This window comes from Cupriavidus sp. 96C5-1, from assembly GCF_057798855.1.
The window spans coordinates 335355-391369 of the sequence record NZ_JBYOJU010000003.1 but is presented as its reverse complement, the minus strand read 5'-3'; the positions used below and the strand labels follow the sequence as shown (position 1 = coordinate 391369).

The following is a 56015-nucleotide window of genomic DNA, read 5'->3' as shown; positions in this document are numbered from 1 at the left end:
GCCGCTCCAGCCGCCGTGCGGTTTCGCGAATACCGAAGCCGCAATCGAGCAGCACCCGCGTGGTGGTGGCGCCCTCCTGCGATTCGATCAACAGGGAATTGCCCTCGCTGCCGCTGCCGAGGAAGGCGAAGCGCATCATGCGCCGCCCTCCCCCGGAAGCCCGGCAGGCCACCCCGCGGCCTTGCGCCGCGGGTCGTCATGCGTGGCCCGCACTCCGGTCAGCGCAGTTGCTCGTCGAGCAGGGAAAGGATGCGCTTGCCGACATCCGTGCCTTCCGGCTGGCCCGCGTCGTTCTGCACCGTCACGGTCGTGCCGGTGCCGTCGCCCTTGAGCGCCACGCGGTATTTCTTCGCCTTCTTGCTGTCTTCCGTGCCGGTCTTGGTGAACAGCTTGGAGAAGAAGCCGCGGTTGTCCACCGTGTCGCGCGGGTCGACATAGCGCACATAGTAGAGCCCCTGGGCGCGGTCGCGGTCTTCCACCGTGAAGTTGACACGATCCAGCGCCAGCCCGACCGAACGCCAGGCGCGGTCGAACGGTTCCGACAGTTGCAGGGCCTGGGTGCCGTTGACCTGGGTCAGCGTGGTGTTGCCGCCGGACGTTGCCGCGGTGGCGGCGGCAGCCGGTGCTGCGGCAGCCGTGGTGACGCCGGTGCCACCGCTCTTGACCATGCGGTCGGCCTGCTCCTTCTGCACGCCCAGGCGCTGCGCGAAGCGCGAGAGGAATTCCGCTTCCAGCTCGGGATCGGAAGGCCGCGGCGTCCAGACCGTCTGCGACTTGTCGACGCCGGTCAGCTGCTCCTGCGCGCCGCGGTGGCTGATGAACACCTCGAAGCTGCCGTTCTGGGCACGCTCCAGGCGTGTGCGGAACTTGTCGCGCTCGGAGGTCGAGTACAGGCCGTCGAACACCTTGCCGATGGTATTGCGGATGAAATCCTGCGGGATCTTCGCACGGTTCTCGGCCCAGTCGGTTTCCATGATGCCGGTCTCGGGCGAGTCCTGCACCAGCAGGAAACCGCTTTCCTGCCAGAATTCGCGCATCGACTGCCACAGCTTGTCAGCCGACGTGCCATTGCTGATCACCAGCCAGCGCTGATTGCCATCACGCTCCATGCGGATGCCCTGCGTAACCGGCAGCACGTTCTCCGAATTGGCCTGCTGCTGCACCGTCTTGGTCGACTGGTTATAGGTCGACAGCGTCGAGGTGCCGTTCTGGTCGGGCACCGAGTAACGGCGGTCGCCCTCGATCTTGGTCAGGTCCGGCGGCACGTCCAGCGTGGAGGTGCGCTTGGCAGCGGACTTGTAGTCGATCTTGTCGGGTGCCATAGCGTCGTTGATGCTGCTGCAACCGGACATCGCGCTCGCCACAAGCACGGGCAAGACCAGGGCGGCACGGCTAACTTGCGTTACGCCGCGGCGGTTAAGCTTGAGTTTCATTGACACGCAATCCTAGTTGATGGGATGACGGCAAAGCACGGGACGATCAGCCGAGCAGGCCGGCCGCCGACAGCGCCTTGCGCACCGCTTCGTGGTATTCCGTTGACAGCGGGGTGAGCGGGAGGCGGATACCGCCCTGCATCTTGCCCATTTGCTGGAGCGCCCACTTGACGGGAATCGGGTTGGCCTCGACGAACATCGCCTTGTTCAGCGCAACCAGTTCCATATGGATGCGACGCGCGGTGATAGCGTCGCCCTTCAGGGCAGCCACGCACAGTTCGTGCATCTTGCGCGGCGCCACGTTGGCCGTGACCGAGATATTGCCGTGACCGCCCAGCAGCATCAGGGCAATCGCGGTGGGATCGTCGCCACTGTAGATGGCGAAGCCTTCCGGCGCATCCTTGATCAGCTGCGCGGCGCGGTCGATATTGCCGGTCGCTTCCTTGACGCCAACGATGCCAGGCACCTGCGCCAGGCGCAGGATGGTGTCGTGCTGCATATCGGCCACGGTACGGCCGGGCACGTTGTACAGCACCACGGGCAGGTCCACGGCTTCCGCGATGGTGCGGAAATGGCGGTACATGCCTTCCTGGGTCGGCTTGTTGTAGTAAGGCACGACCTGCAGCGATGCGTCGGCGCCGACCTGCCTGGCGAACGCGGTCAGCTCGATCGCTTCCTTGGTCGAGTTGCCACCGGTGCCGGCGATGATCGGAATGCGCTTGTCGGCCTGTTCCACGGCGACGCGGATCAGTTCGCAATGCTCATCCACCGTCACGGTGGGCGATTCGCCGGTGGTGCCGACGATCACGATGCCATCGGTGCCCTCGGCCACGTGCCAGTCGACCAGGGCGCGCAGCGCGGGGAAATCCAGGCTGCCATCTTCCTGCATCGGCGTCACGATAGCGACGATGCTGCCGTTAATCTGTGTCATAACGTTTGAGAATTCGAGAAACGAATACCGCGATTGTACCGGATACCTCGGGCCTGCCGACCGCACCTTCGACCGGGGAAAACCCAAGGCAGTTCAATGCGTGAAGCCCAGGTCCCGCCGACCCGGCGGGCAAATCGCCCGCGCAGCACTTCAGCCAGGCAAAGGATAACGCGGCGGCGCTTGGCCACCCGTTTTTCCATCGGCCTCCCGCACAGCGCAAAGCCGCTGTACAAAGGCAGCTTTAGGCACTTCGAGCACACCATCTTCGTAGGCTACCACGCGCAGGCTGCCGCGCACCGCCTCCAGCAGTTCTCCCGGCCGCAGCAGGAAATCCGGGTTCGAAGGCTTGCCCACGGTCTCGTTGCCGGCGGAGAAGGTTTCATAGAGCAGTACGCCGCCCGGCGCCAGCGCGCCGAGCAGGTACGGCCATAGCGGCCGGTGCAGATAATTGGTCACCACGATGGCATCGAAGGGCGGCTCGCCCGCCAATGGCCAGGCGCCCTGCTCCAGGTCGGCCAAGCGGGTGGCAACGCCGGCAGGCAAGGTAGCCAGCGCCGCGCCATCGCGATCCACGCCCAGCACGGCATGGCCGCGGCCCGCGAACCAGGCGGCATGGCGGCCACTGCCGCAGGCCAGGTCGAGCACCCGGCCGCCCGGGCGCACCAGATGTGCCCAGCGAGTCACCCACGGCGACGGCGCGCCCAGGGACGCGTGCGTGGGCGCCGCACGCATCGTGCCCGGCGTGCTCATTGGTATCCCAGGCCCATCACGGCACGCACTTCGCGCATGGTCTCGCGCGCCGCCGCGCCGGCCTTGTCGCATCCGTGCGCGACGATGGCGCGCAGCAACGCGGGATCATCCATGTATTTCTGCGCCCGCTCGAGCATGGGCTGCTGCTCGCGCAGGATGCCCTCGATCACCGGCTGCTTGCATTCGATGCAGCCGATGCCGGCGCTGCGGCAACCCTTCTCGGCCCACTCGCGCGTGGGCGCGTCCGAATAAACCTGGTGCAGTTGCCACACCGGGCAACGCGCCGGCTCGCCGGCGTCGGTGCGGCGCACGCGGGCAGGGTCGGTCGGCATGGTGCGCACCTTCTTCTCTACCGATGCCCGGTCCTCGCGCATGCGGATGGTATTGCCGTAGGACTTGGACATCTTCTGGCCGTCCAGCCCCGGCATCCGGGAGGCCGCGGTCAGCAGCGCCTGCGGCTCCACCAGGATGGTCTTGCGCGAACCGGCCAGGTAGCCCAGCAGCAGCTCGCGATCGTCGCCGGACAGGCTCTGCGACTGCGCAACCAGGGCCCGGCCCTCCTCCAGCGCCGCTTCCGTGCCCTGCTCCTGGTATGCCTTGCGCAACTCGAGGAAGGACTTGCCGCGCTTGCCGCCCAGCCTTCTGGCGGCTTCCTGCGCCCGTTCCTCGAAACCCGGCTGGCGACCGTAGAGATAGTTGAAGCGGCGCGCGATCTCGCGCGTGATCTCCACATGCGGCACCTGGTCTTCGCCCACCGGCACGCGGCCGGCGCGGTAGATCAGGATGTCGGCTGCCTGCAGCAGCGGATAGCCGAGGAAGCCGTAGGTGGAAAGATCCTTGTCCTTGAGCTTCTCGATCTGGTCCTTGTAGGTCGGGACCCGCTCCAGCCAGCCCAGCGGCGTGCCCATGGACAGCAGCAGGAACAGCTCCGCATGCTCAGGCACGCGGCTCTGGATGAACAGCGTGGCACGCTCGGGGTCGACGCCGGCGGCGAGCCAGTCGATCAGCATCTCCCACACCGACTCGCCGATCACTTCCGGCGATTCGTAGTGCGTGGTCAGCGCATGCCAGTCGGCCACGAAGAAGAAGCACGGATACTCGGCTTGCAGCTGGACCCAGTTTTTCAGTACGCCGTGATAGTGACCCAGGTGCAAGGCGCCGGTGGGACGCATGCCGGAGAGAACGCGGTCGGGGAACATGTCTGTCTGTATTTATGGGAAGCGATACGTGGTACTTGGCACTCGTATTCGTGGTTCGGTCTTCGGCATCGCTGCAGGCGCGGCGGCCGGGGCTGCTGCTTACCGCACCAGCAGCAGGATGGGCTGCAGCATCAATTGCAGCAGGCTGCTCAATGCCGCCATCACCGGCTGCATCCACACCTTGGTGATCACGCCGGCGGCTACCAGCGCCAGCACCACGAAGATGCCATAGGGCTCGATACGCGAGACCGCAAACGCGATCCGCCGCGGCAACAGCGCGGTCAGCACACGGCCGCCGTCGAGCGGCGGCACGGGGAACAGGTTGAAGGCGGCCATCACCAGGTTGACCAGCACGCCGGCGCGCGCCATCTGGCTGAAAAACGGCTCCTGCACCTGGCCCAGCACCAGGCCGATCGCCATCAGGGCCCACAGGAAGGCCTGCAGCACATTGCTGCCGGGGCCCGCCAGCGCCACCCACATGCCATGCCAGCGCGGGTTGCGCAGGTGGTCGAAGGCGACCGGAACCGGCTTGGCGTAGCCGAACACGAACTGGCCGCTGGTCATGAAATAGAGCAGCAGCGGCACCGCGATGGTACCAATGGGATCGATATGGCGCGCCGGGTTGAGGCTGACGCGGCCCATCGCATAGGCGGTGTTGTCGCCGAACAGCTTGGCCACATAGCCGTGCGCGGCCTCGTGCAGCGTAATGGCGAACAGGACCGGCAAGGCATAGACCGCGAGGGTCTGAATCAGTGAGGAATCCATGGGCGCTATTGTACCGGGGACGCGGAACGCCGCGGATACCGTCGGGCCGGCGCGGCAGGGCGATGGCAGGTGGGCATCAAAGGCCGAAGCGCTCGATGTCGCCCCGCCCCTGCCGCACCAGTTCCGGCTCGCCGCTGGTGAGGTCGATCACGGTAGTGGGCTGCGCCGGCGCGGGCCCACCGCAGATGACCAGATCCAGCAGCTTTTCAAGCCTGGCACGAATCACTTCCGGCTCGTTGAGCGGGGCTTCGTCGCCGGGCAGCTGCAGCGTGGCCGAGATCAGCGGCTCGCCCACCTCGGCCAGCAGCGCCAGCGGGATGGGATGGTCGGGCACGCGCACCCCGATGGTCTTGCGGGCGGGATGCGAGAGCCGGCGCGGCACTTCCTTGGTGGCTTCGAGAATGAAAACGTAGGGGCCTGGCGTGGCGCCCTTGAGCCAGCGGTACTGGCGATTGTCGACCCGTGCGAAGTTGCCGAGCTCGGACAGATCGCTGCACATCAGCGTCAGATGGTGCTTGTCGTCGATGCCGCGCATCCGGCGCAGCCGCTCCACCGCGGCCTTGTCGTCAAGCCGGCAGGCCAGCGCGTAGCTGGAATCGGTCGGCAGGGCAATCAATCCGCCCTGCCCGATGATCTGGGCGGCCTGCTTGGTCAGGCGCGCTTGCGGGTTGAGCGGATGGATTTCGAAATATTGGGACATGGGCAGTCTAGGGGCGAATGGGCGCAACCCGGGCGCAAGCACCGCGCGCAATCCGGGCTGGCTCTGCGAAGGAGAGATGCGAAGGGAGCGCATGGCGGGTTCGGGCCGGTGCGGCGCCAGGCGGCCGATGGCCGCCGCGGCTTACCAGTCATGCCAGACCGGCGTAACGGAGGACGGCAGCGGCGGCAGCGAGCCCAGCTCGACGCGCCCCTCGCCCGGCCCGTGGAAATCCGACCCCCGCGAGCCCAGCAGGCCGTAATGATGCGCGACGTCGACGTAGCGGCGGTACTGGTCCGGCGTGTGGCTGCCGGTCACCACCTCGACCGCGGCCCCGCCGAGCTGCTTGAACTCGTCGAACAGCGCATCGTGCTGGACCTGGGTGTAGTTGTAGCGCCCCGGGTGGGCCATCACCGGAATCCCGCCGGCGGCGCGGATCCAGCCTATGGCGTCGGACAGCCTGGCCCAGCGGTGACCGACGTAGCCCGGACGGCCCTCGCCGAGATACTCGCCGAACACGTCGCCGATGGTCTTGCAGCGCCCCTGATCCACCAGCCAGCGCGCGAAATGGGTACGGGAGATCAGGTCGGGATTGCCGACATAGCGCAGCGCGCCCTCATAGGCGCCCTCGATACCGACCGCCGCCAGCGCTTCGCCGATATCCTGCGCCCGCGCGGCCCGGCCGGAACGCGTGGCCGCCAGCCCCTGGACCAGGGCCGGACAGGCGGGATCGATCTGCAGGCCGACGATGTGCACGGTCTGGCCTGCCCACGTCACGGATATTTCCACCCCGGGCACATAGCGCATGCCGAGCGCCTCGGCGGCGGCGCATGCCTCTGCCTGGCCGCCGACCTCGTCGTGGTCGGTCAGCGCCCAGAAAGCCACGCCGCCGGCATGCGCGCGCGCCGCCACGTCGCGCGGCGGCAACATGCCATCGGATACCGTGGAGTGACAATGCAGATCTGCGTTGATTGCGTGTGGGTTTTGCATGCGGCTATTCTACTCTCGCGCCACTTCCGCGTTAATCCCGCGCCAGGGCGCGTTACGTGGGCAGGACCACGCAACGCGCCCCCCCGGACGGGCCGATAGCCCTGCCGCCAACGCTGGCGTAGGCGGGCCGCGCCGGGCCGCGCGGTATAGTTGGGGCCTGACGATCCTCCTGCCTGGCAGCGCGCCGTGCGCGCCGCCTGCCCACCCATGCCGACCCACGCCACCGCCTCCGCCACGCCCGACTCCTGCCATCATGCCGACGGCAGCACACGCCCCCCCGTCATCCGCACCGACGTCCTGATCATCGGCGCCGGCCCGGTAGGCCTGTTCGCCGCCTTCCAGGCGGGCGTGCTGGGGCTCAAATGCGAGCTGATCGACGTGCTGGACCGCGCGGGAGGCCAGTGCACCGAGCTCTATCCGGAAAAGCCGATCTACGACATCCCCGCGGTACCCGGCTGCCTGGCCCAGGACCTGGTCGACCGCCTGCTCGAGCAGTGCGCGCCGTTCGCGTTTCCGATGCACTTCAACGAGCGCGCCAACGGGCTGGCCGAGGTTGCGGCCATGCCGGCCGCGGAGCACACGCCCGGCCATGAACATGCGCACCGCCTGCTGGTCACCACCGACACCGGCAAGCGCTTCGACGTGGCCGCGGTGCTGATCTGCGCCGGCGCCGGTGCCTTTGCCCCGCAACGCGTGGCGCTGCCCGAGGCGGCCGCGCTGGAGGACCGCCACCTGCATTACGCCGTGCGCGACACCGCGCGCTTCGCCGGCAAGCGCGTGGTGGTTGCCGGCGGCGGCGACTCCGCGCTGGACTGGGCGCTGGCGCTGCGCAAGACCGCTGCGCGCGTGACCCTGGTCCACCGCCGGGAAGGCTTCCGCGCGGCCGATGGCACGGTCGCCGAAATGCGCGCCGCGGTGGCCGCCGGCGAGATGGACTTCGTGGTGGGCATGCTGGGCGCGCTCAAGACCGAAGGCGAAACCCTGGCCGGCGTCGATATCCGCACCCGCGACGATACCGTGAGCCTGCCGGCCGATGAGCTGATTGCGCTGTACGGCCTGGTCTCCGAGCCGGGCCCTATCGCCCACTGGGATCTCGACATGCGCGCCGGCCGCATCCTGGTGGACACCAGCACCTACGAAAGCTCCCGGCGCGGCATCTTCGCCGCCGGCGATATCGCGTTCTACACCAACAAGCAGAAACTGATCCTGTCCGGCTTCCACGAGGCCGCGCTGGCGCTGCGCCGCGCCTATCACTACGCCTTCCCGGAAAAAGCGCTGGTGCACGTGCACACCAGCAACAACGCCACGCTCAAGGAAAAGCTGACGCACGCCTGAACGGCGCCCGGGGCCAGCCAGCGCCCTGCGGCGCGGCATCACGCGCAGAACGCCTCGACCAGGCCGGCCACCACCTTCGGCTGGTCGTGATGCAGCATATGGCCGGCGTCGTCGACGATCGCTTCGCGAAAATCGCGGAAGGCCCTGAAGCGCTGCTTGAATTCGTCCAGCGGCTGCTGCCGCGCGATATGGCCGAGCGTAGCCGAGTCGCGCGCTTCCACGTGCAGCACCGGCGCGGTGGCCTCGGCCCAGATCGCCATCACTTCGTCGAGCCGGTACAACACCGGGTTGATCATCTTGTGCGCCGGATCGCCGAGGATTTCCCAGCGGCCTTGCGCATTGCGGCTCGACCAGTGCCCGGCCAGGAACGCGGCGCGGTCGTCGGGCAGGCGCGGATTGGTCTTCTGCAGCCGCGCCGCCACCGCTTCCACGCTGTCGTAGGTCTTCAGCGGCTGATGCTGGCGCAGTTCGTCCAGCCAGCGCGCATACCGGCCAGGCGCCTGCTCGGCACGGGTGGCGGTCATGCCGAACCCTTCGAGATCGACCACGCGGCGCACCCGTCCGGGGCGGACGCCGGCATAGATGCAGGCGACATTGGCGCCCATGCTATGCCCCACCAGGTTCACCGGCTGGTCCGGCTGGTAGTGATCGAGCACGGCTTCGAGGTCGGCCACATAATCGGCGAACCAGTAGGACTCGGTGCCGGGATAGCGGGTGGGCCAGCCGGTCAGGCCGAAGCCGCGCCAGTCCGGCGCGATCACGTGCCAGTCGCGCTCCAGGGCGTCCACCATGAACTGGAACGATGCCGCCACATCCATCCAGCCATGCAGCAGGAACAATCTGGGCGCGCCGGCCTCGCCCCAGTGGCGTACGTGCATCTTGAGGCCGCGCAACGTGATAAATTCCGAGCGCGAGGTTTCTCTGATTGTCATGGTGTCTCCCCGGGGTGCCTTTTTGCTTTTCGTGGCGGACGCCTTCTCCCGCGGCAACGGGGAAGCCCAAAAATAGAACGATCGTTCGTTTGCGAGGATTATAGCGGCAAGCCAGCCCGGCACGCATCCCCGCCAAGCGCAGCGCAATCCAGGAGACCCAGCATGGCCGCACCCGTCCTGCCCGCAAGCCGGCGCGACGACTACCTCGCGCTCTACGACAGTTTTCAGTGGCACATCCCCGAACACTTCAACCTGGCGCAGGCATGCTGCGGCCGCTGGGCGCGCGACCCCGCCAGCGCCAACCGGGTAGCGGTCCACACCGAACACGAGGACGGACGCCGCGCCAGCTACAGCTACGCCCATATCCAGGCTGAAGCGGACCGCCTGTCTCGGGCCTTGCGCGCGCTGGGCGTGGCGCGCGGCGACCGCGTCGGCATCGTCATGCCCCAGCGCATCGAGACGGTCATTGCCCATATGGCGATCTACCAGCTCGGCGCCATCGCCATGCCCTTGTCGATGCTGTTCGGGCCCGAAGCGCTGGCCTACCGTTTCCAGCATAGCGAAGCCTGCGTGGCGATTGCCGACGAGAGCGCGATCGACAATGTGCTGGCTGCGCGCGGGGAATGCCCTGCCCTGGCCACGGTGATCGGTGTCGGTGCGGCGGTCGGACGCGCCGAGCATGACTGGGACGCCATGCTGGCCGCCGAACTGCCGGCGTTCACCGCCGTGCGGACCAAGGCCGACGAGGCCGCGGTGCTGATCTACACCAGCGGCACCACGGGGCCGCCCAAGGGCGCCCTGCTCCCGCACCGCGCGCTGATCGGCAACCTGCCCGGCTTCGTCTGCTCGCAGAACTGGTTCCCGCAGGCGGACGACGTGTTCTGGAGCCCGGCCGACTGGGCCTGGACCGGCGGGCTGTGGGATGCCCTGATGCCCGCGCTGTATTTTGGCAAACCCATCGTGGGCTACCAGGGCCGCTTCTCGGCGCAGGTCGCCTTCGCACTGCTGGAGCGCTATCGTGTCACCAATACCTTCCTGTTCCCTACTGCGCTCAAGCAGATGATGAAGGCCTGCCCCGCGCCGCGCGAGCGCTACCAGTTGCATCTGCGGGCACTGATGAGCGCGGGCGAAGCGGTCGGGGAAACGGTGTTCGACTGGTGCCGCGAAGCGCTCGGCGTGGTCGTCAATGAAATGTTCGGCCAGACCGAGATCAACTACATCGTGGGCAACTGCGCCGCGCAGAACGACGACGGCCGGCTCGGCTGGCCGGCGCGCCCGGGTTCGATGGGCCGCCCCTATCCCGGTCACCGCCTGGCGGTGATCGACGAGGAAGGCAACCCTTGCGCACCGGGCGAGGATGGCGAGATCGCCGTCTGCGGCACTGACCGCCATGGCCACCCGGACCCGGTGTTCTTCCTCGGCTACTGGCGCAACGAGCAAGCCACCGCAGGCAAGTACGTGGAACGCGACGGCCTGCGCTGGTGCCGCACCGGCGACCTGGCGCGCGTCGACCATGACGGCTACCTGTGGTACCAGGGCCGCGCGGACGATGTCTTCAAGTCGTCGGGTTATCGCATCGGCCCGAGCGAGATCGAGAGTTGCCTGCTCAGGCATCCCGCGGTATCGAACTGCGCCGTAGTGCCGTCACCGGATCCGGAGCGCGGCGCCGTGATCAAGGCCTTCATCGTGCTGGTGCCATCCGTCGCGCGCTCGGCCCAGGCCGACGCGGCGCTGGTCGCCGAACTGCAGCAGCACGTGCGCGGCCAGCTCGCGCCTTATGAGTATCCCAAAGCCATCGAGTTCATCGAGCAGTTGCCGATGACCACCACCGGCAAGATCCAGCGGCGCGTGCTGCGCGAGATGGAAGCCACCCGCGGCGCGGCGGCACGCCGGTAGCATTTGCCGGCACCCACGGGTGCCTGTCCGGCGCTGGCAGCCTGTTTCATCGGGCCCGGCGGCCCGCGCCGGATGGGCCTGCCGCGCCGGCGCCGTTCCTCCCGCATATATCCCAACACCGCCCGCCCGGCTGAGGCGGGCCCACGCCGACCGCAGGAGCCATTCCGGCCCTGCCGCACCCCCGTCCCCCGGGGGTCAAGTATTCGCCAGACCAGACGTTAAAGAGAGCATGCGAAGCGCATCGCGCACCGCTGCCCCATTCGGAAATCAGGATAACGCACTGGTCACGGGAATTACCCATGCGGGTCTTCTACTTCAGCCTCGGTATTCCAGAGGAATTTATAAGAATATTCCTAAATATAAGGCATCGCACCGGCGATCGCCTGGCCGCCATATATAGGAATATTCTTAATCCTCACCCTCGGAAATCCGAATTATTTCCGCATTTCTTGCACGACGACCTAGCACAATATACTAAAAATAGGTGCAAGAAAATTCTGCTTATCTCGATTGTTTTTCCTAATCCGAAAAATAAAATTCCTAAAGAGCGCAGGGAAATTTCTCAATGCGCTCCAACTCACTGACCTACAGGGGATTACGATGAGCACGCATTCACGCACCGGTCACTCCACCCCCAACAAGCTCGCACGCGGCGTGCGGCTGGCACTGGCGAGTGCCTTGCTATCTCTATCGGCACCGGGGTGGGCCGCGGGCGGTGTCATCGTTTTCCACGGCGCCATCGTCGTACCAACCTGTGCAACGCAGGCCGGCACCGGCGGCACGGCCTCGCTAAGCTGCCCGCCCAACGGCACCAATCCCGCGGAATTCGCCGCGCTACCGCTGCTGCCCGGCCGCACGGCGATGCTGAAGAGCGCGCGCGCGTCGGTTCAGACGGTACGACTCGTCAACAGCGCCAATCCCGGCAGCAGCCAGCAGGGCTACATCATCGTTGCCGAATACTACTGACCTACTGACCGGCCTGCGCGTCCAGCCACGCCAGCTCGTCCTCGGCGAAACCCGCCGCCCGCCGCGCCGCCAGGTTGAATGGCGGGCGCAGGCGCGGCGCCTGGTAGCGCTCAGCCAGTTCGGCGTAGGTAGCGACGGGGTCCAGGCCGCGCGCAGCGCATAGCCAGCGGTACCAGTGGTTGCCGATGGCGACGTGGCCGACCTCGTCGCGCAGGATGACGTCGATAATGGCGGCGGCCTCGTGATCGCCTGCGGCGGCGAGCTTGGCCCGCACCGGCGGCGAGGCGTCCAGCCCGCGCGCCTCGAGCGTGCGCGGCACCAGCGCCATGCGCGCCAGCACGTCGCCGGCGGTCTTGTCGGCCATTTCCCAAAGGCTGTTGTGGGCAGGAAAGTCGCCATAGCGCGCGCCCAGCGTGGCCAGGTGCTGCGCCAGCAGCGTGAAATGCAGCGCCTCTTCGTCGGCTACGCGCAACCAGTCAAGATAGAACGCCACCGGCATCCCGGCGAAACGCCAGATCGCATCCAGCGCGAGGTTGATGGCATTGAATTCGATATGCGCGAGCGCATGGATCAGCGCGCAACGGCCCGCAGGCGTATGGATGGAGCGGCGCCGCTCCACCCGCTGCGGCGGCACCAGCTCAGGCAGCAGCGGCCGGCCGGGCAGCGGCAGTCCGGCGTGCAGGGACTCTTCGATACCAATGCCAATGGCCTGCGCCGCCATGGCATCGGCCGCCTGCCGCATCCTGCGCGTGGCGGCGGCCTTCTCCCCGGCATCGTTCACGCACAGGATGGCAAGCGCCTGGCGGCGCAGGGTTGGCGCTGCCAGCCCTGGCGCGGCGCCATGTGTATCAAGCGGCATACCGCCGGGATCGGAATCGGGAGCGCCCACGGGCGCGGCATCGGGTAGGTTTGCTGGCATAAGCGGCGTAAAATCCGGGTTGCCGCCATTGTAGGGGCGCGGCAGGCAGCGCAGACGGCGCCGCCCCGCCACCTCCCTTTAAAGCCCGGCGGCAAACCCCATATACGCATACGAACTTGTGCAGGAGACCTCATGGCGCTTTACCAGCTCGGCGATATCGCCCCAACCATCGATCCGGATGCCTACGTGGCGCCGGAAGCGACCATCATCGGCAACGTGACGCTCAAGGCACGTGCCAGCGCATGGCCGGGCGTGGTGATCCGGGGTGACAACGAACCGATCGTGGTAGGCGAGTCCAGCAATGTGCAGGAAGGCACCGTGCTCCATACCGATCCGGGCTGCCCGCTGACCATTGGCGACAAGGTATCGATCGGCCACCAGGCCATGCTGCACGGCTGCACCGTCGGCGAAGGCTCGCTGATCGGCATCCAGGCGGTGATCCTCAACCGGGCCGTGATCGGCAAGGAATGCCTGGTAGGCGCCGGCGCCGTGGTCACGGAAGGCAAGGTGTTCCCGGACCGCTCGCTGATCCTGGGCGCCCCTGCCAAGGTGGTACGCGAGCTGACCGAGCAGGACGTGGCCAACCTGTACCGCAACGCCGAGACCTACGCCACGCGCCAGGCCATGTACAAGACGCAACTCAAACGCATCGACTGAGGCGCAGCGACGCCTGCGCCGATTTACCGACGGATTATCGTGACTGACACCACCACCCCCGACACCCTGCAGAAGTTCCTGTTCGACGCGGCCCCCGTGCGCGGCGAACTGGTGCGCATGCAAGCCACCTGGCAGGAAGTGCTGCGCCGCAATCATTACCCCGCGCCGGTGCGCCGGCTGCTGGGCGAGATGATGTCGGCCGCCGCGCTGCTTTCCGCCAACCTGAAGTTCAATGGCGCCCTGGTGATGCAAGTGCACGGCGACGGCCCGGTGCGCATGCTGGTGGTCGAGTGCCTGTCCGACCTGTCGATGCGGGCCACCGCCAAGCTGGCCGAAGGCGTCGCATTCGCCGACAACGCCACCCTGGCGGATCTTGTCAACGTCAATGGCCATGGCCGCTTCGCCATCACGCTGGACCCGCAGGACAAGCTGCCGGGTCAGCAGCCGTACCAGAGCATCGTGCCGCTGGCCGACGCGCATGGCCCGATGGCATCCATGACCGCCGTGCTTGAACACTATATGCAGGCCTCCGAGCAGCTCGACACGCGGTTGTGGCTGGCCGCCGACGACCAGGTCGCCGCCGGGATGCTGCTGCAGAAGCTGCCCTCCTACGGCGGCACGCTCGAAGGCCATGCCGGCCGCGCCCCCGCGGAAGTCGGTGAAACCGGCGCCCCGCTGGCCGGCAGCGGCCGCGCACAGGACCTCGACACCTGGGACCGCGCCTGCCAGCTTGGCGCCACGCTGAAGGACGAGGAACTGCTGGCGGAGACGCCCGATACGTTGCTGCGCCGCCTGTTCTGGGAGGACCTGGAAGCCACCGGCCTGCGCGTGTTCGAGCCGCTCACTCCGCACTTCAACTGCTCGTGCTCGCGCACCAAGGTGGGCGCCATGCTGCAGAACCTGGGCCGCGTGGAAATCGAGGACATCCTGGTGGAGCGCGGCGAAGTGGAGATCCAGTGCGATTTCTGCGGCCAGCAATACCACTTCGATCCGGTCGATTGCGCGCAGCTGTTCGCGCCGGCCCCGGTGGCTACCGGCGCGGGCGACGGCGCCAGCCAGCAGCACTGAACGGCGGCGGCGCAGCCGCCGGCGGAACCTTTGCGCCACCCGTCGCGGTCCAAGTGTCAGCCACACAACAGAGTCAGGGGATCATCATGTCCGCTTCGCCCTCGAACCTGCTTCCGGCCGATGCGCGGGCACGGCTGGCGCAAGTCCCCGCCCGCGCAAGAGGCCTGCTCGGCGCCCTGCTGCTCGGCGCCCTGCTGCTCGGCGCCCTGCTGGCCGGCGCAGGCTGTGCGCAGCTGCCGCGCGATATCAACGGCTCGCCGCCAACGGCGCGCCTGGCGCCCGCCGGCGTGCCTCCCGCCCCCATCACGCCCGAGGAAAGCCGGAAGATCGACGCTCTCAACCGCCAGGTATTGCGCGACCAGGACGCCGCCATTGCCCGCCAGCAGCAAGCCGAGGCCTTCGCGCGGGCCGTGCCCTATGCCTATCCCTACCCCGGCCCCACCTGGAATGTGTATTACGGCGGCTGGGGACGCGGGCGCTGGGGTGGTGGAATCGGCGTAGGCAGCCCGGGGTACTGGGGCTGGGGTGGGTACCCCTACTGGTGGTGAGCCGGTAACCCGCTGATGCGCTGATCCGGCAGTGCGATGCGCCGGGCGCAATGGCCAGGCGGCCAGCCACCCCTGGCACACGCAAAGAGCCGGCCATGCCCGCGGACGCACGGCATCCGTCCCGCCAGGGGACAGCGGAGATGGACGGATCCTACGACGGAAAATAGAGACTGAACCGCGACGCCGCGTCGCCATGCCGGGAGGATGGCTTCGCTTTCACGCACGGGCGGCGGTCAGCGGTGACCGGTAACGGCCGGGGAATTCGGCGGGGGCGGCAGCGGCGGCGTGGCGCTGACCTTGGGAGCGGGCGCGACAAACTGCACGAACACCTCGCTATCCTTGACCATGCCCAGCTCGTAGCGGGCACGCTCCTCGATGGCACCGGTGCCGTCCTGCAGGTCCTTCACTTCCCCTTCCAGCTTGGCGTTGCGCAACTTGAGCGCCTGGTTGCGCGCGGTCTGTTCCTGCACCTGCTTGTCGAGATCCCATACGCGCAGCCAGCCGCCCTTGCCCAGCCAAAGCGGATACTGGATGGCCAGCAACAACACGAACAGCAGCAGCGAGATGAGGCGCATGGGAATTCTGGCGCTTAAGCGAAAAAAGAAGAGGTGTCAGCGGCTGCCGGGCCTTGACCGAGGCAGCCGCACGACACGAGCTTAGCGCAGATTGTAGAACGCGCTCTTGCCCGGGTAGCTGGCGATATCACCGAGATCTTCCTCGATGCGCAGCAGCTGGTTGTACTTCGAGATGCGGTCCGAGCGCGATAGCGAGCCGGTCTTGATCTGGCCGGCGTTGGTACCCACCGCGATGTCGGCGATGGTGCTGTCTTCGGTTTCGCCCGAACGGTGCGAGATCACGGCGGTGTAGCCGGCGCGCTTGGCCATTTCGATGGCGGCAAACGTTTCGGTCAGGGTGCCGATCTGGTTGATCTTGATCAGGATCGAATTGCCGATGCCGCGCTCGATGCCTTCCTTCAGGATCTTGGTGTTGGTGACGAACAGGTCGTCGCCCACCAGCTGCACGCGCTTGCCCAGCTTGTCGGTCAGCACCTTCCAGCCGTCCCAGTCGCCTTCCGCCATGGCGTCCTCGATCGACACGATCGGGAACTTGTCGCACAGGTTGGCCAGGTAGTCCGCGAATTGCGTCGCGGTCAGCTTCAGGCCTTCGCCTTCGAGCTGATACTGGCCTTCGCCTTCGTGGTAGAACTCGCTGGCAGCGCAGTCCAGCGCCAGCAGCACGTCTTCGCCGGCACGGTAGCCGGCCTTCTCGATGGCTTGCACGATGGTGTTCAGGCACTCTTCGTTCGAAGCGAAGTTCGGCGCGAAGCCGCCTTCATCGCCGACCGCCGTGGACATGCCCTTGTCGGCCAGGATCTTCTTGAGCGCGTGGAACACTTCGGCGCCGCAACGCAGGGCTTCGCGGAAGCTCGTCTGCGACACCGGCATGATCATGAATTCCTGGATGTCCAGGCTGTTGTTGGCGTGCGCGCCACCGTTGACGATGTTCATCATCGGCACCGGCATCTGCATCGCGCCCGAACCGCCGAAGTAGCGGTACAGCGGCAGGCCGGCTTCTTCGGCGGCGGCCTTGGCCACGGCCATCGACACGGCCAGCATGGCGTTGGCGCCAAGGCGGCCCTTGTTATCGGTGCCGTCGAGGTCGATCAGGGTGCGGTCCAGGAACGCCTGCTCCGAGGCGTCCAGGCCCATGATGGCTTCCGAGATCTCGGTGTTGATATGCTCGACCGCCTTCAGCACGCCCTTGCCAAGATAGCGCGACTTGTCGCCGTCGCGCAGCTCGATGGCTTCGCGCGAACCGGTGGACGCGCCCGACGGCACAGCCGCACGGCCCATCACGCCGGATTCGAGCAGGACGTCGCACTCGACCGTCGGGTTACCGCGCGAGTCGAGAACTTCGCGACCGATGATATCTACGATTGCACTCATGGATTCCTCTTGGATCTTGGACTGTTGATGCTTGGTAATTGCGTACTGCACGGGCGCCAGGCCCTGGACAACGACGACTGCGACACGATGTGCGGGAGCGCTTAAACGCCCTCGACCACGATCATGCTCATGCGCGCGGCGTGCTCGCGGGACTTGCGCGCGGCGCGGTATTCCTCGCTATCGTGAAACGACTTCGCCGCCTCATAGCTGGGAAACTTCAGCACTACCACGCGCGTGGGAGCCCAATCGCCCTCGAGCTTCCCGGTCTTGCCGCCACGCACCAGTACCTCGGCGCCATGCACCTTCATGGCATGGCTGGAGAGCACCTTGTATTCTTCGTACTGCAGGGGATCGGTGACATCGACGTGGGCAATGATATAGCCGCTGGCCATGGCGTATCTCCGTATGATCTTATGATGTCGATTCTATCTGGCTGATCATGGCCGCCTGATGACGGCCATGACGGCAACGGCACCGCGCGCTCAGGCGCAGCTCGCCGGCCAGCTGAAATTGTCTTCAAGGAAACCCGAGCGCTTGACCAGCGTGTCGAGTTCCTTGAGCACCGTCAGCAATTCCTTCATGCGCGACAGCGGCACCGCGTTGGGGCCGTCGGACATGGCCTTGCTCGGGTCCGGATGGGTTTCCATGAACAGGCCCGCCACACCGGTCGCAACGGCGGCGCGCGACAGCACCGGCACGAACTCGCGCTGGCCGCCGGAGCTGGTGCCCTGGCCGCCCGGCAACTGCACCGAGTGTGTGGCGTCGAATACCACCGGCGCTCCGGTCTCGCGCATGATCGCGAGCGAGCGCATGTCGGAGACCAGGTTGTTGTAACCGAAGGATACACCGCGCTCGCAAGCCATGAAGCTGTCTTCCGGCAGCCCCGCCTCGCGCGCGGCATCGCGTGCCTTGTCGATGACGTTCTTCATGTCGTGCGGCGCGAGGAACTGCCCCTTCTTGATGTTGACGGGGCGGCCGCTCTGCGCGCAGGCGCGGATGAAATCGGTCTGCCGGCACAGGAAGGCCGGCGTCTGCAGCACGTCGACCACCGCTGCCACCGGTTTGACTTCGTCGATCTCGTGGATGTCGGTCAGCACCGGCACGCCGATCTCGCGCTTGACGGTCGCGAGGATCTCGAGCCCTTTCTCCATGCCCAGCCCGCGGAAGGTCCTGCCCGACGAGCGGTTGGCCTTGTCGAACGAGGACTTGTAGATAAACGGGATACCGAGCTCACCCGTGATCGCCTTGAGCTCGCCGGCGGTATCCAGCGCCATCTGCTCGGACTCGATCACGCACGGACCGGCGATCAGGAAGAACGGCCGGTCCAGGCCGACGTCAAATCCACAGAGTTTCATCACTAGTCTCCTGCTTGCGGTGCCGGGGGCCTCAGCCCGCCTTGCGCTGCTGGCTGGCCAGCGCCGCTTCCACGTAGGCCTTGAACAGCGGATGGCCGTCGCGCGGGGTGGAGGTGAATTCCGGGTGGAACTGCACGCCCACGAACCACGGGTGCATGCTTTCCGGCAGCTCCATCATCTCGGGCAGGTCTTCGGTCGGGGTACGCGCCGAAATCACCATGCCCGCCTTTTCCAGCGTCGGCACATAGTGGTTGTTGACTTCGTAGCGGTGACGATGGCGTTCGTTGACTTCCGCGCCATAGATCTGGCCAGCCTTGGTCCCCGCCTTCACCGGCACGCGCTGCGCGCCAAGGCGCATGGTGCCGCCCAGGTCGGAATCGGCGGAGCGCTGCTCCACCTTGCCTTCGCGGTCGACCCATTCGGTGATCAGCGCGACCACCGGATGCTCGGTTTCGAGGTTGAACTCGGTCGAGTTGGCATCGGCCATGGCCGCCACGTGGCGGGCAAACTCGATCACCGCCAGCTGCATGCCCAGGCAGATGCCCAGGTACGGCACCTTGTTCTCGCGCGCATATTGGATCGCGCGGATCTTGCCTTCCGTGCCGCGCTTGCCGAAGCCGCCCGGCACCAGGATGGCGTCCAGCGGCTTGAGCACTTCGAGGTGGCCGGATTCGAGTTCTTCCGAATCGATGTACTCGATGTTCACGCGGGTGGCGGTGTGCATGCCGGCGTGGCGCAGCGCTTCGATCAGCGACTTGTACGACTCGGTCAGGTCGACATACTTGCCGACCATGCCGATGGTGATCTCGTGCTGCGGATTTTCCTGGGCATTGACCAGGCGCTGCCACATGGAGAGATCGGCCGGCTTCGGATCGATACGCAGTTCCTCGCAGATCAGGCGGTCGAGGCCTTGCTCGTTGAGCATCTGCGGAATCTTGTAGATGCTGTCGACGTCCCACACCGAGATCACGGCTTCCTGCGGGATATTGGCGAACAGCGAAATCTTGGCACGCTCGTCGTCCGGGATCGGGCGGTCGGCGCGGCACAGCAGCGCGGTCGGCGAAATGCCGATTTCACGCAGCTTCTGCACCGAATGCTGGGTCGGCTTGGTCTTCAGCTCGCCGGCGCTGGCAATGAACGGCACCAGCGTCAGGTGCACGAAGGCGGCGTGGTTGCGACCCATGCGCAGGCTCATCTGGCGCGCGGCTTCCAGGAAGGGCAGCGACTCGATATCGCCGACCGTGCCACCGATCTCCACCAGGGCCACGTCGGCCTTGCCACCGTGCGACGCAGCCGCGCCGCGCTCGATGAAGGCCTGGATCTCGTTGGTGATGTGCGGAATCACCTGCACCGTCTTGCCGAGGTACTCGCCGCGGCGTTCCTTGCGGATCACCGACTCGTAGATCTGGCCCGTGGTGAAGTTGTTCGACTTGCGCATCTTGGCCGAGACGAAACGCTCGTAGTGGCCGAGATCGAGGTCGGTTTCCGCGCCGTCTTCCGTGACGAACACTTCGCCATGCTGGAAGGGGCTCATCGTGCCGGGATCGACGTTGATGTAGGGATCGAGCTTGAGGAGGGTGACTTTGAGGCCGCGCGACTCGAGAATGGCCGCGAGCGAAGCAGCAGCGATGCCCTTGCCGAGAGAAGAGACGACGCCACCGGTGACGAAGACGAATTTGGTCATAAACCGAGCTTGCCGGGGAAATCGGGATTATACATGAGACCCCGGCTGCTGCACCGCCGCATTTGTGACAAGCAGCATTGCCGTGCACCGTTGAGGCGCATCCGCCGCTTCGCAGGCGCACCCTGCCGCGTCCCGCCGGAGAACGCTCCGCCGCCGCTGCGGCGCGGACTCATGCGATTACCGTAGACCCATTCCGGGCCGCAGGCAAATCCGTCCGCATGGCGTCGATCAGCTCGCCGATCAGCGTGGCGGTCTGCCCGGGGCGCTCCATTGGATAGAGATGCCCACCTTCTATGAAGCGCAGCCGCTCGCCCACCAGCTTGCGCGTGGCGCCCAGCCCGCATTGCCGGACTTCCCGCGAACGCGTGCCGGCGACAAAGCCGACCGGCACCGGCGCTCCGCGGGCCACGCGCGAGCCCAGGCTGGTGGGCAGCGTGCGATAGATCCTGTATTCGATTTCCCGCTCGAAACGCAGGCGGCGTTCCGCATCGTTGCCGGTGGGCTCGGTGCCGTGCATGGCATAGTCGCGCAGCACTTCCTCGTCCCACGCCGCGAACACGGGCTTGGCACGGAAATGCTGCCAGACCGCCTCCGCGTCCGGCCAATGGGTGCGCCGCCGCCGCGTCACCGCCGCCGGCCCCGGCCGCTCGTCCAGGCCAAAGCGCTGCCCGGCCTTGAGCAGGGCGGCACGCCAGCCGGCGATCACGGGCGAGTCGAGCATCACCACGCCGCGCACCCATTGCGGGCGCTGCAGCGCCGCCATCAGCGACAGGAAGCCACCTAGCGAATGCCCTACCAGCCAGACCGGCTCGCGGTAATTCCGCTCCAGCGAGGCCAGCAACTCATCGACCAGGTGCGGCCACTCGCGCGTGACCGGGAATTTCGGGTCGTGGCCGTAGCGGTCCACGGCGCGGATCTCGAAGTCGTCTTCTAGCAGGGCAAAGAGCTTGCGGTAGGTACTGACCGGAAAGCCGTTGGCATGCGAAAAATGCAGGATGTCGCGCATCGGTGGGTTGTGGCGGGCCGTTGGCCGGCCGTCAGTCGCGCGTGGCCGCGCGTTCGCGACTGGCGCGCACGGGCTGGCCCCAGCGGTCATTTTCGTTCTGGCGCGCCAGCGGGAATTCAGCCGGCGCCGCAGCATCCCACTCGGGATCGTTGATCTCGCCGAACACCTGCCGCAGCCGGTGGCCCCAGGTGTCGCGGATCATGCGGAAATAGGCGTTCTTCTCGTCGATGCTGACAAAACGGGTCACGCGCAGCGAATCGGTCTCGTAGACCAGCAGGTCCAGCGGCAGGCCCACCGAGATATTCGACTTGAGCGTGGAATCCATCGACACCAGCGCGCACTTGGCCGCCTCGCCCAGCGGCAGCGACGGCTCGACCAGGCGATCGATGATGGGCTTGCCGTACTTGGCCTCGCCGATCTGGAAGTAGCAATTCTCGGGCGTGGCCTCGACAAAATTGCCCGCCGCATACACATGGAACAGCCGCGCCCGCTCGCCATGGATCTGGCCGCCGAAAATCAGGCTCACATTGAACTCGATGCCAGCCTCGCGCAGGGCATGGGCATCGTGCTTGTGCACCTGGCGCACCGCATCGCCGACGATGGAAGCCGCCTCGAACATGTCGCGGGCAGTCCACAAGGAACGCTTCTCGTCGCGGCCTTCGGCCAGGATCTGGCGCACCGACTGGCTGATCGCCAGGTTACCGGCGCTCAGCAACACCATGACGCGATCGCCGGGCTCCTCGAACACGGTCATCTTGCGTGCGGTCGAAATCGCGTCGACCCCGGCATTGGTGCGGGAGTCGGAGAGGAACACCAGGCCGGCATCCAGCCGCATGGCTACACAATACGTCATGATCTTGTCTTGTTATGGTGCGCGATCGCGCCCGGCGCACCGCACGGGACCAGGCCACATTCTAGCGCCCCTCCGATACGACCGGAGCACCGGGCCGCGCTCCGTTTCAGTGCATCGCGCACCACTCGGCCTACACCCATGGTGCAATGGCGATCTCGACGGCCAGCCGCTCGCCGCTGCCGCCCTCGCGCACGCCGCGCACCGGTGCGGCCATGCGGTAGTCGCGCCCCACCGCCAGCCGCACATGGCGCGCATCGCTCAGGCAGCGGTGGGTCACATCGATGCTGCACCATAGCTCCTTGCCCACATCCACGCAGACATCGGCCCAGGCATGGCTGGCCAGTGCCGACGCCGCCGGGTCGTAGAAATAGCCGCTGACATAACGCGCCGGTATGCCAAGGGCACGGCAACACGCCACCATTACCTGCGCCTGGTCCTGGCAGACCCCGCTGCCTAGCGCAAACGCTTCGCCGGCAGAAGTACCCACATCAGTGCTATCGGCCCTGTAGCGCACCCGCCCGGCAATCCCGCCGGCCAGCGCCAACAGCGCCGGCACCTCATGTCCCGCCGCCAGGTAGGGCGCGGCGAAACGGATCATTTCCGGCACCGGCATCGTCAGCGGCGTGCCGCCGAGATAGTACAGCGGCGACACCCGGGTCTCCCCCGCAGGCGGCGCGTCGCAGAACACCGGCGCGTGCGCGCCGCCGGGCGGCGTCACCTCGACCACGCCGGCGGCATCGATCACCAGCGTATGCGCGGGCCCCGCCACGGTAAAGCTATGGACGATATTGCCGAAACCGTCACGCGCCTCGGAAAGGTTGCCAGGCACCGTCAGCTGCCACTCCCGCACAGCCTGCAGCGGGCCGGAGCGCGGCGCGAGCCGCAGTTCGTGCACGCTGCGCAGGAGCGGTTCGGCATAACGGTAGACGGTCTTGTGATGGATCTTGTATTTCACGATGTGGCGAGGCCGTCACGACCACCCCACTCCAGACACTAGGTGGGTCAGGCAGTCACCAGCGGCACGAGGAAGTCCCGGCTGATGCCATTGCCGAGGTCGCCGATGCGCTCCAGGAAACTGGTCAGGTAAGCGTGCAGGCCGACGGCGAAAATGTCGTCGATGCGCGCATATTTCAAATCGGCGTGGAGTTTACCAGCCTGCCGCTCGGTCTCCGACGAATGCTGGTTGGCCACCAGCGCCAGGATCGCCACCACTTCGTCCATGCTGGCCACCAGCGAGCGCGGCATGTCCGGGCGCAGCACCAGCAGCTCCGCCACCCGCTCCGGCGTGATCACCGTACGGTAGATCTTGCGGTAGACCTCGAAGCCCGACACCGAGCGCAGCACCGCCGCCCAGTGATAAAAATCGTTGGCGTCGCGGTTGGGGTCGCTGTCGTCCACGCTGCTGGCCTGGAACTTCACGTCGAGTATCCGCGCGGTATTGTCGGCGCGCTCCAGGAAGGTCCCCAGCCGCATGAAGTGGAAGGCATCGTCCTTGAGCATGGTGCCGAACTGCACGCCACGCGCCAGGTGCGAGCGGAACTTGACCCATTCGAAGAACTGCGACGGATCCTCGCGCAGCACGCCGTCGGCAATCATGCGCTGCACGTCCAGCCAGGTGGTGTTGATGGTCTCCCACACCTCGGTGGTCAGCGAGCCGCGCACCGCCCGCGCGTTCTCGCGCGCCGCGCGCAGGCAGCTCATGATCGACGACACATTGGTCATGTCGCGCACCATGAAGTCGATCACGTCGTCGCGCGTGAGCAGGCCGTACTTGTGGTCGAACACGCTGGTCAGCTCGGAGATGTCGAGCATGGCCCACCAGCCCTGCTCCGCCACTTCCGCCGATTGCGGCAGCAGCGAAGTCTGGTAATTCACATCCAGCATGCGCGCGGTGTTCTCCGCGCGCTCGGTATAGCGCGCCATCCAGAACAGGTGGTCGGCGGTGCGGCTAAGCATGGTCAGTCCCCTCGTGTTGCGCTGTGCGCCCGCGCGCCGCCGGCATGGCGGCGGCCGGCGCGGATCCCCAAACTAGTCTCGCGTGTGCACGCGCAGCCGCGTGTCAGCGCTCCAGCACCCAGGTGTCCTTGGTGCCCCCGCCCTGCGAGGAGTTGACCACCAGCGAGCCCTCCCGCAGCGCCACCCGGGTCAGGCCGCCGGGCACCATGCGCACGTCCTTGCCCGACAGCACGAACGGCCGCAGGTCGATGTGGCGCGGCGCGATGCCCGACTCCACATAGGTCGGGCAGGTCGACAGCGCCAGTGTGGGCTGCGCGATATATTGCTCCGGACGCGCACGCACGACCTCGCGGAAGGTGTCGATCTCCGCGCGCGTGGCGGCCGGCCCCACCAGCATGCCGTAGCCGCCGGCGCCATGGGTTTCCTTCACCACCAGTTCGTCCATGTGGTCGAGCACGTACTGCAGGTCGTCGGGGCGGCGGCACATATAGGTCGGCACGTTGTTCAGGATCGCGTCTTCGCCGAGGTAGAAGCGGATCATGTCCGGCACATAGGGATAGATCGACTTGTCGTCGGCCACGCCGGTGCCGATGGCATTGCAGATATTGACGTTGCCGGCGCGATAGACCGACAGCAGCCCGGCCGCGCCCAGCGCGGAATCGGGCCGGAACACCAGCGGGTCGAGGAAGTCGTCGTCGACCCGGCGATAGATCACGTCGATGCGCTGCGGGCCTTGCGTGGTGCGCATGTAGAGATGATCGTCCTGCACGAACAGGTCGCTGCCCTCGACCAGTTCCACGCCCATCTGCTGGGCCAGGAAGGCGTGTTCGAAGTAGGCGGAGTTGTACATGCCGGGCGTCAGCACCACCACGGTGGGATCGGCGATGTTCTGCGGCGAGACCCCGCGCAGCATGTCGAGCAGCAGGTCCGGATAGTGCGCCACCGGCGCCACGCGGTTGCGCGCGAACAGGTCCGGGAACAGGCGCATCATCATCTTGCGGTTCTCCAGCATGTAGGAGACACCGGAGGGTACGCGCAGGTTGTCTTCCAGCACGTAGAACTCGCCCTCGCCCGCGCGCACCACGTCGATGCCGGCGATGTGCGCGTAGATATCGCGCGGTACGTCGATGCCCAGCATCTCGGGCCGGTACTGCGCGTTGTTGTAGATCTGGTCGGGCGGGATCACGCCGGCGCGGATGATGTCCTGGCCGTGGTAGATATCGTGGATAAAGCGATTCAGCGCCGCTACCCGCTGACGCAGCCCGCGCTCCAGCGTGGCCCACTCGCTGGCGGGAAAGATACGGGGAATCACGTCGAACGGGATGGTCCGCTCGGTGCCGCTGTTGGACTCATCCTTGTCGCCGTACACGGCGAAGGTGATGCCCACGCGCCGGAAGATCAGGTCCGCCTCCGCGCGCTTGTTGCCCATGGTGCCTTCGGACTGTCGTGCCAACCAGTCTGCGAAATGCTTGTAGTGCCCCCGCACCGCGCCTGCCGGCAGGGACTGCCCCGCGTGGATCGCTGCTGCCACGCCATCTTGCCAATCGAGCATCTCGTCGAAAAACCGCGCCGCCATGATGGCCGTTCCTCCATGATTCGGGCGCCGCCCAAACTACCGGCAACCCCGTTTTGATTGGCTTCTATTTCCCGGCACAGCACCTTGAGATCATCACCCGAGGTCCGGCGGCATCGCCGCGAACCGTCTCGTCATATTCGAAGTGCTGTCCCTATAGGATACCTATGGCCGCGAAAGCCGCAAGCAGCGGACGTTCGCGCCATCGAAGATGGATTAAGCAAGATATCTGCCAGCCCCTCCCGTAGCCGGCTATCGACCCGCTGCCGGCGCCGCCGGCAGCGCTTTAGCGCGCTACCGCCGCGCCTGCCCCGGCAGGCACCTCGGCCAGGATACGCTGCACCAGCGCTTCCGGCGTCTGGCGGATGTCGAGCACCAGCGCGTCGCACGGCTCCTCGAGCGTATCGAACTGGCTTTGCAGCAGCGCCGGATTGAAGAAATGCTCGCTGCGCCCGGCCAGGCGGCCGCCGATCACCGCGGCGTCGCCCTTCATGAAGACAAAGGTCACGCCGCCATCGGGCGGCGTCAGGCGGTCGCGATAGGCCTGCCGCAGCGCCGAGCAGGTGAACACATGGGTGCGCCCCTCGGCGCGGGCCGTGTCGATGGCCGCGCGCATGGCCGCGAGCCAGGGCCAGCGGTCTTCGTCGGTCAGCGCAATGCCGTTGTGCATCTTCGCCTTGTTGGCGTCGCTGTGGAATTCGTCGGCGTCATGGAAGCCGCAATGCAGGGTCTTGGCCAGCAGTTGGCCGACCGTGGTCTTTCCGCTGCCGGAAACGCCCATCAGGATGTAGATCATGTCTGCTCCAACGATCATGGTCGGATGGTTTTCCCATCCTTGTCGGTAGTCCCCGCGCCGGCCGCCGGCTGGCTCCGGAAGCGTTCCGGCCATGGGGCCATGATAGGCCGCGCATGCGCCGGCTTGGGGTCGTCCCCGTAGCCGTCGGCTCACGGGAACACAAATGACACTAAGGCGCCGCCTGCCTATTGTGCGACGGCTGCGCCCGCATGGACAGCGCCGGGCGCATCGGCCTCGGACAGGTCGAGCGCGCTGCCGCCCTCCTCCGCGATCCGCGCGTTGCGCCGGAACAGGCCGAACAGGCCGCGGCCGACGCTGAAGCTGGCGAAAGCGTCGTCCGCCAGTACCGCCGAGGGGCGCGCCGCCAGCACGGTCTCGCCATCGGCGCCGCCGAGCCATTCGAGGGTGCCGGCCACGGCGTCCACGCGAATGCGGTCGCCATCGCGCACGCGCGCCAGCGGGCCGCCCGCAAGTGCTTCCGGGCCCACATGAATCACCGCCGGCACCTTGCCGGAAGCACCGGACATGCGCCCGTCGGTCACCAGCGCGACCTTGTGGCCGGCGTCCAGCAGGGAGCCCAGCACCGGCGTAAGGCGGTGCAACTCGGGCATGCCATTGGCATTGGGCCCCTGGAAGCGCACCACCGCGACCATATCGCCGGCGAGTTCGCCAGCCTCGAAGGCAGCCTGCAGGCCTTCCTGCGAATCGAATACGCGCGCCGGCGCTTCCACCACCCGGTGCTCGGGCGCGACAGCGGAAACCTTGATCATGCCGCGGCCGAGATTGCCCTGCAGCAAGCGCAAGCCGCCTTCGGCCGAGAACGGCTCGGCCGCGGTGGCCAGGACCGCCGCATCGCCGCTGACGGCGGCGCCATCGCGCCACAGCAGTTCGCCATCGATCATCACCGGCTCCTGCGTGTAGCGCGCCAGGCCGCGCCCGGCCACCGTTTCCACATCCTCGTGCAACAGCCCGGCGTCGAGCAACTGGCGAATCACATAGGCCACGCCGCCGGCGGCATGGAAATGATTCACATCGGCCGAACCGTTGGGATAGACCCGCGCCAGCAGCGGCGTGATGCGCGAGAGCCGGTCGAAATCATCCCAGTCGATGATGATCCCTGCCGCGCGCGCCATCGCCACCAGGTGAATGGTGTGGTTGGTCGAACCGCCGGTGGCCAGCAGGCCGACCACCGCATTGACGACCGCGTGCTCATTGACGATACGCGCCAGCGGAAGGTAGCCGGCACCGCGCGCGGTCAGCGCCAGCGCGCGCTGCGCGGCGGCTGCGGTGAGCGCGTCGCGCAAGCCGCTGTCGGGATGCACGAAGGCCGCGCCCGGCATGTGCAGCCCCATGATTTCCATCAGGAACTGGTTGCTGTTGGCGGTGCCGTAGAAGGTGCAGGTACCGGCCCCGTGGTAAGCCTCGCATTCGGCCTCCAGCAAGACTTCGCGGCCAACCTGGCCGGTCGCGTAAAGCTGGCGCACGCGCGCCTTTTCCTTGTTGGACAAGCCGGTAGACATCGGTCCCGCCGGCACGAACACCACCGGAAGATGGCCGAACTGCAGCGCGCCCATCAGCAGGCCCGGCACGATCTTGTCGCAGACGCCCAGCATCAGCGCGGCATCGAAGGTGTTATGCGACAGCGAGACCGCCGTGGCCATGGCGATGGCGTCGCGCGAGAACAGCGACAGTTCCATGCCGGCATTGCCCTGCGTGATGCCGTCGCACATCGCCGGTACGCCGCCGGCCACCTGCGCCACCGCGCCGACCGCACGCGCGGCCGCGCGGATCACGCCGGGGTAGCGTTCGTACGGCTGGTGGGCCGACAGCATGTCGTTATAGGCGGTGACGATGCCGAGATTGGCAGCATGCTCGACACGCAGCTTGAGCTTATCGTGCGCCGGCAGCGCGGCCAGTCCGTGCGCGAGGTTGGCGCAGGACAGCCCGCGCAGGGGACCCAACTCTTGCTGGGCACGTTCGCAGCGCGCCAGGTAAGCGGCGCGGCTGCCGCGGCTGCGCGCGATCACGCGCGCGGTGACGGCCTGGACTTCGGCGTGGAGGGCTTGTGACATTCGGGGGAGTTCCTGGTCGTGATTCGGGATCGTATCCGGGAGTACTGGTGAACGGCTTTTATCTGTAGATTTTCTACATTATATCCAAAGCCTCTCCAAAAGCACCGTACCAGCACATCACAAAGCGCCTTATATTCAACAAATATGCCTAGAATAGGTGAAACCCCTAAAGAAAGACCGCACCCGGTCAGCGCTGACCCCATCCGGAATTATGTAGAATATCTACATAGCATTGAACATTCAGACCTCCAGATGCCGGGGCCATGACCTGAAGCAGAAAGAACGCCCCTGGCACCAGCAAAGCCCACCCCTACCATGCGCGACCGAATCCTTGCCGTCTACGACACGCTTCGCCCCTCCGAACGCCGCCTGGCCGATTACGTGGCCCGCCACGGCGCCAGCGTGATCCGTCTGTCGATGCCCGAACTGGCCGAGCGTGCTGGCGTGTCGCAGCCCACCATTGCGCGCTTTTGCGCTGCGCTGGGCTATGACGGCTTTCGCGAATTCAAGCTCCAGTTTGCCCAGAACGTAGGCGGCGGCACGCCCTTCGTCCACCAGGACGTCAAGGCCGAGGACCGTCCCGCCGACATTGCCGGCAAGGTCTTCGACCGCACCATCGCGACCCTGATGACGGTGCGCAACGCGCTGTCGGCAGACCAGATCGAGCACGGCATCCGCTTGCTCGCCGCAGCGCACCGCATCGAGTTCTATGGCTGCGGCAACTCGGGCATCGTCGCGCTCGACATCCAGCACAAGTTCTTCCGCCTCGGCATCCCTACCACGGCATACTCGGACTCGCATGTGTTCAGCATGTCGGCAGCGCTGCTCGGGCCCGGCGACGTGGCCGTGCTGGTCTCCAACAGCGGGCGCACCTGGGACATGCTGGCGGCCGCCACGCTGGCCCGCGCCAGCGGCGCCAGCGTGCTGGCGCTGACCCACAGCGGCTCGCCGCTGGCCGCGCTGGCCGATGTCTGCGTGTTCTCCGACGTGGAGGAGGACAGCGAGGTGTACACCCCGATGACCTCCCGCATCTGCCACCTGGTGCTGGGCGATGTGCTCGCGGCCGGCGTCGCGCTGGAGCGCGCCGATATCGTTTCCGCCGGCCTGCAGCGGGCCAAGGCGCATCTGCGCGAGCGCCGCATAGCCCAGGCGGAACCCGCGAACCTCAGCGAGGCGCAGGTGGCGCCGCGCGCCAGTAGCGGCGCTCGTGCTGGCGGTAAGCCTGCACCGCGTAGGACTCGCCGCGCGTCGTGACCTGGACCGCGCCGGTCTCGTCGCTGCGATAGCGGGCCACCCCGTACGAACCATAGCGATCCCACACCTCTGGGCGCGGATACCCGTGGCGGTTGCGGTAGCCCAGTTGGAACAGCGCCAGCTCGGGCGCCACCACCGCCAGGAAGGATCCGCTCGATGAGGTGGTGCTGCCGTGGTGCGGCACCAGCATGAAGTCGGCGCGCAAGTCCTGCAGCGGCAGGCGCTCCAGCATGGCGGCCTCGGTCCGCCGGCCGATATCGCCGGTCAGCAGCAGGCTGCGCCCGCTTCCCTCCACCCTCAGTACGCAGCTGCGCGCATTGCTGTCGATGGCGGTGTTGTGCGCGTAGCCCGGCAAGGGATGCAGCATGGCAAAGCGCACCCCGTCCCACTCCCATTGCTGCCCGGCCTCGCAAGGCCCCGCCTCCGGTGCTGCCGCGCCCGCATGCGGCGCGAGCAGCCGGTGCCCGGGCGGAGCGCCCGCCAGCAGGCTATCCACCGTCAGCGCCGCCATCACATCGCGTGCGCCGCCGGCATGGTCGGGGTCTTCATGGCTGATCACCATCTGGTCCAGCCGCTGCACGCCCGCGCCGCGCAGGTACGGCACGATGGCGCGGGCACCGGCGCTATTGCCCGGCTGGCCCCGCTCCGCGCCCCAGCCGTAGGTCGGCCCGGCGTCGTACAGCAGCACGTGCGAGCGCGTCTCCACCAGCACGGCATTGCCCTGGCCCACGTCGATCGCGGTCGCGCGGAACTCGCCATGCGCCACCGGCTGCCGCCCCGCCACCACCATCGGCAGCAACAGCACCACGCCGTGCAGGCGCGCGCGCAGCCCGCAGCGTATCGGCGCCAGCAACAGCAGCGCGCCGAGCACGGCCAGCGCCAGCGCCGGCGGACCCGCGCGCGCCGCCTGCCATACCGCCCACGGCGGCGCCGCCAGCCACTCCAGCCCAGCCACCAGCCAGTGCAGCAGCGCATGGGCGGCACTCAGCAGCCAGCCGGCCAGCGGCGCGGGCAAGGCCGCCGCCAGCAGGGCCAGCGGCGTCACCAGCAGGCTGACCAGCGGAATGGCCACCGCATTGGCCAGCGGCGAAATCACCGAAACCTGCTGAAACAGCAGCAGGGTCAAGGGCACCAGCCCGATGGTGACCGCCCACTGCGTGCGCGCAGCCTGCGCCAGCGTGTTGCGCAGGCGCTGCCACCACCTGGCGGTGGCGCCAGCGGCAGGCTGCGCCGCGGCCAGGAAGATCACGCCCACCGCGCCAAAGGAAAGCCAGAAGCCCGGCGACAGCACAGCCCAGGGATCCAGCCCGATCGCCACGAACGCGGCCCACGCCAGCACCAGCGAAGCCGGCGGCGTGCGCCCGCCCCACAAGGCAAGCGCCGCTACCGCCAGCATCGACACGGTGCGCAGCGCCGGCACCTGCATGCCAGCCAGCAAGCCGTAGGCCAGGCCCGCCAGCACGGCCGCCACCAAGGCTGCGCGCCGGGCCGGCCACCATAGCGGAAGGGGCCGCCGCAGCCACCGGCCGAGGCCGAAGGAATGCCGCCACAGCCAGAACGCAAGACTGGAAAACAGGCCGGAGATCATGGTGATATGCAGCCCCGAGATGCTGATCAGGTGACCGATGCCGGTGCGCGTGAACAGGATCCAGTCCCGCCCCTGGATGCCGCGCTGGTCCCCCACTACCAGGGCCGCCAGTACCGGGGCGAAGCGGGCGTCCATGGGCAGGCTGCCCAGGATGTGGTCGCGTACCTGCGCCCGCCATCGCGCGATCCGCCACGCCACCCGTTCGCCGACCGCCTCCTGCGGCTCGCCCCGGACATCCCGCACGTGACCGGTGGCGCCGAGTCCCGCCGCCATCAGCCAGTACTCGTAGTCAAAGCCATGGGGATTGGCAAGGCCATGCGGCCGGCGCAGGCGCAACGAGAAAATGTGGCGTTCACCGGGACGCAGCCCGGCCGGCGCATCGTCCCAGCCCAGCAGGATGCGGGAGGGAATACCGCGCGCCAGACCCGGATCGGGATCCGGCTGCAAAGCGGCATCATCGAGCGCGAACGCGAAGCGCTGGCCGCGCCCGGCCTGTGCCGGCAGGCCGGCCACCACGCCGCTCAGCACCAGGTCGACGCCTTCGCGCTCCGGCGCCAGGCTCTCGCCCAGCCAGAGCTCCGCACGCCATGCCGACCAGCCGAAGCCAGCCAGCACGGACAGGGCAAGCAAGGCCGCGCGCGCCCATCTGCGATGGCGCGTACGCCAGCGCAAGGCGAGCACGGCGGCCGCAAGGCCGGCCGCGGCCAGCCCCCACGCTACGCCGCCACGCGGCAGCGAGCCCTGTTGCTGCAGCCACCAGCAACCCGCCACGAAGGCGAGCAGGATCAGACGCATGCCAGCTCCCGGAGGAAGTCGTATGCGTCTGCTTATACGGCCGTTACCGGCCGCGAAACTTGTCAGGATGAGACTGGAAGGTTGCGGATTGTTTCGGCCGAGGCCGGAAGCCGCGATGCGGGCGGCGCGGATGGCGCCATGGTCGCCGCGAAGGCAGCCAGCCGCGGCAGCGCGGCCACCGAGTTGCGCCACATCGCCTGGGCCAGCGGCGCAGCATCGAGGCCTCGCAACGCGCCCAGCACCTTCGCCACCCCCGCCACTTCGGCCGGCGTATTGCGCGCCTTGTGCTGCTCGCCGAACTGGTCGCCGGACAGCCACGCGGGCGCGATATCGGGGGCGTCGGTTTCGAGCACGATGGCGTCGAGCGGCAACTCCTGCGCCAGGCGCCGGATCTGCCTGGCGCGGCTGAAGGTCAGATTGCCGCCGAAACCCAGCTTGAGGCCCTGGTCGATAAAACCCTGCGCCTGCTGCACGCTGCCGTTGAAGGCATGGGCAATGCCCTGACGCACGCCGATGCGGCGCAACTGCGCCGCAACCTGGTCCTGCGACTTGCGCACATGCAGCAGCACCGGCAAGTCGAACTCACGGGCAATCCTGAGCTGCTCGGCATAGATCCAGGTCTGGTGCCCGGCATCAAGCCCGGGCACGAAGAAATCGAGCCCGATCTCGCCGATACCGACAAAGCGCGGATCGCCCAGCGACGCGGCCACCTCCCGGCGCAAGGCGTCGAGATCGGCCTGGGCGGCGCCTGGCGTGCACAGCGGGTGGATGCCCAGCGCGTAGACACAGCTATCGTGCCGCTGCGCCAGCGCGCGCACCGCGGCAAAATTCGACACGGCCACCGCCGGCAGCACAATGCCAGTGACGCCGGCCGCGGCCGCCGCGGCGGCCACGGCATCACGGTCGGCATCGAATTCGCCGGCGTCGAGGTGGCAATGGGTATCGATCCACATGGCGTGCCTGTATGGCTGTGCGTCGCTGCGCCTCAGCGCTCTTGGTGGATATGCCCGTCGCGCAGGCGCAGCACGCGATCGCAACGGCTGGCCAGGTCGAGGTCGTGGGTCACGATCACGAAACTGGTGCCAAGCGTACGCGACAGTTCCAGCATCAGGTCGTAGACGCCGCCCGCGGTGTGGTCATCCAGGTTGCCGGTAGGCTCGTCGGCCAGCACGCAGGCCGGACTGCCGACCAGCGCGCGGGCGATGGCTACCCGTTGCCGCTCGCCGCCGGACAGCTCGCCGGGCCGGTGTTGCGCCCGGTCGCCCAGGCCCACCCGCTCCAGTACCGCCAGCGCCGCCGCGCGCGCCTCGGGCTGACGCAGCCCACGGATGCGCAGCGGCATGGCCACGTTGTCCAGCGCGGTGAATTCGGGCAGCAGGTGGTGGAACTGGTAGATAAAACCCAGCTCGCGGTTGCGCACGATATTGCGCTCGCTCTCGCGCAGCGACGTAAAGGGCCTGCCTTGCAACGCGACGCGGCCGCTGTCCGGGTTGTCGAGTCCGCCCAGCACGTGCAACAGCGTGCTCTTGCCGGAGCCGGAAGCGCCCACGATGGCGACCTTCTCGCCCGCTTCCACCCGCACGTCCACGCCCTTGAGCACGGTGACGTCAAGCCCGCCTTGCCGGAAGCGCTTGGTCAGGCCCTCGGCCAGCAGCACGGGCGTGCCAGCGGCCTTGCCGGGTGCGTCGGCGGCGCTGCCGGCCGGTTCGGCGCGCAACAGGGCTTCACTCATAGCGCAGCGCCTCCGCGGGGTTGACGCGGGCGGCGCGCCAGCTTGGGTAAAGCGTGGCCAGCGTGGCCAGCACGAAAGAGATGATACTGATGGTGGCGATGTCGTTCACGCGGGGGTCCGAAGGTAATTCACTGATGAAGTAGATGTCGCGCGGCAGGAACTGCACATGCAGCAGCCGCTCGATAAAGGGCACGATCACATCGATATTGCAGGCGATCAGCGCACCGCCGGCGACGCCGGCCAGCGTACCGATGAAGCCGATGGCCACGCCCTGCACGATGAAGATCCTGGTGATCGAACCCGGCTGGGCGCCCATGGTGCGCAGGATGGCGATATCGGCCTGCTTGTCCGTCACCGTCATCACCAGCGTGGACACCAGGTTGAAGGCGGCCACCGCGACGATCAGCGTCAGGATGACGAACATCATGCGCTTCTGGGTCTGTACCGAGGCGAACCAGTTGCGGTTCTGCCTGGTCCAGTCGCGCAGGTAGAGCTCGCCGGTCAGCGTGCCGGCCAGCGCATCGGCCACCTGCGGTGCGCGCTGCATGTCTGCCAGCTTCAAACGCACGCCGGTGGGCCCGGTCAGGTGGAACATGGCCTCCGCGTCCTCGATATTGATCAGCGCCAGCGTATTGTCGAACTCGAAGTGACCCGCCGAGAACACACCGACCACGGTGAGTTGCTTGAACTGCAGCGTCGACCCTGCCGCCATGGCGGCGCCCTGCGGCAGCACCAGGGTCACCTTGTCGCCCACCTGCACGCCCATGGCGCTGGCCAGTTCATTGCCCAGCGCGATGCCGAATTCGCCCGGCAGCAGGCGCTCCATGGCGCCGGACCGGAACTGCTTGCCGATATCGGACACCTTGGGCTCCTCGGACGGCTCGACGCCGCGCAGCAGCACGCCACGCACGACATCCTCCCGCATCAGCATGGCCTGGGCCGCCACATAGGGCGCGGCGCCGATCACCTCCTGGTTGCGCATCGCCTCGGCGGCGGTCTTCTGCCAGTCGGGCAGCGCCCCGGGGCCGACCACTTCGATATGCGACAGCACCGACAGCATGCGATCGCGCACTTCCTTCTGGAAGCCGTTCATCACCGACAGCACCACGATCAGCGCCGCCACGCCCAGCGCGATGCCGGCCATGGAAATCATCGAGATAAAGGAAATGAAGGCGTTGCGGCTGGCCCGCCTGCCTGCGCGAGTGTAGCGCCAGCCGATCTGCCACTCGTAGGGGAAGTTCAAGATGGCTCCAGTCGCCAGGAGAGGATTGCCGCCACATGTGGCCGGCACGCCCGCAGCGCCGGCCGCAACAGGGTCTCACTCATAGCGCAGCGCCTCCGCGGGGTTGACGCGGGCGGCACGCCAGCTTGGGTAAAGCGTGGCCAGCGTGGACAGCACGAAGGAGACGATACCGATGGTGGCGATGTCGTGTACGCGGGGGTCCGAAGGTAATTCACTGATGAAATAGATGTCGCGCGGCAGGAACTGCACATGCAGCAGCCGCTCGATAAAGGGCACGATCACATCGATATTGCAGGCGATCAAGGCGCCGCCGGCGACACCCGCCAGCGTACCGATAAAGCCGATGGCCACGCCCTGCACGATGAAGATCTTGGTGATCGAACCCGGCTGGGCGCCCATGGTGCGCAGGATGGCGATATCGGCCTGCTTGTCCGTCACCGTCATCACCAGCGTGGACACCAGGTTGAAGGCGGCCACCGCGATGATCAGCGTCAGGATGATAAACATCATGCGCTTCTCAGTCTGCACCGCGGCGAACCAGTTGCGGTTCTGCTTGGACCAGTCGCGCAGATAGAGCTCGCCGGTCAGCGTGCCGGCCAGCGCATCGGCCACCTGCGGTGCGCGCTGCATGTCTGCCAGCTTCAAACGCACGCCGGTAGGCCCGGTCAGGCGGAACATGGCCTCCGCGTCCTTGATATTGATCAGCGCCAGCGCATTGTCGAACTCGAAGTGGCCGGACGAGAACACCCCGATCACGGTGAACTGCTTGAGGCGCGGCAACACCCCGGCCGGGGTGATGGTGCCCTGCGGCACCACCAGGGTCACCTTGTCGCCCACCTGCACGCCCATGGCGTTGGCCAGTTCATTGCCCAGCGCGATGCCGAACTCGCCCGGCAGCAGACGCTCCATGGCGCCGGACCGGAACTGCTTGCCGATATCCGACACCTTGGGCTCCTCGGACGGCTCGACGCCGCGCAGCAGCACGCCGCGCACGGCATCCTCCCGCGTCAGCATGGCCTGGGCCGCCACATAGGGCGCGGCGCCGATCACTTCCTGGTTGCGCATCGCCTCGGCGGCGGTCCTCTGCCAGTCGGGCAGCGCCCCGGGGCCGACCACCTCGATATGCGACAGCACCGACAGCATGCGATCGCGCACTTCTTTCTGGAAGCCGTTCATCACCGACAGCACCACGATCAGCGCCGCCACGCCCAGCGCGATGCCGGCCATGGAAATCATCGAGATAAAGGAAATGAAGGTGTTGCGGCTGGCCCGCTTGCTTGCGCGGGTATATCGCCAGCCGATCTGCCATTCGTAAGGAAAGTTCAAGAGGGTTCCTGTTGTCTAGGAGAAACGCCGGCATCACGCCGCCAGCGCCGCTGCTGTGCCGCTTCCGGCCGCCCCGCGCCGCTCGCGCGGCCGGGCCGGGGACGATATTTATGCCGCCCGCCAGCCGGAAGTTTACAATCTCGGGCACCATGATGACGCACCTGACCCTGATTGTGCCCTTTTCCGTCCCGCCGGGCGCCGCGATCGACGCGGACGGCGGTGGCAACGATGCCATGCTGGAAGCCCTGCTGCGGCAATTGGAGTTACCGGCGCTCGGAAAGTTGCTCACCCGCGCCAGCCCCGGCCCGCGCGAGCGGCACGACGACCCCTTCCTGCGCACGCTGCCGCACGAGCGCTGGCTGGCCGGGCGGGCCGGGCTGGACACCGCGCGCCTGCCCAGCGCCCCGTTCATGCGCCTGGCCGACATGAATGCCGCCGGCGCGGATGACGGCCAGGCCTGGGCCTGCCTGCAGCCGGTGCACATCCATGCCGCGCGCGACCACCTGGTGCTGATGAATCCGGCCCAGCTGGGCCTCCGCGAGGAGGAGGCGGCGGCCTTGCGCGCCGCCGTGGCCGGCCTGCTGCAGGAATCCGGCATCATGCTGGAAGCCCCCGCGCCGGCGCGCTGGTACATCCCGGAAGCCGTGTTCGGGCCACTTGTCGCCGCCAGCCCGCTGCGCGCCACGGGACGCAATATCGACATCTGGATGCAGGCTGGCGAACGCGCCCGCGACTGGCGCCGGATCCAGAACGAGATCCAGATGACCTGGCATGACCATCCCGTCAACCAGGCCAGGGAGGCAGCCGGGGAGCTCTCCGTCAACTCGGTCTGGCTATACGGGGGCGGGACACTGCAGCCGGTGCCGCGCCTGGCGGACACCGTGCTGGCCAACGATGCCTTCCTGCGTGGCCTGGCGCTGGCCGGCGGGGCGGCATGCCTGCCCCTGCCGCCCCGCTTCAGCGCCATCGGTGACATGCAGGCCACCGGCGGCAGCGCCATGGTGCTGCTGGAGGATGCCGCCGAAGCGTATATCGGCGAAGACTGGGGCCTGTGGATCGAACGCATGCACGCGCTCGACGCCGAGTGGTTCGCTCCCGCGCTGGCCGCGCTGGAAGCCGGACAACTGCAGGCGCTGACCGTGATGCTGGCGGGCGAGCACCACCATGCCGAATTCACCGTGCGCCGCGCCGACCTGCGCAAATTCTGGCGTGGCCTGGGACAACGCGGCGACTGGCGCGCACTGCTGTCCGACCTCGCCTACGCCGCCTGACCCCCCGCTTTCCGCCAGCCTCACCGCCCGCCCTACATGACCCGAATCGCCGTTCGCTCCTTTTCCTCCGAACACGCCGGCAAGCTGGCCGGATCCGGCCTGCATCCCACCTTGGCGCGCATCCTGTCGGCGCGCGGCGTGCGCGAGCCGGCCGAGCTCGCCACCGACCTGCCGGGCCTGGAGCCGCCGGCCGCCATGAAAGGCATCGACCATGCCGCCGCCTACCTTGCCGACGCCATCGCCGCCGGCCGGCGCCTGCTGATCGTGGCCGACTATGACTGCGACGGCGCCACCGCCTGCGCGGTCGGCGTGCGCGGCCTGCGCATGCTGGGCGCGCGCATCGACTACATCGTGCCCAACCGCTTCGAGTACGGCTACGGCCTGACGCCGGAAATCGTGGCGCTGGCCGCGCAGCAGCAGCCGGACGTGATCGTCACCGTGGACAACGGCATCGCCAGCGTCGACGGCGTGGCGGCGGCCAATGCGCTCGGCATCGACGTGGTGGTGACCGACCACCATCTGCCGGGCGAGCAGTTGCCCGACGCGGCGGTGATCGTCAATCCCAACCAGCCCGGCTGCGAATTCCCGAGCAAGAACCTGGCCGGCGTGGGCGTGATGTTCTACGTGCTGCTGGCGCTGCGCGCCGAATTGCGCCGCCGCGGCGTGTTCGACGCCCAGACCCAGCCCCGGCTGGACACCCTGCTCGACCTGGTCGCGCTGGGCACCGTGGCGGACGTGGTCAAGCTCGACAGCAACAACCGCATCCTGGTGGCGCAAGGCCTCAAGCGCATGCGCGCGGGCCGCATGCACGCCGGCGTGGCGGCGCTGTTCCGCGCCGCCGGGCGCGAGGCGACGCGCGCCAATACCTTCGACCTCGGCTTCGGCGTGGGCCCTCGCCTGAACGCGGCTGGCCGGCTGGCCGACATGTCGCTCGGCATCGAATGCCTGCTGACCGACGACGCCAACCGCGCCTGGGAAATCGCCCAGGAGCTCGACGGCATGAACCGCGAGCGGCGCGACATCGAGGCCGGCATGCAGCAGGAAGCACTGCAGATCCTGGAAGGCCCGCTGGGCGCGCTGGATCCGGCGGCGCGCTTCACCGTCACGGTGTTCAACGACACCTGGCACCAGGGCGTGATCGGCATCGTGGCCTCCCGCCTGAAGGAAAAATACCACCGCCCCACCATCACCTTCGCGCCCGGCGACGATGAACTGATCAAGGGCTCGGGCCGATCGATCCCGGGCTTCCACCTGCGCGATGCGCTGGACCTGGTGTCCAAGCGCCATCCCGGCCTGCTGGTGAAATTCGGCGGCCACGCCATGGCTGCCGGCCTGACGCTGCGCGCCGACACCTTCGGGCAGTTCATGGAAGCCTTCGAGGCCGTGGGCCGCGAGTGGCTGAACGACGAGCAGCTGGCGCGCGTGATCGAGACCGACGGCGATATCGAGGACGCCTGCTTCAGCCCCGAATTCGTTTCGCTGCTGGAGCAGCAGGTGTGGGGCCAGGGCTTCCCCGCGCCCACCTTCTGCGGTGAATTCGATGTGCTGCGCCAGAGCGTGCTCAAGGGCAAGCACCTCAAGCTGCAGCTGGGACGCGGCAGCCAGCGCTTCGACGCAATCTGGTTCAACCATGCCGACTCGCTGGGCGCCAGCGCGCTGGTGGCCTACCGGCTCGACAACAATACCTTCAACGGCATCACCCGCGTGCAGATGGTGATCGAGCACGCGCAGTAGCGCCGGGTCCGTGCCTGGCCCGGGCGCTATCCGCGCGCGGGCAGCAGGCCCGCCGGGTCCACCGGCTTGCCATTGTTGCGCACCTCGAAATGCAGCTCGCTGTCGGCCGTGCCCATGCGGCCGACTTCCTGCCCGCCGGCCACCTGCGCGCCCTCGCTGATCGAGGGCTTGTCCAGGTTGCCGTAGACCGTCAGCCAGTTGTCGTCGTGCTTGATGATCACCAGCATGCCGTAGCCGCGCAGGTTGCCAACATGGATCGCCTTGCCGGCGGCGGCGGCGCGCACCGCGCTGCCGGGCGCGGTACTGATGCGCAACCCCTTGCTGGCGGGCGGCCCGTAGCCGGCGGTCACGCGGCCGTCGGCCGGCCATTGCAGGCGGATGCTGGTGGCGGGAGCCCGGGACGGGCCGCTGTTGTCCACCCGCGGGGTGTCCCCCACCGCCACCGGACCATTGCCGGTACTGCTACCAGCGCTGGCACCGGCGCTCCCGCCGGCCGGCGGGCGGACCCGCAGCAGTTGCCCCACCTCGATGCGGTCCGCGCTGGGCAACTGGTTCCAGCGCACCAGGTCGCGCACCGTGCGCTTGTGCCGCCGGGCCACGGTATACAGGGTATCGCCGCTTTGCACGCGGTAGTAGCCGTCCGGCGCGGGCTCGCTGGCCATGGTGCCGCAGCCGGCTGCCAGCATGGCGCCAGCCAAGGCGGCGAGCAGCCCCAGGGCGCGCCGCCGCGTGGCGGTCGTGTCTTGATTGCTTTGCTTCATGCTGACTTATCGTCCCTCCCTGTGCATATCTTGATGCCTGATTCCTGGTGCCTGCTTCCCGATGCCCGATGCCTTATATCCGGGTCCATGAGCCGGATCCGGCGCCGCAGACCCAGCGAGTCTGCCATGGCGCACCCGCAACTGTAGACCGTTCGCGAGGCGAACCGTTCGAAATCCTGGAATCGGTGCCATCGCGGGCGGGGGGAAAGTCCCCCGATCCGCTATAATTCAAGGTTTTGAAAGCGCAGGAACATCATGGAAGCAGAACGCCTCAACGCCATCTCCGGTGCCATCTCCGATCTCCGTTCGCGAACGGAAGATCTACGGGGGTATCTTTGACTACGATGTCAAAGTAGGAAGACTCGACGAAGTCAACGGCGAACTCGAGGACCCCGAGGTCTGGAACAACCCCAAGAAGGCCCAGGATCTCGGCAAGGAAAAGAAGATGCTGGAGGGCGTGGTTGGCGTCCTCGGCAAGCTCACGGATGACCTCGCCGGCGCCGAGGAGCTGTTCGAACTCGCGCGCGAGGAAGGCGACGACGACACGATGGAGGCCATCGAGGCCGACGTCCAGGGCTTCGAGGCCATCGTCGCCGACATGGAATTCCGCCGCATGTTCGCCGGCGAGATGGACCAGGCCAACGCCTTTATCGACATCCAGGCCGGCGCCGGCGGCACCGAAGCCTGCGACTGGGCCTCGATGCTGCTGCGCCAGTACCTGAAGTACTGTGAGCGCAAGGGTTTCAAGGCCGAGGTGCTGGAAGAATCCGAAGGCGACGTAGCGGGCATCAAGAGCGCCACGATCAAGGTCGAGGGCGAGTACGCGTTCGGCTACCTGCGCACCGAAACCGGCGTGCACCGCCTGGTGCGCAAGTCGCCGTTCGACTCCTCGGGCGGCCGCCACACCTCGTTCTCGTCGGTCTTCGTCTACCCCGAGGTGGACGATTCCTTCGAGGTGGAAGTCAATCCGGCGGACCTGCGCGTCGACACCTACCGCGCTTCCGGCGCGGGCGGCCAGCACATCAACAAGACCGATTCGGCCGTGCGGATCACGCACACCCCGACCGGCATCGTGGTGCAGTGCCAGAACGACCGTTCGCAGCACCGCAACCGCGCCGAAGCCATGTCGATGCTGAAGTCGCGCCTGTACGAGCATGAAATGCGCAAGCGCCAGGCCGAGGCCGACAAGCTGGAGTCGTCCAAGACCGATGTGGGCTGGGGCCACCAGATCCGTTCCTACGTGCTGGACCAGAGCCGCATCAAGGACCTGCGCACCAACGTGGAAATGTCCAACACGCAGAAGGTGCTGGACGGGGACCTGGATCCCTTCATCGAAGCCAGCCTGAAGCAAGGGCTGTAACACCCAGCGGCGCCACGCCGCCGCGCCGCGCCAGCAACGGCGCGGTGCGGCGGCGGGTGCGGCAACTGACCTGCCGGGACCATCTAGACCATGACCGCAGCATCGACCGCAGCAACGCACCTGTTCATCGTCACGGGCACCTCTCGCGGCCTCGGCGCCGCGCTGGCGCAAGCCCTGCTCAAACCGGGCAACCGCCTGATCTGCGTGGCGCGCAGCCGCAACCCCGAACTGGAACGGATTGCATCCGCCAGCGGCGTCAAGGTCGTCTGGCACCTGCAGGACCTGTCGCAGCCCGGCCCGGCGGCGACCTGGCTCGGCAGCGTGCTCGATGTCGTCGAGGAAGCGCCCGCCAGCGTCACGCTGATCCTGAACGCGGGCATGATCGAGCCGATCGGCCCGGTCGCCACCCTGCGTGAATCGACGCTGGTCCCGCACCTGCTGACCAACCTCGCCACGCCGATGACCATGACCGCGTCCTTCCTGGCGCACACCGAGCGCTTCGGCTGTCCGCGCAAGATCCTGGCCATCTCCTCCGGCGCGGCCCGCCGCCCGGTGGAGGGCTGGAGCGCCTATTGCGCCGGCAAGGCAGGCCTCGACATGTTCGTCCGCTCGATCAATGCCGAGTATGCGCAGGCACCGGCCGAACGCGCCGTGCGCGCCGTTGCGCTGGCGCCGGGCGTGGTCGACACCGGCATGCAGGCCACCATCCGCAACGCCGACTTCGCCCAGGTGCAGCGCTTCCGCGACCTCAAGGACAACGACCAGCTGGCCTCCGCCGAGGACACCGCGCAGCGCATCGCCGCTTACCTGGAACGCCCGGACTTCGGCAGCACCGAGCTCGACGACATCCGCAATACCTGAACCTCGCGCGGCCTGGCCGCGCGGCTCACCAAGACATCATGACCGAATCCAACCGCGCTCCCGCCGAGGCCAACGCCCCGGCCGCAGCCGACGAAAACAAGATCATCGCGGAACGGCGCGAGAAGCTCCAGGCCCTGCGCCAGCAAGGCCCGGCCTTCCCCAACGATTTCCGTCCGACCCACCAGGCCGCCACGCTGCACGCGCAGTACAACGACACCGAGCAGGCCGCGCTCGAAGCCAGCCCGGTGGAAGTCGCCATCGCCGGCCGCATGATGCTCAAGCGGGTGATGGGCAAGGCCAGCTTCGCCACCGTGCAGGACGGCTCGGGCCGCATCCAGTTCTACATCAGCCGCGACGCGATCGGCGAAGACGTGTATGCCGGCTTCAAGAAGTGGGACCTGGGCGATATCGTGGCCGCGCGCGGCACGCTGATGAAGACCAAGACCGGCGAGCTGTCGGTGGCGGTGACCGAACTGCGCCTGCTCTCCAAGAGCCTGCGCCCCCTGCCCGGCGACTACTATGGCCTGGCCGACCAGGAGCAGAAGTACCGCCAGCGCTATGTGGACCTGATCGTATCGCCGGAGACGCGCGCCACCTTCCGCGCCCGCACCAAGGCGATCAGCTCGCTGCGCCGGTATATGGCCGACGCCGACTTCATGGAAGTGGAAACGCCGATGCTGCACCCGATTCCGGGCGGCGCCGCGGCCAAGCCGTTCATCACCCACCACAATGCGCTGGACATGCAGATGTTCCTGCGCATCGCGCCCGAGCTGTACCTGAAGCGCCTGGTGGTGGGCGGTTTCGAACGCGTGTTCGAGATCAACCGCAACTTCCGCAACGAGGGGGTAAGCCCGCGCCACAACCCCGAGTTCACCATGATGGAGTTCTACGCGGCCTACACGGATTACCGCTGGCTGATGGACTTCACCGAGGACCTGATCCGCCAGGCCGCGATCGACGCGCGCGGCAGCGCGGTGCTGACCTACCAGGGCCGCGAGCTGGACCTGTCCAAGCCCTTCCATCGCCTCACCATCACGCAGGCAATCCAGAAGTTCGCGCCGCAGTACACCGATGCGCAACTGGCCGATACCGAATTCCTGCGCACCGAACTGAAGAAGCTGGGCGTCAATACCAACGCACCGCAGTTCCTCAACGCCGGCCTCGGCACGCTGCAACTGGTGCTGTTCGAGGAAACCGCGGAGAGCCAGCTGTGGGAGCCGACCTTCATCGTCGACTACCCGGTGGAAGTCTCGCCGCTGGCGCGCGCCTCGGATACCCAGCCCGGCATCACCGAGCGCTTCGAACTGTTCGTCACCGGCCGCGAGATCGCCAACGGCTTCTCCGAGCTGAACGACGCGGAAGACCAGGCCGAGCGGTTCCGCAAGCAGGTCGACCAGAAGGATGCGGGCGACGAGGAAGCAATGTACTTCGACGCCGACTACATCCGCGCGCTCGAATACGGCATGCCCCCGACGGGTGGCTGCGGCATCGGCATCGACCGCCTGGTAATGCTGCTGACCGACAGCCCGAACATCCGCGACGTGCTGCTGTTCCCGCATCTGCGCCGCGAGGACTGATGTGCGCAAGCGGCCGGATGCCGGCCGCCAGGCAATGCGAAGCCCCATCCTTGCGATGGGGCTTTTTCCTTGTGCTGACCGCATTGCATGCCAGCGGACCGCGGATCTCCTGCAACGCTGGGTCAGGCGCGGCGTTGCAGGAGATCCGGGCGTACCCGCTTGTTACAAATGGCGACCAGAAACCAATCCCTGAACCGCGCCCAACTCATTGATTAAAAACGATAAACTCGCCTACAGAAATTTACAAAATCAAACGGAAAACGGCAGCCGTTTCGGCCACACTGGATCCATCGGGACGCCGACCGGCGATCATCCCAGACCGCCAGCGCTTCGCGAGGAAAACAAAATGCCGGACACAACCTTGCCTTCATCGAACGAGCCCTCCCTGCCCGCCCAGCGCCGCCTGCATCCGCTGGTGGGCGCCGCCGCGGTCGCGATCGTGATCGCCAGCCTGACGGCGGTGGCCGCCATGACCGGCGTGCTTCCGATCGGCAAGGCGACGCAGGACACGCCGCAGTCCCTGACCGCGCCGATGGCCGCCAACAACGTCGAGCCCGTTCAGCAGGCCACGCCAGGAAGTACCACGCGCCCGCCCGGAACCGTCACCGCGCCGCCGGCGCAGGCGCCAGTCGCCCGGTCGCCCGCGGCGCAGCAGGCCCAGGAACGGAACACCAGCCAAAACGCCGCCTATGGCCCCGGGGCCCGCCGCAATGACGGCGGCGCCTATGCCGGAGAACGCCAGCCGGCGCGCGGCAGCGCGTATGCAGGCCACGTAGTGGCGATCACCCCGATCGAGACCGCAAAACCGGCCAGCGGCCTGGGCGCCGTCGGCGGCGCGGTGGTCGGCGGCCTGCTCGGCAACCAGATCGGCAAGGGCAACGGCCGCATCCTGGGCACCGTGGCCGGTGCCGTGGGCGGTGGCTTCGCCGGCAACCAGATCGAAAAGAGCGTGCGCAAGGACACCAGCTACCAGGTCCGCGTGCAGATGGACAACGGCAATTACCGTACCTTCACCTACCATGCCGACCCGGGCGTGCAGGTCGGCGAACGGGTTCACCTGCAGAATGGGGGCCTGGTGGCCGGCTGAGCACCGGCCGGGCGCAGACCCGCGATTGGAATGAAAGAAGGGCCGCATGCGCGGCCCTTCTTTCATTCCATCCTGTTCCTCTTATGCCCGCTTACTCCGCCTCTTCGATCCAGGCAGCCTGGATCGCTTCCAGGATCTTCTCGCCGGAGCGATCAGCCGCATCGTCAAAGCCATCCAGTTCCATGACCCAGCGATGCAGGTCCGTGAAACGGATCGTGGCCGGATCCACGTCCGGGTATTTGTCGTACAGGGCCGCAGCGATATCGTAGGTGTCGGTCCACTTCATGGGAATGCTCTCCGGTCAGCTCTGGTCGGTTCAGTTTGGAAGAATGGCTGGCGCGCCGTGCCCGGCGCGGGCTCAGTGCTCTTCCTTGGCGTGGTTGATCGTGTACTTCGGGATCTGCACGGTAAGATCGCTGTCAGCCACGAGGGCCTGGCAGGAAAGACGCGAATTGGGCTCGAGACCCCAGGCCTTGTCGAGCAGGTCTTCCTCTTTCTCTTCCGCCTCTTCCAGCGAGTTGAAGCCCTCGCGCACCACGACGTGGCAGGTGGTGCAGGCGCACGACTTTTCGCACGCGTGCTCGATCTCGATGCCGTTGCTGAGCAACGCATCGCAGATGCTGACACCGGGCTGAGCTTCGAACACGGTGCCTTCGGGGCAGAGTTCGACGTGAGGCAATACGATGATCTGTGGCATGGAATGTCCTGGATAAAGATGCGGTGCGGTGGCCTCGGGGATCAGCCCAGGTCCTGCACCTTGCGGCCGGCCAGAGCGCTCTTGATCGAGCGGTCCATCCGGCGGGCGGCGAATTCGTCGGTACCGTGGGACAGTGCCTCCACGGCCGCCTTGATGGCATGGTGATCCTCGCCGGCGGCGATGTCGCCCGTCGCCGCGATCAGCCGCTCGACCCCGGCGCGCTCCTCGGCCGAGAGCAGGTCGCCATCGGTCTCCAGCGCGCGGCGCGTGGCTTCGATCAGGCGCGCGGCATCCACGCGCTCTTCCGCCAGCGCGCGGCTCTTCATATCGTGCTCGGCTTCGCGGAAGCTGTCCTGCAGCATGCGCGCGATCTCGTCGTCCGCGAGCCCGTAGGACGGCTTGACGGTGATGGTGGCTTCCACGCCCGATTGCGTCTCGCGCGCGAACACCGACAGCAAGCCATCGGCATCGACCTGGTAGGTCACGCGGATACGGGCCGCGCCGGCCACCATCGGCGGAATGCCACGCAGCTCGAAGCGCGCCAGCGAACGGCAGTCGCTCGCCAGCTCGCGCTCGCCCTGCAGCACGTGGATGGCGATGGCGGTCTGGCCATCCTTGAACGTGGTGAATTCCTGCGCCCGCGCCACCGGGATGGTGCTGTTGCGCGGGATGATCTTCTCGACCAGGCCGCCCATGGTCTCCACGCCCAGCGACAGCGGGATCACGTCGAGCAGCAGCCAGTCCTCGCCCGGCGCGCCGTTGCCGGCCAGCAGGTTGGCCTGCATGGCCGCGCCCAGCGCCACCACCTTGTCCGGATCGAGGTTGGTCAGCGGCGGCTGGCTGAAGAACCCGCCCACCGCCTTGCGGATCGACGGCATGCGGGTGGCGCCGCCGACCAGTACCACGCCCTTGACCTCGTCGGCCGCCACGCCCGCGTCGCGCAGCGCCTTGCGCACCGGGGACAGGGTCTTCTGCACCAGCGGCGCGGTCATCTCGACAAAAGCCGGCGCCGACAGCGTCAGGTGCACGATCTCGCCGCTGTTCAGCACCGCGTCGATCACGGTGGAGTCGGCCGCCGACAGCGCCTCCTTGGCCGCGCGGGCGCGCACCATCAGCAAGCGCATGTCCTCGGAGGACAGCGGCTGCAGGTTGGCCTGCTCGACGATCCAGCACATCAGGCGCTGGTCGAAATCGTCGCCGCCGAGCGCCGAGTCACCGCCGGTGGCCAGCACCTCGAACACGCCCTTGGTCAGCTTGAGGATGGAGATGTCGAAGGTGCCGCCACCGAGGTCGTACACCGCATAGATACCTTCCGAAGCGTTGTCCAGCCCGTAGGCAATGGCCGCCGCGGTCGGCTCGTTGAGCAGGCGCAACACTTCAAGGCCGGCCAACTGGGCGGCGTCCTTGGTGGCCTGGCGCTGCGCATCGTCGAAATAGGCGGGCACCGTGATCACCGCGCCGACCAGTTCGTCGCCCAGCGAGTCCTCGGCGCGCTGGCGCAGCGTGGCCAGGATCTCCGCCGATACCTCGACCGGGCTCTTCACGCCAGCCACGGTCTTGATCTGCACCATGCCCGGCGCATCGACGAAATCGTAGGGGCTGTGCTCGATATGCGCGACGTCGCGCAGGCCGCGCCCCATGAAGCGCTTGACCGAGAGGATGGTGTTCTTGGCATCCTGCACCGCTTCTTCCTGCGCGCGATAGCCGATCTGCGTGCCCTTGTTGGGCAGGTAGCGCACCACGGAGGGCAGCAGCGCGCGGCCGCTCTCATCCGTCAGGACTTCGGGAATGCTGTTGCGAACGGCGGCCACCAGCGAATTGGTGGTGCCGAGGTCGATGCCGACAGCGAGCCGCTTCTGGTGGGGTGCCGGCGACATGCCGGGTTCGGAGATCTGGAGCAGTGCCATGATGAATCTTCTTTATTCGTGCGGTGGCAAGGCGGCCTGCCAAACAGGCCGGTCTTGCGCCGGGGCGCCATTGTGGCATGGCTTCGGCGAACGTGCCCGGAGGCGCCGGGGTCCATCGGACCCCGGCCTAGCCTTCCAGGCGGTCGATCGCCTCGCTGGTGTCATGTTCGATCTTCTCGATGAACATCAATTGCCTGGCCGCGCTGCCGGCGCCCGCGTCGTCACCGGCATCGAGCAACGCGCCGAGCGCCGCATGGCGATCGCGCTTCTCGCCGCGCAACTCGCACAGCAGCGCGTCGAGGCGTGCGACATCTTTCTCTTCGACAGCTTCCTGCAGGGCCTCGCGCCATTCCATCTGCTGCATCAGGAAACCGGGCGCCATGGCGGTGTTGCTCTCGGCCTGTATGTCCACGCCGCGCAGCGTCAGCAGGTAGATCGCGCGCTTGAGCGGCTGGCGCAGCGTGCGGTAAGCCTCGTTGGCGTGCGCAGCCCACTGCATGGCCACGCGCCGCTCGGCGTCGCCGGCATTGGCGAAGCGGTCCGGATGTGCCTGCGACTGCACGGTCAGGTAAGCGGCGTCCAGCGCCGCCTCGTCGACTGCGTACCCGACCGGCAGGCCGAACAGCGCGAAATAATCGTCTTTCAACACCTTCCCCAACAAAAAGGAGCGGCTACGCCGCCCCTTTGAACTTCCCTCAGCGTGAAGGCGGCACGCTGACCGCGCGGCGATGCCGCGGCATGGTTGCGGCAGGTACCGGTCAGGCGCGCCCTGCGCTGGCGCTGCCAGCAGCCCAATCCGCCGGCGGCTCCGCCCGGTCGCATTTCAGGCAGTTCACCTGCGCGCCGATCCGTGCCGCCCTGCCCTGCGCCGTCAGCGTCCAGGGACGCATCTGCCAGGGTGGATCATGGCGCATATGCTGGCCATGACCGCACTCGAGCTCGGCTACCCAGTGGTTCTCGTCGTCCTGGTGAAAACCGGCAATACCGCGTTTCATCGCACCGCGTGCGTCTGCGCGCGGGTGCACGCAACTGCAATCAAACCCGGAACGACTCTCCGCAGCCGCATTCGTCCTTGACGTTGGGGTTGTTGAAGCGGAACCCCTCGTTCAGGCCTTCGCGCGCGAAGTCGAGCTCGGTGCCGTCGATATACGGCAGGCTCTTGGGATCGACGATCACCTTGATGCCGTGCGACTCGAATACGCTGTCTTCCGGCAGCAGGTCATCGACGTATTCCAGCTTGTAGGCCAGGCCCGAGCAGCCGGTCGTCTTGACGCCCAGGCGCAGGCCAACGCCCTTGCCCCGGCGGTCCAGGTAGCGCGCCACATGCTTGGCGGCCTTCTCGGTAAGCGTGATCATCGCTGCATCATCCCTTGATTGATCGCGGAACTCAGGCGGCCTTCTGTTCGGAGGCGCCTTCGTGCTTCTTCTTGTAATCCTCGACCGCCGCCTTGATGGCGTCTTCGGCCAGGATGGAACAGTGAATCTTCACCGGCGGCAGCGCCAGTTCTTCGGCGATATGGGTATTCTTGATTTCCAGCGCCTGATCCACGGTCTTGCCCTTGACCCATTCGGTCACCAGCGAGGAAGACGCGATGGCCGAGCCGCAGCCATAGGTCTTGAACTTGGCGTCTTCGATCACACCGGCTTCGTTGACCTTGATCTGCAGCTTCATGACGTCGCCGCAAGCCGGCGCGCCGACCATGCCGGTACCCACGGCGTCGTCGTTCTTGTCGAACGAGCCAACGTTGCGGGGGTTTTCATAGTGATCGAGAACCTTGGTGCTGTATGACATTTTGGCTACCTCTTGGCGTATCCGTATTTATGGGGTCTTGCGTGGGCCCAGGCGCTCAGTGCGCAGCCCATTGGATGGAATTCAGGTCCACACCGTCCTTGAACATTTCCCACAGCGGCGACAGGTCGCGCAGCTTGGCAATCTTGCTCTTGAGCAGTTCGACGGTGTAATCGACTTCTTCCTCGGTGGTGAAACGGCCCACCGTAAAGCGGATCGAGCTGTGCGCCAGTTCGTCGTTGCGGCCCAGGGCACGCAGCACGTACGAGGGCTCCAGCGACGCCGAAGTGCAGGCCGAGCCCGACGATACCGCCACATCCTTGATCGCCATGATCAGCGATTCGCCTTCGACGAAGTTGAAGCTGACGTTGAGATTGTGCGGCACGCGCTGTTCCAGGTCGCCATTCAGGTAGACCTCTTCCATGCCCGACAGGCCGCGCCACAGGCGGTCGCGCAGCATGCGGATGCGTTCGTTCTCGGTAGCCATTTCCTCGCGGGCGATGCGGAAGGCTTCGCCCATGCCGACGATCTGGTGGGTCGCCAGCGTGCCCGAGCGCATGCCACGCTCGTGACCGCCGCCGTGCATCTGCGCTTCCAGGCGCACGCGCGGCTTGCGGCGCACGTACAGCGCGCCCACGCCCTTCGGGCCATAGGTCTTGTGTGCCGAGAACGACATCAGGTCGCACTTCAGCGTATTCAGGTCGATCGCTACCTTGCCGGTGGCCTGGGCTGCGTCGCAATGGAAGATGATGCCCTTGGCGCGGCAGATCTCGCCGATCTGCGCCACGTCCTGGATCACGCCGATCTCGTTGTTGACCAGCATCACCGAGACCAGGATGGTGTCGGGGCGGATCGCCGCCTTGAACACTTCGATGTCGACCAGGCCATTGTCCTGCACGTCGAGATAAGTCACCTCGAAGCCCTGGCGCTCCAGCTCGCGGGTGGTATCGAGCACGGCCTTGTGCTCGGTCTTCACCGTGATCAGGTGCTTCCCCTTGCCCGAGTAGAAGTGGGCCGCGCCCTTGATGGCGAGGTTATTGGACTCGGTCGCGCCCGACGTCCACACGATCTCGCGCGGGTCGGCGCCCACCAGGGCCGCCACCTGCTCGCGCGCTTCTTCCACCGCGCGCTCGGCATCCCAGCCGTAGGCGTGGCTACGCGATGCCGGATTGCCGAACTGTTCGCGCAGGTACGGAATCATCTTGTCCGCCACGCGCGGGTCTACCGGCGTGGTTGCCGAGTAATCCATGTAGATGGGGAAATGTGGGGTGCTCATCGTTATGACTGCCTTTTAGGGACCGCTATGCTTGACGTTGCTCTCTGCTCTCGCGCCGGCTGCCCGTCTTACGACTGAGCCAGGCTGAAAACCGAATTCACCACCCGCGGGCGCGCGGGCTTCTCCTGTTTGTCGGCCTTGCCGCGTGGCACTGCCACGGCCTGCGCAGCCGGCTCTTCACGCATGTCGTGGAGCACCGCGGGGCACTTGGCGCGCTGCTGGTCGACCAGGTTCTTGAGGGAGACGGAATCGAGATACTCGACCATTTTCTGGTTCAGCGTGGCCCACAGTTCGTGGGTCATGCAGCGACCGGTTCCCTCGTCTCCGTTACAATTGCCCTTTCCGCCGCACTGGGTGGCGTCGAGCGGCTCATCTACCGCAATGATGATGTCGGCCACCGTGACGTCTTCGGCCTTGCGCGCAAGGCTGTAGCCACCGCCCGGGCCGCGCACGCTTTCCACGATCTCGTGGCGGCGCAGCTTGCCGAACAGCTGCTCGAGGTAAGAGAGGGAAATTTTCTGGCGCTGGCTGATGCCGGCCAGCGTAACGGGGCCCTGATCCTGGCGCATGGCCAGGTCGATCATGGCGGTTACCGCGAAGCGGCCTTTGGTCGTCAGTCTCATGATGCCGGGGAATACTTGATCATTTTGGTCGAGTATAAAAGAAGTCGACTAATTCAGTCAAGTACCCCTGCCGCACCGCATCAAGCCTGCCCTTCCCCTGGCTGCGTCGACGCGTCTGGCGTGCGCGGCGGCACGATCAGCGACCAGGGGTGTTTCAGGATGCGCTGCCGCACGGCCGCGCTCAGCGCCCGGCGATCGACCTTGCGCAGGCTGCGTGAGCGCAAGGCCATATTGAAGGCCAGCGCAAAGCTCACCGCCACATTCAGCAAACCCATCAGCGCGATTCCGGCCACCGCCAGCCAGAACGACGGCATGCGCAGCACGTCGAGCCCCAGCACGCCGATCGCGGCGCCCACCGCGCCAGTCGACAGCGTGACATGGCGCACCTCCATATGGGGCCCGACAAAGCTCAGGATTTCCGGCCCCAGCCCAAGCAGCAGGCCGAGCGAGACGTTGGCCGCGATACCCGACATATTGCGCTTCCAGAAGTCCGCCATGCGCGTGGCACCTTGCGCGCCCAGCACATAGCGCAGCCGGCGGTTGTACGCCATCACGTCATGCACCTTGTGCAGCGCGAACCAGTTGTCCGCCCAGCCCGCCACCAGGCTCGACAACCACAGCAGCACGCCGGTAAAGGCGGCGTAGATGGGCGTGGCGCCGAGGATCGAAAAGGATTCGATGTTGGCGATCGCCTTGGCCGGCGTAATCAGGTTGACGTCCAGGATACGGTGGGCCAGCCACTGGATCCCCATCGCCACCGGGAACACCGCGGCAAGGTTGCCGAAAATCGCCGCGGCATTCGAGCGGATCATGGCGATGGTGTCGTCCACGAAAATCTCCCGCCCCTCCGGCCTGCCGACCGCGTCGAGCCGGTGCGCCAGCGCCGGGCCGGTCATCGCCGGCTGCTTGGTGGCCAGCGTGAAATGCGCGAAATGGATCACCAGGAAGCTGCCGGCGTAGTTGAGCGAGGCAAGCAGGCCCTCGATGAACTTATCCAGGTGCAAGCCGTAGATCAGGAACTTGAGATAGACGGTGCCCGCGGTGATCAGGCCGCCGCCAGCTGCCGCCCACATCAGTTCGCGGTACTCGCGGCGATCGCGCGTGATGTAATGCTCGCCGGTCTCGGCCGAACGCTCTACCACCTTGCGCGCCAGTTGCGAGAACGAAGTGCCGGCCAGGTGGACGATGCTGCGGCGCGCCTGAGTGGAGCGGATCAGCGCCGCGATCAGGTTGGCATGCCGGTCGCGCCGCTGTGGCTCGACCCAGGTCGTCAGCAGCAGCTCGATGCGCGCCAGCCGCACCTTCATGCGCTCGATCTGGAACACCACCTCGACGGAGACGCCGTTCTCCTCGAGATCGTCGTACACGCACTGGGCCGCCTGGTGGCAACCGTCGAGCAGCGCGCGGAAATAGTTGAGGCGATGGGCGAATGCCTCCCCGTCACGCACCGCCTCCTCCTCGCACAACGCCTGGGCGGCGCTATCCAGACGGAAAAACGGCGTGTCCTTCACCTTGCCCTTGAGGCGCGAACGAATTGCCTGGCTCAAGCCCGTGGCGCGAACCTGGCTGACCAGCACCTGGATACTGGTGGCCAGCGTACGGTCGAAGCGGTCCCATTCGGGCGGCGCGGCGGCATCGCCGGCCGCCTCCGGATCGCCCGTGCGCAGCACGGCCGCCAGCCGGCCGAGCAGGTCGCCGTCCAGCGCCTCGACCCAGTCGGCATCGTTATCGTCGATAAACAGCAGCGCGAACAGCCCCGCCAGGTCGCCGCGGTTCGGCGGCGGCGGCAGAAAACGCGCCTGCAGGCGATCCAGCACCTCGCTCCAGAAGCCCGGATGCGATGCCACGCCGGTATCGCAAAGCAAGGTGGTCGGATCGTTGTCGCGCACCAGCGAACGCACCATTTCCGCAAACCTGCCGGCCATCGCCGGGTTGCGCTCCAGCACCTGCAGCAGGTAGCGCAGCCGGACGTGTTCGCGGCGGCGCTTGTCCGGCGCCAGTCCTTCCGCGCCCGGCAGGCCGTCGCGCCGGATCCAGTAACCCAGTTCGATCAGCCAGCCGTTACGGTCCGCCAGCGGCGCCTCCGGGTCCGCGGCCGCCAGGATTGCATCGAGTTGCAGGCTGGCATTGCGCGACTCGCGCCATTTGCGGAACAGGGAACGAAACATGAAACCTCAAAAAATTAGTTGAACGGCGGCCGCAGCCTGCCACCGCGCATTCAGGCGCTGCCCAGCCCCTCGGCATGCAGCATGGCGACCACGCCATCGCAGGCGTCCTCCACATAGTCGAGCACGCGCTCGAAGCCGTCGCCCTCGCCGTAATAGGGGTCCGGGACTTCCTCGGCCGCGTGGCGCGTGGCAAAGCTCATCAACAGCCGCAGCTTGTGGCGATCGCCGGGCGGGCAAATGGCACCAAGCGCGGCCAGGTTGTCCCGGTCCATGGCCAGCAGCAGGTCGAAGCGGGCAAAGTCGCCGACCAGGGCCTGGCGTGCGCGCTGCGCGGAAAGATCGTAGCCGCGCGCCAGCGCATGGCGCTGCGAACGCGCATCCGGCGCCCGCCCGACGTGATAGCCGTGCGTACCGGCCGAATCCAGCTCGACCAGATCGGCCAGGCCAGCCGCCGCGAGCTTGGCGCGCAGCACGCCCTCGGCGGTCGGTGAGCGGCAAATATTACCCATGCAGCACATCAGGATTGCGTATTTCTTCATTGGAATTCAGCGCTGTCCAGCGCCTGGGACAGATTGATGAAACGCGCCGTGCGCGAGCCTGCGCGCCGCCGGGCCTCCTGCACACCCGTGCGGCGAAGGCGGATTTTACCTTCTCTACGCTGCGGTACAGCGGATGGACGCCGGTCGCACATAGGCAGGCAGGGCATCCGGCCACCTCCCGTCGAGGGGAAGCCAATATCCTGCCGCCGAAAGCCAATCCACAATAAAGGTGACGCAAAAGCATCGCGTCACCCCATAATCGCGAGGGTGAACAGACGCCTCATCCATTTCCTATTGCTACCTGCCCTGCTTTGCGCAAGCCTGGCCGCGGCTGCCGGACCGTCGCCGGAGGCGGCCGACAACGCCGGCTGCGAAGGCCTGCTCGCCGTGGTCCGGCGCAGCCTCGAGGAGGAGATCGTCTCGGCATGCCCCGCCGCCGCGCCTGCCTCGATTTCCGCTCCAGCCCCTGCGTGCGCCGCGCAACAGGAGCCGCTGCGGGCCATCGTGGATTTCATTGGCCAGCGCCGCGCGGCCGATGCCGACGAGTGCGATACCTTGCTGGAAGTGAACAAGCGCCTGCGTTCGCTGCCGCCGAAGATCTGAGCCACGCAGCGGCGGAGCCGCTGCTTCAGGGCAGCTTGGCCGCCAGCACCTCCAGTTTCTCAATGGAGGGCGGTTTGGCGAACAGGTCAGGCGCCTTGGCCATCAAGGCCGCAGCCACCTTGCCGGCGAGATGGGCCTCGCGCCCGGCCTCATCGGGAAACGCGTCGAAGATGCCGTACAGGGATGGTCCCAGCCGCAGCGCGAACCACGCTGTGGTGCCGGTCTCCTCCTGCACCAGCGGCAGGCCGCCCAGCAGGAAAGCCTCCACCTCCCTCTCCTTGCCGGGCTTCGCATGCAGCGGAACCCACAGAGCGAGCTTGACCATGAGCGCTTCTCCTAATCAACGTCCGGGATTCCAACTATAGACGCTGGCAAGGAGAGCAAGGCCGGCGCCTCGCGCCGTCAGGAGGCGGACGGCGGCAGGTGTTCGCCGTCGCCGCTGGCGCCGAATACCTGGCGCTTGAGTTTGGCCAGTTGGTCGCGCACCTGCCCCGCCTTTTCGAACTCGAGGTTCTTGGCGTGCTCGAACATCTGCTTTTCCAGGCGCTTGATCTCCTTGGCGACCTGCTTTTCACTCATGTCCTCGTACCTGGCGCGCTCTTCCGCCGCCAGCAGTTCGGACTTGACCTCGTTCGGGTCGTAGACACCGTCGATGATGTCCTTGATGCGCTTGACCACGCCGCGCGGCACGATGCCGTTGGCCTCGTTGAAGGCGACCTGCTTGGCACGCCGGCGCTCGGTCTCGCTGATCGCCCGTTTCATCGAGTCGGTCATGCGGTCGGCGTAGAGGATCGCGGTGCCGTTCACATTGCGGGCGGCGCGGCCGATGGTCTGGATCAGCGAACGCTCGGCACGCAGGAACCCTTCCTTGTCGGCATCGAGAATCGCCACCAGCGAGACTTCCGGGATATCCAGGCCCTCGCGCAGCAGGTTGATGCCGACCAGCACGTCGAAGGTACCCAGGCGCAGGTCGCGGATGATTTCCACGCGCTCCACGGTGTCGATGTCCGAGTGCAGGTAGCGCACCTTGACGCCGTTCTCGGTCAGGAATTCGGTGAGCTGCTCGGCCATGCGCTTGGTCAGGGTGGTCACCAGCACGCGCTCCCCTACCCCCACCCTCAGGTGAATCTCGGACAGCAGATCGTCGACCTGGGTGGTCGCGGGACGCACATGAATGATCGGATCGACCAGGCCCGTCGGGCGCACCACCTGCTCCACCACCTGGCCCGCATGCTCGTTCTCATAGTTGGACGGCGTGGCCGAAACGAACATGACCTGGCGCATCTTGCGCTCGAATTCCTCGAACTTGAGCGGCCGGTTGTCCAGCGCGGACGGCAGGCGGAAGCCATACTCGACCAGCGTCGTCTTGCGCGCCTTGTCGCCGTTGTACATGCCGTTGAACTGCCCCATGAGCACGTGCGACTCGTCCAGGAACATCAGCGCGTCGGGCGGCAGGTAGTCCACCAGCGTGGGCGGCGGATCGCCCGGCCTGGCGCC

At 67.0% G+C, this 56015-nt stretch carries 55 protein-coding genes (2 of these 55 cut by a window edge); 14 read left to right on the top strand and 41 right to left on the bottom strand.

All coding sequences use genetic code 11. The features are described 5' to 3' along the window. From AC3FOF_RS06570 to AC3FOF_RS06535, 8 genes are all read right to left on the bottom strand, one after another. A protein-coding gene (locus tag AC3FOF_RS06570; RefSeq protein ID WP_017225374.1) for an MBL fold metallo-hydrolase crosses the window boundary here: on the bottom strand, window positions 1-139 show its 5' portion. The gene continues 650 nt to the left of window position 1, outside the view; the window shows 139 of its 789 coding nt (coding positions 1-139); it begins with the start codon at window positions 137-139; the stop codon falls past the left edge of the window. A gap of 79 nt (window positions 140-218) precedes the next feature. After that, window positions 219-1433: an NlpB/DapX family lipoprotein gene (bamC, locus tag AC3FOF_RS06565; protein WP_488726092.1), complete on the bottom strand. Its 1215-nt coding sequence runs from the start codon at window positions 1431-1433 to the stop codon at window positions 219-221. A gap of 46 nt (window positions 1434-1479) precedes the next feature. After that, window positions 1480-2364, bottom strand: a complete 885-nt coding sequence (gene dapA, locus AC3FOF_RS06560; RefSeq protein WP_017225376.1) for a 4-hydroxy-tetrahydrodipicolinate synthase — start codon at window positions 2362-2364, stop codon at window positions 1480-1482. Between the two features lie 150 nt (window positions 2365-2514). Then, the gene (locus AC3FOF_RS06555) at window positions 2515-3114 is read right to left on the bottom strand and encodes a class I SAM-dependent methyltransferase (RefSeq protein ID WP_488726091.1); all 600 of its coding nucleotides are present in this window, start codon (window positions 3112-3114) and stop codon (window positions 2515-2517) included. Beyond that, window positions 3111-4313: a tryptophan--tRNA ligase gene (locus AC3FOF_RS06550; protein ID WP_488726090.1), complete on the bottom strand. Its 1203-nt coding sequence runs from the start codon at window positions 4311-4313 to the stop codon at window positions 3111-3113. Before AC3FOF_RS06550 ends, AC3FOF_RS06555 begins: the two co-directional genes overlap by 4 nt. Window positions 4314-4412: 99 nt before the next feature. Continuing rightward, window positions 4413-5078: a site-2 protease family protein gene (locus AC3FOF_RS06545; protein WP_488726089.1), complete on the bottom strand. Its 666-nt coding sequence runs from the start codon at window positions 5076-5078 to the stop codon at window positions 4413-4415. Between the two features lie 76 nt (window positions 5079-5154). Next, window positions 5155-5778 (bottom strand): L-threonylcarbamoyladenylate synthase, encoded by a 624-nt coding sequence (locus AC3FOF_RS06540; protein ID WP_017231135.1) that lies wholly within the window; start codon window positions 5776-5778, stop codon window positions 5155-5157. A 141-nt stretch (window positions 5779-5919) separates the two neighbouring features. Further along, a complete protein-coding gene (locus AC3FOF_RS06535) occupies window positions 5920-6765 on the bottom strand; it encodes a 3',5'-nucleoside bisphosphate phosphatase (RefSeq protein ID WP_276267358.1) in 846 nt (281 codons plus the stop codon). 207 nt (window positions 6766-6972) lie between these two features. Between AC3FOF_RS06535 and AC3FOF_RS06530 the strand changes: the two genes are divergently transcribed. After that, on the top strand, window positions 6973-8100 hold the full coding sequence (locus AC3FOF_RS06530) for an NAD(P)/FAD-dependent oxidoreductase (RefSeq protein WP_488726088.1): 1128 nt from the start codon (window positions 6973-6975) through the stop codon (window positions 8098-8100). A gap of 38 nt (window positions 8101-8138) precedes the next feature. Here the strand turns inward: AC3FOF_RS06530 and AC3FOF_RS06525 are convergent, their stop codons facing one another. Next, on the bottom strand, window positions 8139-9032 hold the full coding sequence (locus AC3FOF_RS06525; RefSeq protein WP_017226132.1) for an alpha/beta fold hydrolase: 894 nt from the start codon (window positions 9030-9032) through the stop codon (window positions 8139-8141). A gap of 162 nt (window positions 9033-9194) precedes the next feature. On the opposite strand from AC3FOF_RS06525, the gene AC3FOF_RS06520 reads away from it, so the two are divergent. Beyond that, window positions 9195-10928 (top strand): acetate--CoA ligase, encoded by a 1734-nt coding sequence (locus AC3FOF_RS06520; protein ID WP_488726087.1) that lies wholly within the window; start codon window positions 9195-9197, stop codon window positions 10926-10928. A gap of 600 nt (window positions 10929-11528) precedes the next feature. Next, window positions 11529-11894, top strand: coding sequence for a hypothetical protein (locus tag AC3FOF_RS06515; protein WP_488726086.1), 366 nt, complete (start codon window positions 11529-11531; stop codon window positions 11892-11894). Window position 11895: 1 nt separating this feature from the next. Here AC3FOF_RS06515 and AC3FOF_RS06510 read toward each other — a convergent pair whose 3' ends face one another. After that, window positions 11896-12813, bottom strand: a complete 918-nt coding sequence (locus AC3FOF_RS06510) for a ferritin-like domain-containing protein (RefSeq protein ID WP_430869698.1) — start codon at window positions 12811-12813, stop codon at window positions 11896-11898. A gap of 132 nt (window positions 12814-12945) precedes the next feature. Here AC3FOF_RS06510 and AC3FOF_RS06505 point away from each other — a divergent pair, with 132 nt between their 5' ends. The 3 genes from AC3FOF_RS06505 (at window position 12946) to AC3FOF_RS06495 (ending at window position 15086) form a co-directional block, all read left to right on the top strand. Then, complete coding sequence (locus AC3FOF_RS06505) at window positions 12946-13470, top strand: gamma carbonic anhydrase family protein (RefSeq protein ID WP_017230018.1); 525 nt, start codon at window positions 12946-12948, stop codon at window positions 13468-13470. A gap of 39 nt (window positions 13471-13509) precedes the next feature. Further along, window positions 13510-14538, top strand: a complete 1029-nt coding sequence (gene hslO / locus AC3FOF_RS06500; protein WP_488726085.1) for an Hsp33 family molecular chaperone HslO — start codon at window positions 13510-13512, stop codon at window positions 14536-14538. Window positions 14539-14624: 86 nt separating this feature from the next. Then, window positions 14625-15086 carry a hypothetical protein gene (locus tag AC3FOF_RS06495; protein WP_488726084.1) on the top strand — a complete coding sequence of 154 codons (462 nt, stop codon included), beginning with the start codon at window positions 14625-14627 and terminating at the stop codon, window positions 15084-15086. Window positions 15087-15319: 233 nt separating this feature from the next. Here the strand turns inward: AC3FOF_RS06495 and ftsB are convergent, their stop codons facing one another. The 12 genes from ftsB to edd all read right to left on the bottom strand — a co-directional run bounded on the left by ftsB (window position 15320) and on the right by edd (window position 28327). Next, complete coding sequence (gene ftsB / locus AC3FOF_RS06490) at window positions 15320-15661, bottom strand: cell division protein FtsB (protein ID WP_017225194.1); 342 nt, start codon at window positions 15659-15661, stop codon at window positions 15320-15322. A gap of 81 nt (window positions 15662-15742) precedes the next feature. Continuing rightward, a complete protein-coding gene (eno, locus tag AC3FOF_RS06485; protein WP_017225195.1) occupies window positions 15743-17032 on the bottom strand; it encodes a phosphopyruvate hydratase in 1290 nt (429 codons plus the stop codon). Window positions 17033-17133: 101 nt separating this feature from the next. After that, window positions 17134-17424: a DUF1330 domain-containing protein gene (locus AC3FOF_RS06480; RefSeq protein ID WP_017225196.1), complete on the bottom strand. Its 291-nt coding sequence runs from the start codon at window positions 17422-17424 to the stop codon at window positions 17134-17136. A gap of 90 nt (window positions 17425-17514) precedes the next feature. Further along, entirely contained in the window at window positions 17515-18387 is an 873-nt protein-coding gene (gene kdsA / locus AC3FOF_RS06475; protein ID WP_488726083.1) for a 3-deoxy-8-phosphooctulonate synthase, read from the bottom strand. A 31-nt stretch (window positions 18388-18418) separates the two neighbouring features. Then, the gene (pyrG, locus tag AC3FOF_RS06470) at window positions 18419-20071 is read right to left on the bottom strand and encodes a CTP synthase (protein ID WP_017225198.1); all 1653 of its coding nucleotides are present in this window, start codon (window positions 20069-20071) and stop codon (window positions 18419-18421) included. Window positions 20072-20240: 169 nt separating this feature from the next. Beyond that, complete coding sequence (locus AC3FOF_RS06465) at window positions 20241-21077, bottom strand: alpha/beta fold hydrolase (RefSeq protein ID WP_276264176.1); 837 nt, start codon at window positions 21075-21077, stop codon at window positions 20241-20243. Window positions 21078-21108: 31 nt separating this feature from the next. Then, window positions 21109-21930, bottom strand: coding sequence for a proteasome-type protease (locus AC3FOF_RS06460; RefSeq protein ID WP_035816109.1), 822 nt, complete (start codon window positions 21928-21930; stop codon window positions 21109-21111). A gap of 130 nt (window positions 21931-22060) precedes the next feature. Continuing rightward, window positions 22061-22885 carry a transglutaminase family protein gene (locus AC3FOF_RS06455; protein ID WP_488726082.1) on the bottom strand — a complete coding sequence of 275 codons (825 nt, stop codon included), beginning with the start codon at window positions 22883-22885 and terminating at the stop codon, window positions 22061-22063. Window positions 22886-22932: 47 nt separating this feature from the next. Further along, window positions 22933-23886 (bottom strand): alpha-E domain-containing protein, encoded by a 954-nt coding sequence (locus AC3FOF_RS06450; protein ID WP_017229821.1) that lies wholly within the window; start codon window positions 23884-23886, stop codon window positions 22933-22935. 103 nt (window positions 23887-23989) lie between these two features. Beyond that, complete coding sequence (locus tag AC3FOF_RS06445; protein WP_276264178.1) at window positions 23990-25462, bottom strand: circularly permuted type 2 ATP-grasp protein; 1473 nt, start codon at window positions 25460-25462, stop codon at window positions 23990-23992. A 283-nt stretch (window positions 25463-25745) separates the two neighbouring features. Then, the gene (locus AC3FOF_RS06440; RefSeq protein ID WP_017229819.1) at window positions 25746-26255 is read right to left on the bottom strand and encodes a gluconokinase; all 510 of its coding nucleotides are present in this window, start codon (window positions 26253-26255) and stop codon (window positions 25746-25748) included. Window positions 26256-26440: 185 nt separating this feature from the next. Then, on the bottom strand, window positions 26441-28327 hold the full coding sequence (edd, locus tag AC3FOF_RS06435) for a phosphogluconate dehydratase (RefSeq protein WP_488726081.1): 1887 nt from the start codon (window positions 28325-28327) through the stop codon (window positions 26441-26443). A gap of 315 nt (window positions 28328-28642) precedes the next feature. Here edd and AC3FOF_RS06430 point away from each other — a divergent pair, with 315 nt between their 5' ends. Continuing rightward, window positions 28643-29581: a MurR/RpiR family transcriptional regulator gene (locus AC3FOF_RS06430; protein ID WP_488726080.1), complete on the top strand. Its 939-nt coding sequence runs from the start codon at window positions 28643-28645 to the stop codon at window positions 29579-29581. Here the strand turns inward: AC3FOF_RS06430 and AC3FOF_RS06425 are convergent. The 5 genes from AC3FOF_RS06425 to AC3FOF_RS06405 all read right to left on the bottom strand — a co-directional run bounded on the left by AC3FOF_RS06425 (window position 29493) and on the right by AC3FOF_RS06405 (window position 36265). After that, window positions 29493-31964, bottom strand: a complete 2472-nt coding sequence (locus AC3FOF_RS06425; protein WP_488726079.1) for a DNA internalization-related competence protein ComEC/Rec2 — start codon at window positions 31962-31964, stop codon at window positions 29493-29495. The two genes, AC3FOF_RS06430 and AC3FOF_RS06425, sit on opposite strands and share 89 nt — an antisense overlap. A 62-nt stretch (window positions 31965-32026) precedes the next feature. Further along, window positions 32027-32917 carry a TatD family hydrolase gene (locus tag AC3FOF_RS06420; protein ID WP_488726078.1) on the bottom strand — a complete coding sequence of 297 codons (891 nt, stop codon included), beginning with the start codon at window positions 32915-32917 and terminating at the stop codon, window positions 32027-32029. A gap of 32 nt (window positions 32918-32949) precedes the next feature. Next, on the bottom strand, window positions 32950-33696 hold the full coding sequence (gene lolD / locus AC3FOF_RS06415; RefSeq protein ID WP_276264182.1) for a lipoprotein-releasing ABC transporter ATP-binding protein LolD: 747 nt from the start codon (window positions 33694-33696) through the stop codon (window positions 32950-32952). Further along, window positions 33689-34939, bottom strand: a complete 1251-nt coding sequence (locus AC3FOF_RS06410) for a lipoprotein-releasing ABC transporter permease subunit (protein ID WP_488726077.1) — start codon at window positions 34937-34939, stop codon at window positions 33689-33691. Before AC3FOF_RS06410 ends, lolD begins: the two co-directional genes overlap by 8 nt. A gap of 75 nt (window positions 34940-35014) precedes the next feature. Beyond that, complete coding sequence (locus tag AC3FOF_RS06405; protein WP_488726076.1) at window positions 35015-36265, bottom strand: lipoprotein-releasing ABC transporter permease subunit; 1251 nt, start codon at window positions 36263-36265, stop codon at window positions 35015-35017. 149 nt (window positions 36266-36414) lie between these two features. Between AC3FOF_RS06405 and AC3FOF_RS06400 the strand changes: the two genes are divergently transcribed. Next, window positions 36415-37536 carry a hypothetical protein gene (locus AC3FOF_RS06400; RefSeq protein WP_488726075.1) on the top strand — a complete coding sequence of 374 codons (1122 nt, stop codon included), beginning with the start codon at window positions 36415-36417 and terminating at the stop codon, window positions 37534-37536. A 36-nt stretch (window positions 37537-37572) separates the two neighbouring features. Beyond that, complete coding sequence (gene recJ, locus AC3FOF_RS06395; protein ID WP_276264186.1) at window positions 37573-39270, top strand: single-stranded-DNA-specific exonuclease RecJ; 1698 nt, start codon at window positions 37573-37575, stop codon at window positions 39268-39270. Between the two features lie 26 nt (window positions 39271-39296). Here the strand turns inward: recJ and AC3FOF_RS06390 are convergent, their stop codons facing one another. Further along, window positions 39297-40031 carry a peptidoglycan DD-metalloendopeptidase family protein gene (locus AC3FOF_RS06390; protein ID WP_276264187.1) on the bottom strand — a complete coding sequence of 245 codons (735 nt, stop codon included), beginning with the start codon at window positions 40029-40031 and terminating at the stop codon, window positions 39297-39299. Between the two features lie 255 nt (window positions 40032-40286). Here AC3FOF_RS06390 and prfB point away from each other — a divergent pair. The 4 genes from prfB (at window position 40287) to AC3FOF_RS06370 (ending at window position 44916) form a co-directional block, all read left to right on the top strand. Further along, window positions 40287-41391, top strand: a protein-coding gene (prfB, locus tag AC3FOF_RS06385) for a peptide chain release factor 2 (RefSeq protein ID WP_276264188.1) whose coding sequence is annotated in 2 segments (ribosomal slippage) — window positions 40287-40367 and window positions 40369-41391 — 1104 coding nt in all. Because the reading frame shifts where the segments join, the coding sequence is not laid out codon by codon here. A gap of 90 nt (window positions 41392-41481) precedes the next feature. Further along, window positions 41482-42252, top strand: coding sequence for an SDR family oxidoreductase (locus AC3FOF_RS06380; protein ID WP_017225092.1), 771 nt, complete (start codon window positions 41482-41484; stop codon window positions 42250-42252). Window positions 42253-42290: 38 nt separating this feature from the next. Next, complete coding sequence (gene lysS / locus AC3FOF_RS06375) at window positions 42291-43829, top strand: lysine--tRNA ligase (protein ID WP_017225093.1); 1539 nt, start codon at window positions 42291-42293, stop codon at window positions 43827-43829. A gap of 346 nt (window positions 43830-44175) precedes the next feature. Continuing rightward, the gene (locus AC3FOF_RS06370; RefSeq protein WP_488726074.1) at window positions 44176-44916 is read left to right on the top strand and encodes a glycine zipper 2TM domain-containing protein; all 741 of its coding nucleotides are present in this window, start codon (window positions 44176-44178) and stop codon (window positions 44914-44916) included. A gap of 91 nt (window positions 44917-45007) precedes the next feature. On the opposite strand, the gene iscX is transcribed toward AC3FOF_RS06370, so the two are convergent. From iscX to AC3FOF_RS06315, 11 genes are all read right to left on the bottom strand, one after another. Then, window positions 45008-45202, bottom strand: a complete 195-nt coding sequence (gene iscX / locus AC3FOF_RS06365) for a Fe-S cluster assembly protein IscX (RefSeq protein ID WP_017229306.1) — start codon at window positions 45200-45202, stop codon at window positions 45008-45010. Between the two features lie 72 nt (window positions 45203-45274). Further along, window positions 45275-45613 carry an ISC system 2Fe-2S type ferredoxin gene (gene fdx / locus AC3FOF_RS06360; protein ID WP_017229305.1) on the bottom strand — a complete coding sequence of 113 codons (339 nt, stop codon included), beginning with the start codon at window positions 45611-45613 and terminating at the stop codon, window positions 45275-45277. Window positions 45614-45654: 41 nt separating this feature from the next. Then, on the bottom strand, window positions 45655-47520 hold the full coding sequence (hscA, locus tag AC3FOF_RS06355) for a Fe-S protein assembly chaperone HscA (protein ID WP_276266570.1): 1866 nt from the start codon (window positions 47518-47520) through the stop codon (window positions 45655-45657). Between the two features lie 127 nt (window positions 47521-47647). Further along, window positions 47648-48166 (bottom strand): Fe-S protein assembly co-chaperone HscB, encoded by a 519-nt coding sequence (hscB, locus tag AC3FOF_RS06350; RefSeq protein WP_488726073.1) that lies wholly within the window; start codon window positions 48164-48166, stop codon window positions 47648-47650. A 112-nt stretch (window positions 48167-48278) separates the two neighbouring features. Then, window positions 48279-48515 (bottom strand): DUF3565 domain-containing protein, encoded by a 237-nt coding sequence (locus tag AC3FOF_RS06345; protein WP_017229302.1) that lies wholly within the window; start codon window positions 48513-48515, stop codon window positions 48279-48281. Window positions 48516-48555: 40 nt separating this feature from the next. Beyond that, window positions 48556-48876: an iron-sulfur cluster assembly protein IscA gene (iscA, locus tag AC3FOF_RS06340; protein ID WP_017229301.1), complete on the bottom strand. Its 321-nt coding sequence runs from the start codon at window positions 48874-48876 to the stop codon at window positions 48556-48558. A gap of 31 nt (window positions 48877-48907) precedes the next feature. Continuing rightward, window positions 48908-49312, bottom strand: a complete 405-nt coding sequence (iscU, locus tag AC3FOF_RS06335) for a Fe-S cluster assembly scaffold IscU (RefSeq protein WP_017229300.1) — start codon at window positions 49310-49312, stop codon at window positions 48908-48910. 55 nt (window positions 49313-49367) lie between these two features. After that, complete coding sequence (locus AC3FOF_RS06330) at window positions 49368-50591, bottom strand: IscS subfamily cysteine desulfurase (RefSeq protein ID WP_276266579.1); 1224 nt, start codon at window positions 50589-50591, stop codon at window positions 49368-49370. Between the two features lie 62 nt (window positions 50592-50653). Beyond that, on the bottom strand, window positions 50654-51208 hold the full coding sequence (gene iscR, locus AC3FOF_RS06325; protein WP_035814992.1) for a Fe-S cluster assembly transcriptional regulator IscR: 555 nt from the start codon (window positions 51206-51208) through the stop codon (window positions 50654-50656). A gap of 80 nt (window positions 51209-51288) precedes the next feature. Beyond that, on the bottom strand, window positions 51289-53376 hold the full coding sequence (locus AC3FOF_RS06320; protein ID WP_488726072.1) for a site-specific recombinase: 2088 nt from the start codon (window positions 53374-53376) through the stop codon (window positions 51289-51291). A 50-nt stretch (window positions 53377-53426) separates the two neighbouring features. Next, complete coding sequence (locus AC3FOF_RS06315; protein ID WP_017229296.1) at window positions 53427-53915, bottom strand: low molecular weight protein-tyrosine-phosphatase; 489 nt, start codon at window positions 53913-53915, stop codon at window positions 53427-53429. A gap of 267 nt (window positions 53916-54182) precedes the next feature. On the opposite strand from AC3FOF_RS06315, the gene AC3FOF_RS06310 reads away from it, so the two are divergent. Further along, a complete protein-coding gene (locus AC3FOF_RS06310; protein ID WP_017229295.1) occupies window positions 54183-54518 on the top strand; it encodes a hypothetical protein in 336 nt (111 codons plus the stop codon). Between the two features lie 25 nt (window positions 54519-54543). Here the strand turns inward: AC3FOF_RS06310 and AC3FOF_RS06305 are convergent, their stop codons facing one another. Both AC3FOF_RS06305 and uvrB read right to left on the bottom strand, forming a co-directional pair. Beyond that, window positions 54544-54843 carry an antibiotic biosynthesis monooxygenase family protein gene (locus AC3FOF_RS06305; protein ID WP_017229294.1) on the bottom strand — a complete coding sequence of 100 codons (300 nt, stop codon included), beginning with the start codon at window positions 54841-54843 and terminating at the stop codon, window positions 54544-54546. Between the two features lie 77 nt (window positions 54844-54920). Continuing rightward, window positions 54921-56015, bottom strand: the 3' portion of a protein-coding gene (gene uvrB / locus AC3FOF_RS06300) for an excinuclease ABC subunit UvrB (RefSeq protein WP_017229293.1). 999 nt of this gene lie beyond the right edge of the window; 1095 of the gene's 2094 nt are visible here — the last part of the coding sequence; its start codon lies off the right edge, out of view; the stop codon is at window positions 54921-54923.

Excerpts from the sequence above, each read along its gene's own strand:
- bamC (WP_488726092.1), bottom strand. The coding sequence starts at position 1,433 with ATGAAACTCAAGCTTAACCGCCGCGGCGTAACGCAAGTTAGCCGTGCC.
- dapA (WP_017225376.1), bottom strand. The coding sequence starts at position 2,364 with ATGACACAGATTAACGGCAGCATCGTCGCTATCGTGACGCCGATGCAG.
- AC3FOF_RS06555 (WP_488726091.1), bottom strand. The coding sequence starts at position 3,114 with ATGAGCACGCCGGGCACGATGCGTGCGGCGCCCACGCACGCGTCCCTG.
- AC3FOF_RS06550 (WP_488726090.1), bottom strand. The coding sequence starts at position 4,313 with ATGTTCCCCGACCGCGTTCTCTCCGGCATGCGTCCCACCGGCGCCTTG.
- AC3FOF_RS06545 (WP_488726089.1), bottom strand. The coding sequence starts at position 5,078 with ATGGATTCCTCACTGATTCAGACCCTCGCGGTCTATGCCTTGCCGGTC.
- AC3FOF_RS06540 (WP_017231135.1), bottom strand. The coding sequence starts at position 5,778 with ATGTCCCAATATTTCGAAATCCATCCGCTCAACCCGCAAGCGCGCCTG.
- AC3FOF_RS06535 (WP_276267358.1), bottom strand. The coding sequence starts at position 6,765 with ATGCAAAACCCACACGCAATCAACGCAGATCTGCATTGTCACTCCACG.
- AC3FOF_RS06530 (WP_488726088.1), top strand. The coding sequence starts at position 6,973 with ATGCCGACCCACGCCACCGCCTCCGCCACGCCCGACTCCTGCCATCAT.
- AC3FOF_RS06525 (WP_017226132.1), bottom strand. The coding sequence starts at position 9,032 with ATGACAATCAGAGAAACCTCGCGCTCGGAATTTATCACGTTGCGCGGC.
- AC3FOF_RS06520 (WP_488726087.1), top strand. The coding sequence starts at position 9,195 with ATGGCCGCACCCGTCCTGCCCGCAAGCCGGCGCGACGACTACCTCGCG.
- AC3FOF_RS06515 (WP_488726086.1), top strand. The coding sequence starts at position 11,529 with ATGAGCACGCATTCACGCACCGGTCACTCCACCCCCAACAAGCTCGCA.
- AC3FOF_RS06510 (WP_430869698.1), bottom strand. The coding sequence starts at position 12,813 with ATGCCAGCAAACCTACCCGATGCCGCGCCCGTGGGCGCTCCCGATTCC.
- AC3FOF_RS06505 (WP_017230018.1), top strand. The coding sequence starts at position 12,946 with ATGGCGCTTTACCAGCTCGGCGATATCGCCCCAACCATCGATCCGGAT.
- AC3FOF_RS06495 (WP_488726084.1), top strand. The coding sequence starts at position 14,625 with ATGTCCGCTTCGCCCTCGAACCTGCTTCCGGCCGATGCGCGGGCACGG.
- ftsB (WP_017225194.1), bottom strand. The coding sequence starts at position 15,661 with ATGCGCCTCATCTCGCTGCTGCTGTTCGTGTTGTTGCTGGCCATCCAG.
- eno (WP_017225195.1), bottom strand. The coding sequence starts at position 17,032 with ATGAGTGCAATCGTAGATATCATCGGTCGCGAAGTTCTCGACTCGCGC.
- AC3FOF_RS06480 (WP_017225196.1), bottom strand. The coding sequence starts at position 17,424 with ATGGCCAGCGGCTATATCATTGCCCACGTCGATGTCACCGATCCCCTG.
- kdsA (WP_488726083.1), bottom strand. The coding sequence starts at position 18,387 with ATGAAACTCTGTGGATTTGACGTCGGCCTGGACCGGCCGTTCTTCCTG.
- pyrG (WP_017225198.1), bottom strand. The coding sequence starts at position 20,071 with ATGACCAAATTCGTCTTCGTCACCGGTGGCGTCGTCTCTTCTCTCGGC.
- AC3FOF_RS06465 (WP_276264176.1), bottom strand. The coding sequence starts at position 21,077 with ATGCGCGACATCCTGCATTTTTCGCATGCCAACGGCTTTCCGGTCAGT.
- AC3FOF_RS06460 (WP_035816109.1), bottom strand. The coding sequence starts at position 21,930 with ATGACGTATTGTGTAGCCATGCGGCTGGATGCCGGCCTGGTGTTCCTC.
- AC3FOF_RS06450 (WP_017229821.1), bottom strand. The coding sequence starts at position 23,886 with ATGCTTAGCCGCACCGCCGACCACCTGTTCTGGATGGCGCGCTATACC.
- AC3FOF_RS06445 (WP_276264178.1), bottom strand. The coding sequence starts at position 25,462 with ATGGCGGCGCGGTTTTTCGACGAGATGCTCGATTGGCAAGATGGCGTG.
- AC3FOF_RS06440 (WP_017229819.1), bottom strand. The coding sequence starts at position 26,255 with ATGATCTACATCCTGATGGGCGTTTCCGGCAGCGGAAAGACCACGGTC.
- edd (WP_488726081.1), bottom strand. The coding sequence starts at position 28,327 with ATGTCACAAGCCCTCCACGCCGAAGTCCAGGCCGTCACCGCGCGCGTG.
- AC3FOF_RS06430 (WP_488726080.1), top strand. The coding sequence starts at position 28,643 with ATGCGCGACCGAATCCTTGCCGTCTACGACACGCTTCGCCCCTCCGAA.
- AC3FOF_RS06425 (WP_488726079.1), bottom strand. The coding sequence starts at position 31,964 with ATGCGTCTGATCCTGCTCGCCTTCGTGGCGGGTTGCTGGTGGCTGCAG.
- AC3FOF_RS06420 (WP_488726078.1), bottom strand. The coding sequence starts at position 32,917 with ATGTGGATCGATACCCATTGCCACCTCGACGCCGGCGAATTCGATGCC.
- lolD (WP_276264182.1), bottom strand. The coding sequence starts at position 33,696 with ATGAGTGAAGCCCTGTTGCGCGCCGAACCGGCCGGCAGCGCCGCCGAC.
- AC3FOF_RS06400 (WP_488726075.1), top strand. The coding sequence starts at position 36,415 with ATGATGACGCACCTGACCCTGATTGTGCCCTTTTCCGTCCCGCCGGGC.
- recJ (WP_276264186.1), top strand. The coding sequence starts at position 37,573 with ATGACCCGAATCGCCGTTCGCTCCTTTTCCTCCGAACACGCCGGCAAG.
- AC3FOF_RS06390 (WP_276264187.1), bottom strand. The coding sequence starts at position 40,031 with ATGAAGCAAAGCAATCAAGACACGACCGCCACGCGGCGGCGCGCCCTG.
- AC3FOF_RS06380 (WP_017225092.1), top strand. The coding sequence starts at position 41,482 with ATGACCGCAGCATCGACCGCAGCAACGCACCTGTTCATCGTCACGGGC.
- lysS (WP_017225093.1), top strand. The coding sequence starts at position 42,291 with ATGACCGAATCCAACCGCGCTCCCGCCGAGGCCAACGCCCCGGCCGCA.
- AC3FOF_RS06370 (WP_488726074.1), top strand. The coding sequence starts at position 44,176 with ATGCCGGACACAACCTTGCCTTCATCGAACGAGCCCTCCCTGCCCGCC.
- iscX (WP_017229306.1), bottom strand. The coding sequence starts at position 45,202 with ATGAAGTGGACCGACACCTACGATATCGCTGCGGCCCTGTACGACAAA.
- fdx (WP_017229305.1), bottom strand. The coding sequence starts at position 45,613 with ATGCCACAGATCATCGTATTGCCTCACGTCGAACTCTGCCCCGAAGGC.
- hscA (WP_276266570.1), bottom strand. The coding sequence starts at position 47,520 with ATGGCACTGCTCCAGATCTCCGAACCCGGCATGTCGCCGGCACCCCAC.
- AC3FOF_RS06345 (WP_017229302.1), bottom strand. The coding sequence starts at position 48,515 with ATGAAACGCGGTATTGCCGGTTTTCACCAGGACGACGAGAACCACTGG.
- iscA (WP_017229301.1), bottom strand. The coding sequence starts at position 48,876 with ATGATCACGCTTACCGAGAAGGCCGCCAAGCATGTGGCGCGCTACCTG.
- iscU (WP_017229300.1), bottom strand. The coding sequence starts at position 49,312 with ATGTCATACAGCACCAAGGTTCTCGATCACTATGAAAACCCCCGCAAC.
- iscR (WP_035814992.1), bottom strand. The coding sequence starts at position 51,208 with ATGAGACTGACGACCAAAGGCCGCTTCGCGGTAACCGCCATGATCGAC.
- AC3FOF_RS06320 (WP_488726072.1), bottom strand. The coding sequence starts at position 53,376 with ATGTTTCGTTCCCTGTTCCGCAAATGGCGCGAGTCGCGCAATGCCAGC.
- AC3FOF_RS06315 (WP_017229296.1), bottom strand. The coding sequence starts at position 53,915 with ATGAAGAAATACGCAATCCTGATGTGCTGCATGGGTAATATTTGCCGC.
- AC3FOF_RS06305 (WP_017229294.1), bottom strand. The coding sequence starts at position 54,843 with ATGGTCAAGCTCGCTCTGTGGGTTCCGCTGCATGCGAAGCCCGGCAAG.